Origin of the sequence: Micromonospora sp. NPDC052213, from assembly GCF_040679695.1 — a bacterium.
In the GTDB taxonomy this organism is placed as follows: Bacteria; Actinomycetota; Actinomycetes; order Mycobacteriales; family Micromonosporaceae; genus Micromonospora.
On sequence record NZ_JBFAVI010000033.1, the window covers coordinates 1 to 51,536 of the forward strand.

Below are 51,536 nucleotides of genomic sequence, written 5' to 3' on the forward strand. Positions count from 1 at the left end.
CCCTCGGCGAAGAACTCACCGAGGTCGGCGCAGCGGCCCCCGGAGCCGTACCGTTCGACGAACCGGTGCCGCAGCAGCCGGCGCAGCACCTGGTCCGTGTCGAACATCAACGCGAGCCCGGTCAGCGCGGTCAGGTCGGCGTTGTCCGCCGGCCGCCGGGTCAGCCGTACCGGTCCGGGCAGCACGACGTCCTCGGTGGCCGGGGCCAGTGGCGGCGCGGTGGCGCCGAGCGAGTGCAGGGCGTCGCGCCAGCCCGCGCTGATCCGGCGTACCAGCGGGCCGCGTCGCGCCGCCTCGACGTCGGCCAGGGACCGGATGTCCTGGTCGAGGCGCCGCACCTGGTCGGCGACGGCGGGGTCACCGGTGTCGGCGAGCCAGTCGGCGATCGCCGCGAGCGCCGCCGGGTCGTGTTCGGTGGTCGGCGGCACCGGAACCAGCAGCCGTTCCGTGCAGAGCTGGTCGACGAGTCGGCGGGCGAGCCGCTCGGCCGCCGCGGCGTCCGTGGCGGGGTGCGCGGGGCGTCGGCTGAGGGCCGCGACGAGTTCCTCCGGCCGGTACCCGCCGGGCGCGGCGCGGAGCACCCGGATGATCGCGGCCAGCGCGGGCCGCAGCGGCATCAGTACCCGCTCCTCCCGGATCACCGGGGCACCGTCGGCGTCGGTCGTCGGGTGCTCGCGGTAGAACACCACGTGCTCGCCGAGCACGCGGGTCCCGGGCGCCAGCCGGTGCGGGGTGCGTGGCGCCTGCCCCGGGCGGCCGTTGCCGGCCAGGAAGAGGCTGGCGACCAGGCCGGCCGGTGGACGGGTCACCGCCGTCGGCACGCCGGCCGCCGACAGATCCAGGTTCGCCACGGTTTCCGGGCCGGCCGCACGGTCACGCCCGGGCCGCGACCGTGGCCCGGGCGTCGGGGGTCCGAGGGCGCTGTCGTCCGGCCAGGAGCCCCAGCCGACGATGGTGAACCAGGAGAGCGGGCTGGTCCGCGTGGACGTCCGCAACGCGTACCGGAGCACGGTGGGCTCCGACTTGCGGCCGCGGGCGTCCGGTACGCCACCGCGCGCCGCCGTGCGGTGTACCGCTGCCAGCAGCTCCGGGCTGGTCAGCGCCACCGCCCGGCCGAACGGGTCGCTGCCGCAGAGAGTGGCGAGCGCGACGCGTTCCTCGGCCAGTGCCGCCTCCGACCCGGCGTCGATGGCGTCGGTCAGCCGGTCGATCTCGGCCCGAACCCGCAACCAGCGCCCCAACGCCGGCAGACGTGCGGGAAGGTCGCCGAGCCGGGCGCGGACATCGCCGGCCGGAGACCGGCCGTTGTGGACGTCGCGTCGCAGGGGCAGCAGAACCGACTGGCGGTACGTCCTCGAGGACCGACCGCCGAGCCGGTACAGCTCGTCGGCGAGGTCGGGGCCGAGGGAGTGACACTTGACCAGTCGATCGACGAGGCGGTCCTGGAGGCGGCGCAGCCGCCGTCCGGCCGGCCCGGACGCCGGCTGGTCGACCCCCGTCAGGCGGATCAGCACGTACGGGGCGACCTCGACCTCCGGCGCGACCCGGCCGCCGGGTGCCGACGACACCGGTGGAGCGGAGTTCTGGCGGGTGATGGACACGTTCTCCCCTGTGGACGGTCATCGACACCGGCCGGTCGAACCGGTGGGGACGGTCGCGCCGACGGTGTCGGCGACCCGGCCCCGCCGGTCGGCACCGATCCGGTACGACTACAGAGGAAGCTGGGCGGCGCAGGAGGAGTAGCCCAGCCACTCCCAGACGACGGAGGTGCTCGCCGAGGCGCCGGTTTCCGGCAGGGCCACCGCGTCGCGGACGGCGTGCACCTCCAACAGGTCGGACACCTCCAGGTCGGCCAGGTTGAGGTCTTCGAGGTCGGCCAGCGTGGCCGCCATGTCCGGCATGGTCACTCCAATCTCCGAGGGCGTCGCTCCCGCGGCGGTGCGCTCGGGGAGCAACACGGACAGTGGGGACGACGCTAGTCGTTTCCGGCCGCGCGTTGCCCGTCCGACCGCCCAGTGACCGGTGGCCGTCCGACGGATGTCGAATATGGACGGAGTGAACGTATGGTCCCGCGATCCGGTGCGGGAGGCCGGTCGTGGTGGACGCCGGCAACCCAGGGCCTCCTGGAATCCCGCAGCCCAGCCGCGGTGCGGCGAGTCCGACCGGCGGGATCGGTCGCGCCGCTTGAGTGTCGCCGGAACCGGGGTCGCGGACCCGGGTCGTTGCGACACGTGCCGATTGGCCAGAGATGTCGCGGGCGGCTCTGGTCAGCAAAAATCCACTTGACTCATGTATGGCGATCGATGCCCCCGGTGCGGTACTGCTGTTCCTTGACAGCAGAAACACCTGGCGAACGGAGGCGTGCCATGCTGACAACTCGTCGTGCCCTCACGGCGGCCGGCGCAGCTCTGCTGCTGGTGGCGGCTGTGCTGATCGTCGTGGTGGGAAACCACCGCACCGCCGAAGCCGAGCGGACGACGCTGGCGGCAGCGGCGGCCGGCCCGGCCGCGCCGGCGCTGTCGGACGAGCGCCTCCGTGAGGTCCTGCTGCCCAAGGCCGACCACCCCGCGGGTACCGAACTCGTGGAGATGTCGTTGGCCGACGCGGGCAAGTTGTTCGAGCCCGACCCCGACGTGACCGTTTCGCCGGTGGCCTGCCTGGGCTCCCTGCAACTGGCGATCGGCGAGCAGAGTCGGGCCGCCGGCGGCTGGATCCAGGTCGGCAGCCGGCGCGACGCCGACAATGGCGCCACGGGCAGGTTCACCGCGACCGTCGAGGAGCTGCCCGAGGGGCTGGATCTCGCCCGGCTCCGCGAGGCCGCGGGCACCTGCGCGTCCGGCAGCATGACCTGGCGGTCGCTGCAGGTCGGCGCCAGGATCACCCTGGCCGAGGTGCCCGTGCCGGCGCTGGACGGGGCCGCGACGTACGGGCTGCAGTCGACCATCACGTTCACCGGCCTGACACAGCAGCAGTTCGACCAGCTCGTCGCGGACAGTTGCTCGATCGCGGCGGCGTCGGCCGTCGTGGCGGTCGGCTGGACCTGCGACGAGGGCACGGGAACCGTCACGGCGGTCAACCAGCCCGCCGGGGACTTCACCGTGCGGCAGTACCAGCTCTACGTGGCCCGCGGAAGCCACTACCTGGAGATCTGCGAACCGGACCTGGCCACGGCGATCTCGATGTCGGAGACGCTGTACGGCCGGTTGCGCTCGGTCGTCAAGTGACGTGGGTCCGGTGACCCCGCGCGGAGACCGCGAGGCCAACCGCGTTCGCGGCATGGCTGATCCCGGCTACGTGCCGTTGACTCGGACCGCCGGGTTTCCGGCCGAGTTGCATCAGGGAGGCCCAGAGCCGGTCGCGGTTGATCCGGACGGTACGGGCCATCGAACGGGTCCTTCCGTACTGAGCAGGACGACGACACCGCCCGGGAATGGGCGACGGCGGCATGCCGACAGGCGGGGTTCGAGCCCGACGTCCGCTACACCTCCACGGACCTGCAGATCCACCTGCGACTCGTCGAGAACGGCCTCGCGGCCGCCCTGCTTCCCGACCTGTCAGGCGCGGGTGAGCGTCACAACGTGGTCTCGCACCCGCTCCACGGCCGTCCCAGAAGACAGATCTTCACCACCGTGCGGCGGGGAGCAACGCGCCATCCCACGGTCCAAGCGTTCACGTCCGCCCTCAAGGCCCAGCAGACTCCGGCTGGCCCGGACGGGGCGTGAGCCCATCCCCGGCTGCGACGAGCGGCACGTCGAGGTCGTTGGTGATCGTCGCGGCGGCCCTGGGCCGCCTGATGCCGTACTCCCCGGCGAAGGCACGGCCAGCCCCGCACGCCGGCCGTGCCGGCCGTCTCAGGTCCGACCGGCGCGGACCCGAGGCGCGTCCCGTAGATCTCCAGGATGTCCGACTGCTCGCCCTCAGCGGCCGACGTCGAACGAAGCCACTCTCTCGGCGAGCCAGCTCACGTCGGCGCCGCTCGCAACCTCGACCGGCTCGGATGCGCGGCAGAAGACCCGCCCTCCCGCGGCCACGCCGTCGAGCCGCATCGAACTGTTGCTCACCCGCAGCCAGGTGCCCTCGCGCATGGCGAGTACCGGGACGTCGTTCTCCTCGAGGAACTGTGTGAGCCGCTCCTCCCGGGTCTCACCCTGGTGCGTCGAGGCCGGGTCCGGGTCGAGGTAGTGGGGGTTGATCTGGAAGGGCACGAGGCCGAAGGTCTCGAAGGACGGCGGTTGGACGATCGGCATGTCGTTCGTCGTACGCAGGCTCGGCGTCGCGACGTTGGTGCCGGCACTCGACCCGATGTAGGGCATGCCCTCGGACACCCGGGTGCGCACGACGCTGATCAGGTCGAGCTCGTGGATCGCCTTGACGAGACGGAAGGTGTTGCCGCCGCCGACGAAGACCGCCTCGGCGTCGGCGACGATGTCGCGTGGCGTGCCCTCGTGTGCTCCTCGGACGGTGATGCCGAGTGGCTCCAGGGCCCGACGGACCGTGTCGGTGTAGCCGTCGTGGTCCGCCAGTGCGAAGGGGACGAACACGATGGAGCGTCGGCCGTCGAGTGCCTGGAGGATCGCGTCGCGCGCATGTTCCAGATAGGCCCGGCCCGGGGCCGTCGAATTGGACAGGAGCAGGAGGCTCTGGTGGCCCTGGGTCATGGTGTCTCCTCGATGCGGCCGGTCCGGCTGGTCGGCGCGGCGTTCAGTGGGATCGGACCGTCGTGGTCTGCCGGGCTGCGGCGGCCGAGTTCGCCCGGTTGTCGAGCAGGGCGGACAGCTGCTCCGCGGCGGCCTGTAGTGCGGGCAGGTGGTCCCGGATGTCGTCCGGACGCGCCGGATACTTGCTCTCGCCGAGGCTGAGCGAGCCGACGGGCCGCCCTCTGAGCATGATGGGAACGGCGAGCGCCCTGGTGGCGTAGTCGTATTCGCCCTCCGAGTAGGCGTAGCCCTGCGCAACGGTCTCGACGAAGAGCCGTTCGACCTCGTGCTCGCCGACCTTCGTCAGCTCCGTGAAGGTCGCGAAGACGCGACCGGAGATGAGGGCGCGTCGTTCGTTGCTGTCGAGGAAGGCGAAGTAGGCGCGGGAGGTGGCTCCCGCGTTGGCCGGGTACAACTCGCCGACGAGCGGATGACTGCGCAGCGGTTCGCCGCCGTTGACGGCGGCGACGCAACGGACGTGAAGCCCGTCCGGGACGGCGAAGATGGCGGTGCGATCGGTCTGGAAGGCGAGCGGCTCGACCACCCGGTGGGCCAGGGCGGCCAGCCCTCCCGTGCGCTCCCAGACGGCGGCCATTCGCCACATCGTCGGCCCGAGGCTGTAGCGCCGGGTCACCGGATCGGCGTTGAGGAAGCCGCGCGCGGCGAGCGCGGCAAGGATCCGCTGTGCGGTCGACTTGTCGATGGCGAAGGCTTCGGCAAGCTCCATGACGCCCCAGTCGCGACGCCGCTCGGTGAACGACAGAAGGACCTCCAGGGCGCGGTCCACGGTCTGGAGCGGCGAGCGGGGGCGGGCGCCGTTGTCTGACATGGGTCCTCCGGGATGGGTGGGACGTGTGTGAACCTACCGCACTCCGATCCAGTTCGAGATGCCCTCTCATATACAGAGAAGGTATTGCGCAGGGGTGCGGGACGGACGAATCCTGGGTGGCGCCGAGACCAGGTCAGACCCAACAAAGCGCAGATTGGAGGTGGCCGTGAACCACGTGGTGCGACGAGTCCTCGCGATGATCCCGGCGCTCCTCGGTGTCGTGCTCTGCATCTTCCTTCTCACGCGCGTCCTGCCCGGTGACCCGGCCCGGACGCTCGCCGGGGAGCAGGCTGACCCGGCGACCGTCGAGAAGATCCGTGCCGAGATGGGCCTCGACCAGCCGCTGGTCGCCCAGTTCGTCTCCTACGTGCGCGGCCTCTTCGCCGGAGACTTCGGCTTCGCCTGGCACACCGGGCAGCCCGTCCTCGCGGACTTCGCCTCCCGGCTGCCGGCGACGGTCGAGCTCGCCATCGCGGCGATCCTCATCTCGCTGCTCGTGGGGGTCCCGATCGGTGTCGTCAGCGCGACGCGCCGCGACCGGCCCATCGACCACGCCAGCCGCATCTTTTCGCTGGTCGGGGCGTCGATGCCGCTCTTCTGGCTCGCCCTCATCGTGATCTTCGTCTTCTACAACAAGCTCGGGTGGGAGCCGGCCCCGCTGGGCCGCATCGCCCAGGACGTGAACCCACCGACGTCGATCACGGGGCTCTACGTCCTCGACTCGCTCCTGACCGGTGACGTCATCGCGCTCAAGTCGTCGCTGGCCCACATCATCTGGCCGGCCATGTGCCTCGCGACCGGGAGCACGGCGATCATCGCCCGGATGACCCGGTCCGAGATGCTCGAGGTGATCAACCAGGACTACGTACGGACCGCTCGCTCCAAGGGCCTGCCGCCGGCCAAGGTCATCCTCAAGCACGCGCTGAAGAACGCCGCCCCCGTCATCGTCACCGTCGTCGGCCTCCAGTTCGGCCAACTCCTCGGTGGCGCGGTCATCACCGAGACGGTCTTCAGTTGGCCCGGCATCGGCGCCTATGTCGTCCAGTCCGTGCTCGCGACCGACTATGCGCCGGTCCAGGCCTTCACCCTGCTCGCCGCGGTCATCTACCTGACGGTCAACCTCTGCGTCGATCTGTTCAACGGCCGCCTGGACCCGAGGATCGAGAATGCCTGACACCACCGTGTCCGCGACCGTGCGGGGCAACCGGGTCACGTCGTCCGACCGGGCGACCGCCAGGCCCACCACCGCCTGGCGCCTCCTGGTCCGCAACCGCCTGGCGATGGTCGGTCTCGTCTTCATCGCGATCTGGACCGTCGGCGCCCTGGTGGCCGACCTGCTGCCGTACTCGCCCACCGAGACCGGAGCCGGAGGGCTTCTCGAACCCCCCTCCGGCGCGCACCTCTTCGGCACGGACAACTTCGGCCGCGACATCCTCGCCCGGGTTCTCGCCGGCGGGCGCATCTCTCTCTGGACCGGGCTCATCGCCGTCGGGATCTCGCTTCTCGTCGGTGTCCCGATCGGTGCCATCTCCGGCTTCGTCGGCGGTGCGGTGAGCGCGGTGCTCATGCGGGTGATGGATGTGCTCCTCGCCTTCCCGTCGCTCGTGCTGGCCATGGCGATCGCCGCCGCCCTCGGCCCGGGCCTGGCGAGCGCGATGGTCGCGGTGGGTGTCGTCGGCATCCCCGAGTTCGCCCGCATCGTCTACAGCCAGACCCGCTCGCTCCGTGAGCGTGACTTCGTCGAGGCGGGGCGCGCCCTGGGTCTGCGTGACCGGACGATCCTCATCCGGCACATCGTCCCGAACACCGTTGCCCCGATCCTCGTCCGAGCGACCCTCGGGATGGGCTACGCGATCCTCACGGCCGCCTCGCTCAGCTTCATCGGCCTCGGCGCGCAGCCGCCGACGCCGGAATGGGGCGTCATGATCTCGGACGGCCGTGGCTACATCATCAGCGGCGAGTGGTGGATGACCGTCTTCCCCGGTATCGCCATCGCCACCTCGATTCTCGGCTTCAACCTGATCGGCGACGGCCTTCGCGACGTCCTCGACCCACGCCTGCGGACGAGCCGATGACCCGGTGCGGACCTGCCACGGACGCCAGCCCATCCGCCCACCCCAACCCCCACCCTGACCTGAAGGAGAACAGCGTGAAGCGCAGCGCCACCCTGGCCGCCGCGGTCGCCGTCATCTTCGTCGCAGCCGGCTGTGGAGCCAACGCCAACCAGGGCGACTCCTCGCAGGCCGATGGGACCGCCAAGGACACCCTCGTCGCCGCCTACTCCGAAGGCGGCAAGACCCTCAACCCCGCCGAGGCCAACGACGTCACCTCCGACACGTTCGTCGTGGCCGCCTACGACCAACTGGTCACGTACGACCGCACGACGGTCGACGGCAAGCCGACCGCCAAGACGGACACGATCGTGCCGATGCTGGCCGAGTCGTGGAAGGTGAGCACCGACTCGAAGAGCTACACCTTCACCATGCGGCCGGGCGTGAAGTTCGAGGACGGCTCGGCGCTCGACTCCGACGACGTCGTCAAGACGTTCGACTTCATCAAGAAGTCGAGTTCGGCGAGCTTCCTGTACGGCATGGCCGGCATCGACACCGTGACCGCGGTCGACTCGCAGACGGTGAAGATCGACCTCAAGGCGCCGAACCACCTCTTCCTCCAGATCCTGCCGATGTACTCGTTCTCGATCATCAACATCGACAAGGTCAACGCCGAGGGCGGCAGCAAGTGGCTCGACACGCACACCGCGGGCTCCGGCCCCTACCGGCTGACGAAGTGGGACCCGGCGACCGAGGCCGTGCTCGAGCGCAACGACACCTACTGGGGTGAGAAGCCGGCCCTGCGCAAGATCAACACGAAGTTCATCGGCGAGGCGAGCAACCGCGTGCAGCTCCTCACCAAGGGCGAGGTCGACATCGCGCTCGAGGTGCCCGCGAAGGACGTCGACACGCTGTCGAAGCAGTCCGGCGTCGCCATCGACTCCCGGGCCAGCAACAAGATCCTCTTCTTCGGGATGAACAACGCCGTCAAGCCGTTCGACAACCCGAAGGTCCGTCAGGCCGTCTCGTACGCGATTCCGTACGACAAGCTCATCAGCGACGTCATGAAGGGCCAGGCGTCGCCCATGCGCTCGTCCGTGGCCAGCTCGACCCCGGGCTTCACCGACGCCGGCTATGTCTACTCGTACGACCTCGACAAGGCGAAGGCGCTCCTCGTGGAGGCCGGCTACCCCAACGGCTTCAGCTTCGACTTCACCCTCGGCAGCGGCTTCGAGGACTGGTCGGACGACGCCGTGCTCATCCAGGCCGAGCTGGCGAAGATCGGCGTGACGATGAACATCAACAAGATGGCGCGCCCGCAGTTCCTCGAGGCGCTCGCCACGAAGAAGGTGCAGGCCTACATCAGCCGCTGGACCTCCTTCGTCAACGACCCGGGCTACCACCTCGGCCTCCTGCTGACGAGTGACGGCACGAGCAACTACGTCAACTTCAACAGCCCCGAGGTCGACAACCTCTGGAAGCAGGCCTCGACCGAGACGGACCAGAAGGTCCGGAACGATCTGTACGGCAAGGCGCAGGAGATCATCAACACCCAGGCGCCGTGGGCGTACCTCTACGAGTACAACATCGTCGTCGCGCAGCGGGCGGGCGTGCAGGGGTACACGTCGTACCCCGACGGGATCATCCGCTTCTTCCAGCTGAGCAACAAGGGCTGACGCCGAAGAGAGGCGTGCCGCCGGGCCCGCCGCCATCCCGACGCGCCCGGCGGCCGCCTCCTCCTCCACACCACCGCGAATCCGACTCCCCGCAGGCGAACACGACACCCTGGAGCCCGACTTGACCACGACATCCCCCGCCTGGGAGACCCGGGTCCTCGACGAGATCGAGCGCACTCGGGACGAACTGCTGACGCTCGCCGGAGACCTCATCCGGATCCCGAGCGAGAACCCTCCGGGGGACTGCACGGACGTCGGCACCTTCATCGCCGACCACCTGCGCGCCCAGGGCCTCGACCCCGAGGTCCACGACGCGGGCGATGGTCGCCTCAGCATCGTCGTCCACCGTGCCGCGGGCAACGCCGCGGTGGACGGCGAGCCCACGACGGCGCGCCACCTGGTGCTCGCCGGCCACACCGACGTCGTCCCCGTCGGCGACCTCAACCGCTGGACGTTTCCCCCCTTCGCGGGTGACATCGTCGACGGCTATCTCCGCGGTCGCGGCGCGAGCGACATGAAGGCCGGTCTCGCCGGCGTCATCCACACGCTCGTCGTCCTCCACCGCCTCGGCGTCCCGCTCGCCGGGAAGCTGTCGCTCGCGGCGGTCCCCGACGAGGAGCAGGGCGGCTCGCGCGGGGCGGACTGGCTCCTCGACCAGGGGGTCCTCGACGGCGCGACCGGCGCGATCATCGCCGAGCCCGCCGAACGCACGCACCCGACGATCGGCCAGAAGGGCAGCAACTGGTTCCGTATGACGATCGACGGCAAGCCGGGACACGGCAGCCTCCAACCGCTGCACGGCGTCAGCGCGAATCTCCTCGCGGCCAGGGCCGTCATCGCCCTGCAGCAGCTCTGGGACATGAAGCCGTCGGCGCCCGAGGACGTGCGCGACCTCATCGAGAGGTCCAAGACGTTCGCCGAGGAACGCGAGGGCTACGGTCCCGGCATCGGTGCCGTCTTCGAACACGTCACCGTCAACATCGGCACGATCCACGGCGGCACCTCCTCCAACGTCGTCGCGGACCGGTGCGTCGTCGACGTCGACACCCGTGTGCCGATCGGGTTGTCGCGGGCCGAGGTCCTCGCCCGGGTCGACGAGCTGCTCGCCGAGGCGGGCATCGAGGCGACGATCGAGCCGATCGGCTTCCGCAGCGAGCCGAACTGGACGCTGCCGAGCGACCCCATCGTCGCCGAACTCGTCGCGGCCCTACGCGAACTGACCGGGGACCCCACCGCGGAGGGTGTGCTCCAGTGGGCGTCCTCCGACGCCCGCACCTTCCGCAGCCACGGTATCCCCGTGCTCCAGTACGGGCCGGCAGAGCTGGCCACCATCCACGGCTTCGACGAGAAGGCACCCGTCGCCGACGTCGTCCTCGCCGCGAAGACCTATGCCCTGACCACCCTCCGGTACCTCGGCGTCGCCGAGACCGCTGTCGAAAGCGAATAACCGTGCTGTCCCACGTCCTTACGGCCCTCGACCTCCTCGACCGTCCCGACGCGTCGGGCAAGCTCGTCGCCGAGCACCTGCGCACCCTCGGCGACGACGCCTGCTCGATCACCGTCGAGACGGTGGCGGGCGAGCGCGGCTCGACCGACTTCCTCCGCGTCACCGTCCCGGGCAGCCGCGGCAGGACCGTCGGCGGCGACGCCCCGACGCTCGGTGTCGTCGGGCGCCTCGGCGGCCTCGGCGCCCGCCCGGAACTCATCGGCTACGTGTCCGACGGTGACGGGGCCACCGCCGCCGTCGCCACGGCCGCCAAGCTCCTCGCGATGCACGCCCGCGGCGACATCCTGCCCGGCGACGTCGTCATCTCGACGCACATCTGCCCCGACGCACCGACCCGCCCACACGACCCCGTGCCCTTCATGGACTCGCCCGTCGACATCACCGCGATGAACGAGCACGAGGTCACATCGGAGATGGACGCCGTCCTGTCCATCGACACCACGAAGGGCAACCGCCTCATCAACCACCGCGGCATCGCGATCTCCCCGACGGTCCGCGCCGGCTACATCCTCCCCGCGAGCGCCGACCTCGTCAGCGTCCTGGAGACCGTGTCGGGGGAGCCAGCCGTCGTCTTTCCGCTGTCGACGCAGGACATCACGCCGTACGGCAACGGCCTGCACCACCTCAACTCGATCCTCCAGCCGGCCGTCGCGACGGCCGCGCCCGTCGTCGGTGTCGCCATCACCACGGTGACGCCCGTCGCCGGCTGCGCGACCGGCGCGAGCCACGAGGTCGACATCGCCCTGGCCGCGCGCTTCGCCGTCGAGGTCGCCAAGGGCTTCACCGCGGGTGCGGTGTCCTTCCACGACGAGGCCCAGGCGGCGCTCCTCGAGAGCCTCTACGGCCCGGCCACCCACCTGCAGACGAGTGGAAAGGTCCCCGCGGACGCCTGAGCGGGCGCGCGCGACCGAGCCCAGCGGCACACGGAACAAGGAGCACGGACATGGCTGAGACCCTGCTGTCGATCGAGAACCTCTCGATCCGGATCGACACGTCGCGCGGCCCGATCCACCCGGTCCGGGGCCTCGACCTGACCATCGCGCGCGGCGAGATGGTCGGGCTGGTCGGCGAGTCGGGCTCGGGCAAGAGCGTCACCGCCATGTCGATCACGGGACTGCTGCCGGCGCGGCAGGCGCACGTCACCGGGGGGCACATCCGCTTCGACGGGCGCGACCTCGCCGCGCTGTCGGACCGGCAGATGCGCGGGATCCGCGGCAAGGACATCGCGACGATCTTCCAGGAGCCGATGACCGCGCTCAACCCGGTCTTCACGATCCGTGACCAGCTCACCGAACCGTTGCGCCAGCACATGCGCCTCGGCCGACGGCAGGCGGCGGACCGGGCGGGCGAACTGCTCGACATGGTGGGGATCCGCAACACCGCCCGCGTCCTCGCCGGGTACCCGCACGAGTTGTCCGGTGGGATGCGCCAGCGAGTCATGATCGCCATGGCCATGGCGTGTGAGCCGAAGCTGCTCATCGCCGACGAGCCGACGACCGCGCTCGACGTCACGACCCAGCTGCAGATCCTCGACCTCATCATGGACCTGCAGGAGCAGCACGGGACGGCGGTCCTGCTCATCACGCACGACCTCGGCGTCGTCGCCCAGACCTGCCAGCGGGTCGCCGTGATGTACGGCGGTGAACTGCAGGAGACGGCGACGACGGAGCAGCTCTTCGCCGCGCCACAGGCCGACTACACGAAGCGGCTGCTCAGCTTCATCCCCTCCGCCAACGAGCACGTCATCGAGGCGGTCGAGGCGCTCGCCGAGGAGGACGTGGCGCCCGACGGCTCGGGGCCGGTTCGCGTCGAGGCGGGCACGGACGCTCCCACGGCATCCGACGACGACGCGCCGGTGCTGCTCGAGGTCACCGACCTGACGAAGGTCTTCACCGGGCGACGCCGCCGTCTGGGACGTACGGCCGATGCCATCAGAGCCGTCGACGGCGTGTCCTTCCGGGTCCGCCGTGGCCGCACGCTCGCCATCGTGGGCGAGTCAGGTTCGGGCAAGTCGACGACCGGTCGAGCCCTGCTGCGCCTGCACGAGCCGACGTCGGGGGCGGTGACCTTCAACGGGGCCGACCTCCTCGCGGCGAGTGACGACGAGTTGCGTCGCCTCCGCTCCGAGATGCAGATCGTCTTCCAGGACACGTACGCCTCGCTCGACCCGCGGTGGACGATCCACCGGGCCCTCGCCGAGCCGCTGCGGTTGCACACGGACCTTGACGACGCGGCGATCCGCGCCCGCATCGTCGAGGTCCTCGAGACGGTGGGCCTGCGGGAGGAGGACATCGACCGCTTCCCGCACGAGTTCTCCGGGGGCCAGCGCCAGCGGATCGGCATCGCACGGGCCCTCATCCTCAACCCGAGCCTCGTCGTCTGCGACGAGCCCGTGTCGGCACTCGACGTGTCGGTTCAGGCCCAGGTGCTCGACCTCATGAAGCGGTTGCAGCGGGACCTCGGGCTCACGTACGTCTTCATCTCGCACGATCTGTCCGTCGTCGAGATGATGGCCGACGAGATCGTCGTCATGAGCCAGGGCCGCGTCGTCGAGCAGGGCAGCGTCGAGCAGATCTTCACGGCGCCTCAGCACCCCTACACCAAGGCGCTCCTCGCTGCGATCCCGATCGCCGACCCCACCGCGCGGGTCGACCGGGCCGTGCGGCGCCGCATCGTCGAGCGTGGCGTCGCGGCTGCCGACCTGCCCGAGAAGGTGGCGTGATGCACGAACCGTCTGACGGCGGGGCGCACAGCGTAAGGCCGACGCTCGGTCTCGTCACGATCGGCCAGGCCCCCCGCGTCGACCTGATCCCCGATGTCGAGGCCGCCCTCTCCGGCGTCGACTGGGTCGAACACGGCGCGTTGGACCTCCTCGACGCGGAAGGCATCGCCCGGCTCGAACCACGCGGCGGAGAGCGTACCCTTGTCTCCCGCCTGCGGGACGGTTCGCGCGTCCGCCTCGGCGCGACGAGCATCGCCCCGGCGCTTGACGGCGCTCTCCGGCGTTGCGTAGCCGATCACTGCGGGGCCGTCCTCGTGCTGTGTACCGGCCGCGTCGAGCACGGTCCGGCGTCGGTGCCGGTGCTCCACGCGGAGGACCTCGCCCACGACCTCATGGTGCGGCTCGTCGGTGAGGGGCGGTTGGGTGTCCTGTGCCCCGTGCCGGAGCAGTTGACGGACATCCGGCAGCGGTGGGAGGGGCGCCTGGGCCGCCCGGTCGTCGCGGCAGCCGTGGACCCCTACACGGCTGGCCTCGACGAGGTGGCGGCCGCCGGACGAAGGGTCACCGCGGGCGGAGCCGACGTGGTATTCCTCGACTGCATCGGCTACACGGGGGAGCAGCGGGAAGTGCTCGCCGCCGAGGGCATCCGAGCCGAGACCGCCCGCCACCTCGCGGTGACGGGCGCGGTGGGTCTCCTGTCCCCCGCCTCGTGCCCTGACCAGGAGCGCCCACCGGGTTGGTGACCCGACCGGGGGCGGCCTTGTCCTTGGCGTCGCGGCCGTGGCCAACCCTGCCAGGACCAGGGCGCCGGTCAAGACCGGCCGCCACACCCTGCTCGCGGGTCAGAGCTGTCATCTGGGCCTTCCTGGAACGACATTGCCGTGGATCGGTTGCGCCTGGCGCTCGCGTAAACGCGTACGTCTATGGGAGGCCCGGATGCCTCCGGGTGGCTGGTTCACGAACCTCGCTGGATCGTGGCCAGGGTCAAGGCCGCCGGTGGCGCCACCCGGCCCCGGTTTCGCGAGCGCTGGCGCAGTGCGGGCCGGAAGGTCCGGCAGTCGGCCTCGAAACCGGACCCGCCGGGCGCGGTCGACCAGGAGCAGGCCCCGGCCGGGCCGCGCATCGGCCACTCGGACGAGTCGGGGAGTCCGTCGCGGGGTCACTCCACCAGACACAGCTTGACCAGGCCATTGTCATTGGGCGGTTATTGGTCTAGCGTCCAGGACCAATAACCGCCCAATGTTCGAGGTGATCATGTACGAGCCCGCCGACATCAGCGATGTCGTCGTCGACGAGACCCGGCCGGTACCCGCGTACTACCAGGTCTACGAGGCGTTGCGGCAGCGGCTCGGCGGCTCCGACCTTCCCCCGGGCAGCCGGCTGCCCACAGAACGGGCCATGGCCGAGCAGTTGGGCGTGAGCCGGGCCACGGTCCGCGAGGCGCTGACCCGCCTCGAACGCGACGGGCTCGTCAACCGGCGGCAGGGCGACGGTACGTACGTGGCCGAACCCCGGGTCGAGCACGACATGCGGTTCCTGCACGGGTTCTCCGCCGAACTGGCCCGGCGCGGGCACCGGGTCCGCTCGAAGGTCCTCGCCATGGGCGCCGTCCGTCCCTCCGCCCGGCTCTGCGAGGTCCTCCGGGTCGCCGACGGCCCGGACACGGTGATCGAGCTGCGCCGGGTCCGTTCCCTCGACGGCAGCCCGGTGTCGCTGGAGACGGTGTGGCTCTCCGCCGACCGGTGCGCCCCCCTGCTCGGCATCGACCTGAACGACCGGTCGCTCTACGACTCGCTGCGCGCCTTCGGCATCCAGCCGGTACGCGGGCACGAGCAGCTCACCGCCACCGTCCTCGACGACTTCGAGGCGACCTGCCTCGACCAGCGGGTCGGCGCCCCCGCCTTCCTGGTCGAACGGGTCACCTACGACGCCGCCGATCGCGCAGTCGAGTACGTCAAGAGCGTCCTGCGCGCCGATCGGTTCACCATCCGCACCGACCTCGACCTCGAGGCGGCCCGTTCTTCGCACACACCCCCCACCACCGAAAGCTGACCGGAGGTTCCCCCATGAGCGAGCGCAGCGAGCGAAACATCAAGCACGGTCCGAACGAGCCTCGTGACGGTCTCCGAGCGCAGAAAGAAACCGGCCCGAGCAATGCCGAAGCCCGGCGGGTCGAACGCCGTCGCGGTGCCGCGCGCTTCTTCACCCCCCGCCGGATCGCCCGCATCGCCATCCTCGTCGCGCTCAGCGCCGTCGGCGCGTTCATCAAGCTGCCCAGCCCGACCGGCACGGTGGCGCTCGACTCCGCGCCCGCCTTCCTCGCCGCCGCCGCGTTCAGCCCGCTCGAAGGGTCCATCGTCGGGGCGCTCGGGCACCTGCTCTCCGCCCTGACCACCGGTTTCCCGCTCGGCCTCCCCGTCCACCTGCTGGTCGCGGCCGAGATGGCCGTCTTCGTGGCGATCTTCGGCCTGCTGGCCCGCCGGGTGAACATCTGGCTCGCGATCGTCGTCGGCATCGTGCTCAACGGGGTCGGCGGCGCCGCCATCATGATCCCGATCGGCGGCGTCGGACTCTTCGCCGCGCTCGTGTTGCCGCTCACCGTCGGGTCGGCGATCAACATCCTGGTCGCTGCCGCCGCGACCCGGGCCCTGCGCTCCGCCGGCCTCGCAGAGGAGGAGACCAGATGACCGGCGCGGTACGCGGCGTCCGGCGAATCCGGGACCTCACCGTACTCGACCTCACCGACAGCTGCCTGGTCGTCGCCTGCGACTCGGTGGGCGGCATCGGCCCGAAGCCGCACGACACGGTGGCCGTACCGGCGTCGACCACCGCGCACTTCGCCACCCGCGTGCCGTTGCTGGAGGTGCTCTGCGCCGGAGCCACCCCGACCCTCGTGGTCAACACGCTCTGCGTGGAGGCCGACCCGCAGGGCCGGGAGATGATCGCCGCGGTCGTCGCGCTCGCCGCCGAGGTCGGCCTCGACGCCGACCGGGTCACCGGTACGACCGAGGACAACGTCCCCACCGTCGCCACCGGCATCGGGGTGACCGTCCTCGGCGAGGCGGCTCACGGGGCGTTGCGCCCCGGGGCCTCCCGCTCGGGAGACGTGGTGGTCTGCCTGGGCCTGCCCCGCTCGGCGCCCCGGGACCGGGTCGTCCCCGGCCACCCCGACCTGGTCGGCCTCGCCGACCTGCGGGCCCTGCTCGACAGCGGCGTCGTCCACGACGCGCTTCCGGTGGGCTCCAAGGGCCTGGCCTGGGAGGTGCCGCAGCTCGCGGCCAGCGCCGGGCTCACCGTCGACTGGCGGACCGACCATCCCGTACCGGTCGACCGCTCCGCCGGCCCGTCGGCGTGCGTCCTGGTGAGCTGCCGCCCGACCGACCTGACCACGGTCCGTGCCGCCTTCCCCGATTCGCTGCCGGTGAGCGTGGTCGCCGACCTGACCGAGGAGGCACCATGACCACCCGAGGACTGACCCGAGCCGCCGGTGGCGAGTCGCGGGGCACCGGCGACCCGGACGCCGTACTGCGCGCCGACGGCGTCGGCTTCCGGTACCGGTCGGCCACCGAGCGCCAGCTCACCGACGTCTCCTTCCAGATCCGGCGCGGCGAGCGGGTCGCCGTCATGGGCGCCACCGGGGCCGGGAAGACCACCCTGTTGATGATGTTCAACGGGCTCATCCCGCACCATCACGACGGTGAGATGCACGGGTACCTGACCGCGGTCGGCCTGGACACCGTCGAACACGACGTGGTCGACCTGGTCCGGCACGTCGGCCTGGTCATGCAGGACCCGGAGTCGCAGATCACCGGCCGGCTCGCGCTGGACGACGCGGCGGTCGGCCCGGCGAACCTCGGGCTGCCCCGCGCCGAGGTGCTCGACCGGGCCCGCCGGGCCCTCGACGCGGTCGGCCTCGGCGAGCTGGCCGACCGGGACACCGGGCAGATGTCCGGTGGGCAGCAGCAGCGGCTGGCCATCGCCGGCATCCTGGCCATGGCTCCGGAGATCCTCGTGCTCGACGAGCCGACCAGCGAACTGGACCCGGCCGGTACGGCCCAGGTGTTCGCGGTGGTGGAGCAGGCCGCCGCCGACCGGGACCGGACCGTGGTCCTGGTCGAGCACGAGCCGGAACTCGTGGCGCAGTGGGCCGACCGGCTGATCGTCCTGCACGACGGTGCCCTCGTACACGACGGCCCACCGGCGGAGTTCTTCGCCGCCGCGGAACGGGCCGAGGCGGTGGGACTGCGACCACCGCAGGTGACCACCGTCTGCCACGCGCTCCAGCGGGCCGGCCGGCTGCCCGCCGACCGGACGGCGGTGACCCTGGACGAGGCGGTCGCCGTGCTCCAGGACCGGCTGCCGGTCACCGCCCGGGCACGCACCAGCGCCCGGGAACCGCAGCCTGCGGTTGCGGCGGGCGCGGCCGTCGTGATCGAGGCGACCGGCCTCGGCCACCGCTACCCCTCCGGGGTCCAGGCCCTGTCCGACGTGGACGTCCGGGTCCGGGAAGGCGAGTTCGTCGCCCTGCTCGGCCGTAACGGCGCCGGGAAGACGACCTTCGCCCGGCACCTCAACGGCCTGCTCCGTCCCACTGCCGGCCAGCTGCGGGTGTATGGCCGCCCCACCGGCGACCGCTCGGTCAGCGACCTGGCCACCGACGTCGGATACGTCTTCCAGAATCCGGACCACCAGATCTTCGCCCCGACCGTCCGCGACGAGGTCGCGTTCGGGCTGCGCAACGCGGGCTGGGCGGAGGACCGGATCGAGGAGAAGGTACGCGAGGTGCTCGACCTGGTGGGCATGCGCGCCCACCTCGACCACCACCCGTTCCGGCTCGGTAAGGGGCAGCGGCAGCGGCTGGCGGTGGCCAGCGTCCTGGCCCTGGAACCCCGGATCCTCATCGTCGACGAGCCGACGACCGGCCAGGACTGGCGCGGCGCGCGGGCGATCATGGACCTGGTCCGCGAGTTGAACCGGGCCGGCCGGACCATCCTGATGGTCACTCACGACATGCCCCTGGTCGCCGAGTACGCGCATCGGGCGCTGGTGTTCGATGCCGGGCGGCTCCGCGCCGACCTCCCGGTGGCCGACCTCTTCGCCGACGAGGAGCTGCTCGCCGGGACCCAACTCGTCGCACCCCAGGTGACCCGCCTGGCCCGGCGGCTCGGGCTGCCCCCGGTCACCACCGTGGAAGCGTTCGTCGAACTGTGGGAGGAAGCCTGATGTTCCTCGAGTACCGGCCCGGCACGAGCTTCTTCCACCGGATGGACGTCCGCACCAAACTCCTCGTCTTCGTGGTCGCGGTGGTGTTGACCTTCCAGTTCGCCCACCCGCTGCCCAACGCGCTGCTGGCCGTCGGCTCGCTGCTGCTCCTGCCCGCGCTGGGCGTGCCGGGGCGGCAGGTGGGCAAGCTGCTGGCGCCCCTGGCCCCGGTCGTCGTCCTGATTCTGGTCTTCGCGGCGCTCAGTCGGGGTCCCGGTGACTTCGGCTCGTCATCCTCCGCCCGGGTGCTGGTGCACCTCTGGTTCGGTGACGGCCTGCCGTTGACCGTCGGCGGCCTGGCCCACGGCGCCAATCTGGGACTGCGGATCCTCACCATGGTGTGCCTGACCGCCGCGCTGATCGTCAGTACGCCGGTGGAGCACTTCGTCGCCCTGATGCGCATGGCCCGGCTGCCGTTTCCGGTGGTCTTCATCGTGATGACCGCCCTGCGGTTCGTCCCGACCATGCAGCACCGGGCCAACCAGGTGCTGGACGCCCAGCGGGCCCGGGGCGCGAAGATCGACGGCGGGATGATCGGTGCGATTCGCGCCTACACCACCATCATGGTGCCGCTCTTCTCCACCGGCATCCGGATGTCCGAGGAGTTGGCCGCCGCGATGCTCAACCGCGGCTACGGCATTACCCGGCAGCCCACCGCGCTGACCATCCTGCGTCCGACCTGGCGTGATCCCGCCATCGCCGCGCTGACCGCCGTGGTGGTCGGCGTGGTCGTCTGGGCCCGGCTGACGGGGTGGGGATCGTTGTGACCACTGTAGAACCGATGAATGGAGTACCCGACATGACCGACCGAGCGACGCTGGACACCGTGACCACGGCGGATCGGGCCCGGGGCTGCCTAGCCGGGGTCGCGCTCGGCGACGCCATGGGCATGCCCGGCGAGCTGTGGCCACGCCAGCGGGTCGTGTCGACCTTCGGCTGGATCGACCGTTTCCTTCCCGGCCCGGACGGCCACTTCGTGGTGGACGGCTTCGTCGCCGGCCAGGTCACCGACGACACGCAGCAGACGTACATGCTTGCCGAGGCAATCCTCGCCGCAGGCGGCACCGTGGACACCGCCGTGGTCGCCCGGCACCTCGTCGAGTGGGCCGACCGGGTGGGGGCGAGCGAGGGTAACTTCCTCGGCCCCAGTTCGGCCCAGGCGATCCGGCGGCTCCGGGAGGGGGCCGACCCGGCGGAGACCGGCAAGGGCGGGGAGACCAACGGCGCCGCGATGCGGATCGCCCCGGTCGGCCTGCTGCACCGCAGCGAGCGACTCGACGCGCTGGTCGACGCAGTGGTGGCCGCCTCGCTGATGTCCCACCACACCAGCGTGGCAATCAGTGGCGCCAGCCTCGTCGCGGGCACCATCAGCGCCGCTGTCGAGGCGCCTGACCCGGCCGACCGGCCCACCCGGCTGGCCGAGGCGCTGGAGGTCGGGTACGAGGCGGGCCGGCTCGGCGCGACCCGGGGCGAGCAGGTGGTCAGCCCCTCGGTGGTCCGCCGCGCCCGGTGGGCCGCCGACCTGGCGCGGCAGCCCGGGGACGACGTCGACTTCCTCGCGGACCTCTACGACCTGGTCGGTGGCGGCGTGGCGACCGCCGAGACGGTGCCCGCCGCGGTCGGTCTGCTGGTCCGCTCGGACGCGGACCCGGTGCGCTGCGCCGTGCTGGCGGCGAACCTCGGCGGGGACACCGACACCATCGGCGCGATCGCGACCGGGATGGCCGGCGCGGTCAGCGGGCTCTCCGCCATCCCCCGGGACCTGTTCGACCAGCTCCGGGCGGTCAACGGGATCGACCCCGAAAAGCTCGCCGACGCGCTGCTCGACCACCGTCACTGACCTGCACCGGGGTGTGATCCTCGGCGACCCGCACGGGTGACTCGCCGTACTCGTGCTTCGGCAACGGTCACCGGCCGCCGTGGACGGTGGAGGTCACGTGGGGGTGCCGTTCGCGCGGCACCGCCCGTGACGTCCCCGTCCACGGGCGGTCGCCGCCTGACCGCTCCGGGCGCTCGTGATCGAAGTCAGCGTTCGTCGGAAGTCCATGCCGCTCATGTCGCTGGCCGGAGCCTTTGGCAAGCTCGGACAACCATCTCGGCCGACGGGACTCAGGGAAGGATCTCGACGTACCCGTCGGTTCCGTGCACGCGAATCCGCTGCCCATCCCGGATCAGCGTGGTCGCATGCTCCACACCGACGACGGCGGGCAGGCCGTACTCCCGGGCGACCACCGCCCCGTGGGTCATGAGGCCGCCCGCCTCCGTCACCAACCCCTCAACCGCGACGAACAGGGGTGACCAGCTCGGGTCGGTGTAGGCGGTGACCAGGATGTCGCCTGGTGCGAGATCGGCCTCGGACATGTCCAGGATGACGCGAGCCCGCCCCTCGACGATTCCACCGGAAACCGGGAGGCCGACCAGCGCGCCGTGCGGCACGTCGTCCCGTCGGTACGCCCCGGCGATGCCTTCCCCTTCCGACGTGAGCACCCGGGGCGGTGTGAGCGCTTGGTGCGACCTGAACGCGTCCTTGCGCCGCCGGATGAGCTGATCATCCACCTGGTTCGTGCGCACGACGTCGTGAAGCTCCTGGAACGTCAGGTAGAAGCTGTCTTCCCTCTCGCGAAGCACGTTGGCCTGCACGAGGCGCTCGGCCTCCTTGAGCAGGGCCTGCTTGTAGACGAGGTAGCGGCTGACAATGGCGTACTTCGGATACTCCCGGTACCCGATGAAGGTGCGGACCCGGTCGATCATTCGCTTGGTTTCTTCGGCTTTCCGTTCCCCGTCCGGCATGGCCCGCAAGCGCTTGAGGACGTCGTGTTCCTTCTTCTCCGCCTCCTGGCGTCCTTGCTCGAAGCGCCGCTCGCGTGCGCCCGGCTCGAAGTTCCGGATGTTGTCGAGGATGAGGGGCACCAGCGTGGTGGGGCGTTCGCTCCAGCGCGGCCTCGTGATGTCGATCTCGCCGACGCAGCGCATGCCGTACCTGTCGAGGTAGGCCCTGATGGCGTCTCGCGCATCCTGGCCGCCCGGGAGTTCGGTCAGCTCATCCATAAAGCCTTCGTCCTCGACCTCCTGCAGGAAGGTCACGACCTCCGGATGCGGGCGGATGACGTCGGCGACGTCCAGGAGCGCCAGCCCCATCTCCGACGTGACGTTGTGGGGCGCGGACAACGTGAGCGCGTCGGCCGCGTTCTTTTCGCCCAGCCACGCCTGCAGCTGCTCGTTGAGCCACCACGAGGCTTCCATCCCCGCCATGATCACCTGCATGCTTCGCTGATTGCCGAGGAGCCGCTTGTGCTCCTGGAAGGACGCCAGGAGGAAGTCGAACAGCGCCGGCCCGGACTTCGTCGCGATGTCGCGCTGCAAGGTGGCGATGGACTCCTGGCTGCGTTCGATCAGGTCGGTGACGACGGCCGGATCGGTCTCGACCGGTGTGGGGGCGCCGCCGCCAGCGGGCGGCCCTGGTGGGCCCGGATCGGGCAGCGACGGGATGAAGTCGCCGCGGTCGATGACGGTCTCCAGCGCGTCCCTGGTCAGCGGATCGGATCTTCCCACGAGCTCCAGGAGGCCGGCGCGGCTCGACGGCGATGCCAGGGCCCGGGTGACGTCGACGAACAGTCGACCACCGGCGTCGTGCATCGGCGCGAGGGCCGTCAGCTGCCACACGGAGAGCCCCAGGGGCTTCATGGGGTCCGTCATCATCTGCTGGTGACCGACGGAGACGTAGACGTGGTTGGCTCCGTCGTCCGTCTCGGGGACGGGGAACAGCGTGGTGATGGGCCGGCTCTGGACGATCTGGAAGTCATCGTCGACCAGGCACCATTCGACGTCCTGCGGGTGGCCGAAGTGGGCTTCGATCCGCCGGCCCAGCTGCACCAGCCGCACGACCTGTGCATCCGTCAGCGCCGGCTGCTCCTGCCGCTCCGAGTCGACCGCCTGTTCCTTCGTCCCGCCAGCCGGCAGGGCGTGGATGGCAAGTCGCTTGGTGGCGATCGCCTTGTCGATGATCTCACCGTCGCGCACCTTGTAGGCGTCCGCGTTCACCAGCCCGGAGACCAGAGCCTCGCCGAGGCCGAAGCTGGCCTCCACAGCGGCGACCTTCCGGTTGGACGTGACGGGGTCGGCCGTGAACAGGACACCGGCCACCTGCGGAAAGACCATCTTCTGCACGACAACGGCCATGTGGACCGCGCGGTGGTCGATGCCGTTGCGCTGACGGTAGGTCACGGCCCGTTCGGTGAACAGCGAGGCCCAGCACCGGCTGACGTGCTGGCGGATCGCCGTCAGCCCCATGATGTTCAGGTACGTGTCCTGCTGCCCCGCGAAGGAGGCCGTCGGCAGGTCCTCTGCCGTCGCGCTGGACCGGACGGCGTAGGCAGCTCGCTCACCCAGCTGGGTGAGCGCCCGGGTGAGGGCTGCCGCCACGTCGTCGGGGAGGACGACCGCTTCGATGGTCCGGCGGATCTCCGCACTGAGCGTGCGGATCGTCTCCCGGTCGTCCGGCTTCAGGCGCGACAGCTGATCGAGCCGGCCGTCGATCGACGGCGCTTCGGCCATGATCCGCCGGAAGGCGTTCGTTGTCACGCAAAAACCAGCCGGCACGCTGACGCCGTCGATCCGTGATAACGCCCCCAGGTGCGCGCCCTTGCCGCCAACGATCGCGGCCTGTGTCTCGTCGACCTCTTGGAGACTCAACACGTACTGCTCGATCATCGCGTTACCTCCGAGGCAGCCGTCCTCCGCTGCGCTCCACCGACCGGGCGGATCACCCGCGTCTCGAGCTCGGTCCAACCTTCTCGGGTTGCCCTCAATTCTGCCTGCCTTCCCCGGTGACGGTCGGCTGGCCGCTCCGCCCATTCGGGCGGTGCGCACACCCACATCTGCGCGTCGATCGGCCGCAACCGCACCCTGAACGCGACCAGCCGTTCGACGTCACCGCGCCTCCCATAGGTCGTCAACAACGCTCGCACGTCGTGCCCTCATTTCTTCGGCCATTTCTTGGGTCCGGCCGACGATTCTGCGGTAGGCCCCGGGTCTTGCGGCAAGCCCCCCAGTGCGATATACGTTAAGTTGGGACCGATCACTTTGTTGTTGTTCGCTGCATTCTGAAGCCCTCCTTTGAAGCGGTGGCATGGCGCGAACGGCGGTCCACATTGCCAGCCCGGCAGGATGTCGAATCGGCCTACGTGCGGCTGCGCAAAACTCGTATCCTCGACCACCATCCTCGACGAACTCGGACCCACCGCCCCCGACGACTACCTCACCCGCCCCCGAACGCATGAAGGAGAGAGACCAAAATGGGAAGGGCGATCTGCGACATCACGATCTCGGCCGACGGGTACTCGGCCGGGCTCAACCAGACCGAGGAACGCCCGTTCGGCGACGACGGCGGCGACGGCTCGGGCGGCAAGCTGCACGCCTGGATGTTCGACACTCCCTCCGAGAACCGGGCCGAGGTCGACCAGATGACCGCCGCCAAGGCATTCGTCATGGGGCGCAACATGTTCGGCCCAGTGCGTGGCGAGTGGGATCGGCAGTGGAACGGCTGGTGGGGCGACGACCCACCGTTCCACGCCCCGGTCTTCGTGCTCACCCACCACGCGCGCCACCCGCAGCCGATGGACGGCGGCACCACGTTCTACTTCGTCACCGACGGAGTCGAGTCGGCACTGGCACAGGCACGCGCGGTGGCCGGCGACAGCGATGTCGCGATCCTGGGCGGCGCGACCACCATCAACCAGTACCTCGCCGCCGGCCTGATCGACGAGCTGCGGCTGCACATCGTGCCGCTCACGCTCGGTGCCGGCACGCGGCTGTTCGAGGGTGTCCCGCCGCTGAAACTCGAGCAGGTGACGTCGCGAGCCGCGACATCGGTTACGCACGTGACCTACCGTGTGCTGTCCTGAGCTGGACGGTGTTGTTGCTCGGAACGGTCCGCGGCCGCGCCGGGCCCGGCTGAGGTGAGTCGCCAGCGTTGACGGGCCTGCCTCCAGGCGGGCGGTGGGAGCTCACCCGTCCTTCGTCCAGAGTCGGACCGAGCCATCGTAGGTGGCGCTGGCGAGCACCCGCCCGGCCCCGCCGACGGCCACCGACGTCACCGCACCTCCCGGGTGAGCCAGAGTCTCCAGCCGCTCGACGCCAGCGACGTCCCACAGTTCGACTTCGCCGTCGCCCTGCTCGCCGACTGCGAACCCGACGACCAGGGTCCGGCCGTCCGGCGTGAACGCCAACGAGTTGGCCGCCTTGTCATCCGCCTCGATTGTGGCGGTGTTCGTCCGGGACGCGACGTCCCACAGCATCACGGTCTCGGTGGCCCCGTCGTCATTGCCGCCACCCGTGGCGAGCACGTCGCCGGCGGGGCTGAAGGCGAGCGCCCGCAGATGGGTGTTCGGCGGCAGGGTCAGGGTGCCGACCACCTTCCGGGTTCCGATCTCCCACAGAGTAGCCATGGTGGGGCGAGGGCCAGTGCGCCGACGACGAACAGCAGCGCGGGAAGGACGAGTCGGCGTCGGCGGCGATTCGGCGCTGCTCCCACCCGGATAATCCTAACGACGTCGTGCATCGTCGCGAATCATTGAGCATCGATGATCGTTATCCATGCCGTGGTAGGTGCTGACGCCCGACGCCGCACTCGATCCGATGTGCGTCGGCGGCCAGGTGATGCCGTCAGCGCCGACGGGAACGGGTGACGCGGCCGGTCAGGCCGGCGCCGCTTCGCCGATCGCCTGGTCCAGGATTTCCAGACCGAGGGCCAGTTCCTCTCGCGTCGTGGTGAGGGGCGGGGCGATCCGGAAGGTGCTTCCCATGCCGGGCAGTTGCACGACGTTCATGTGGAGGCCGAGTTCGAGGCAGCGGCGGGTGACCTGGGCACCGAGGACGTCCGAGCCTTCACGCGTTTCCCGGTCGAGGACGAGTTCGATCCCCTGCATCAGGCCGCGCCCCCGTACGTCTCCCACCACGTCGTGCCGGTCCCTGATGTCAAGCAGGCCGGCGCGCAGGAACTCGCCCAGCTCCCGTGCCCGTATGTCCATCTGCTCCTGTTGGAGGACGTCGAGCACGGTGTTGCCGACGGCGGCGACGAGGGGGTCGGACACGTGTGTGGTGTAGAAGAGGTAACCCCGCTCGTGTGCCCGTTGTTCGATCTCTTCGGTCGTGATCACCGCGGCGAGCGGTAGGCCGGCGCCCAGCGTCTTGGAGAGCGTGAGGATGTCGGGCACGATGCCGTCGCGTTGGAAGGCGTACCACGTGCCGGTGCGGCACAGACCGGTCTGCGCCTCGTCGACGATCAGCAGCATGCCACGCTCGCGGCACTTGCGCGCCAGGGCGGCGAAGTAGCCCGGCGGTGGCTCGATGATGCCGCCCGAGCTGAGGATCGGCTCGACGATGCACGCCGCGAGGCTCCCCGACGACTGGGCATCGACGAGGGCGAAGCCGTAGTCGAGCTGCCGCTGCCAGTCGAACTCGCCGTCGGAGGTGGTGAAGTCGGGGCGGTACGGGTTGGGCGTGGGGATCGCGAAGTTTCCCGGCGGCGTAGGCCCGTAGCCCCGGTGGCCGGCGCTGTAGGTTGCGGCGGCCGCGGCGTGCGTCATGCCGTGCCACGACTTGGCGAAGGCGACGACCTCGTGTTTGCCCGTCACGAGCTTCGCCATCCGAATGGCCGCCTCGTTCGACTCGGCGCCGGTCGTCAGCAGCAGCGCCTTCTCGAGTGGCGGGGGGAGGGACTCGGCGAGCCGGCGCGCGAGGTCGACGACCGGGCGCGACAGCATGCCGCTGAATAGATGGTCCAGGCTGGCGATCTCCCGCTGCACCGTGTGGACGATCGCGGGATGACAGTGGCCGAGAATGGCGCTCATCTGACCTGAGGTAAAGTCCAGGATCTGCCGGCCGTCGGCGGTGTACACGAAGCTGCCGGCCGCGCGCTCGATGATCTCGGGAGTGAACGGACCGCCGTAGCGCACCAGATGGCGGTCGACGTCAGACCAGAACTGTTCGGCGGTACTCCGCTCCGTAGTCAGCGTCATACGCCTCACGATAGGGCCGTTCGTTATACGCGAAAAGCTGAGGTTTCTGGCTACGCTGTGCGGAAATCGCGTACAAGGAGTTCCGATGCGGCTGAACACGGCGCGCCTGGAGATGCTCAGCCTGCTGGACGGCCTCGGCACCATGCGGGCCGTCGCCGCGGCCCTGCACATGAGTCCGTCGGCAGTGTCGGCGCAGCTGGCGGTCCTGGAGGCGGAGACCCACACCGAACTCCTGCGGCGTACCGGCCGCCGCGTACAGCTCACGCCTGCCGGGCGCACGCTCGCCCGACACGCCCGCATCATCCTCGACCAGATCAAGGCCGCCGAGGTGGACTTGCGGGGCCTCTCCGGACAACCGACGGGACCGGTACGCCTCGCGGCTTTCTCCAGCGCCGTACAGGCCGTCGTCATTCCGCTCGCCGCCCGGCTCCGGAAGACACATCCCAGGATCGAGCTTGAGGTCGCCGAACTCGATCCGCAGGCCAGCCAACCGGCCCTGCGTCGCGGCGACTACGACATCATCGTGACGGCGGACTTCATCGACGGGTCCATGCCGCTGCATCCTGACGTGCACAACATCCCTCTGCTCACCGATGCCATTGTGCTCGTGTTGCCACGGTCGCAGGCCGCATCGGACGAGCCGGTAGACCTGGCCGACTTCGCCGATGCTGCGTGGTCCATCGACATGCCCGGCACGTACCTGTCGAACCTGGTGACGAGTACCTGCCGGCAGGCCGGCTTCGAGCCGGTGGTGGCTGGCCGGTTCGCCAGCTACGAGCTGCTCCTGGCGCATGTCGAAGCCGGCCTGTCCGTGTCGCTCCTGCCCGAGCTTGCCGTCGACCGTCGCTACCACGTTGACACCCGCCCGCTGCGCCGGCCGTTGAGCCGCCACGTCTATGCGGCCGTGCGCAGCCGACCAGCACTCACCGCCGCGAGCCAGATTGTCCTGGACGAACTGTGCGGCCTCGCGAGGACGTCCTCCAACGTCTGGCGAGACGGGTCCGACCGCCGGCCGTTGGGGGCCAGGTGGCCGGCCGCGACGGCGGAGGTGGCGACGCAAAGCAGGTGAGGCATCTGCCGGGCCGGTACCGCGGACTTGGTCGTCCTTGAACCAGCGGGTTGGCGATGGCCGCCACCGTGACGGGTGGCTAGGGGGCGTCTCGAATCGCGAGTGCGGCCTGGACGAGCGCGGCGTGGGTCAGCGTCTGGGGGTAGTTGCCGAGGTGGGCGCCGGTCGCGGGGTCCAACTCCTCGGCGTAGAGCCCGAGCGGGCTGGCGTGGTCGAGCATGGTCTGGAACAGCTCGAGCGCCTCGGTGCGGCGCCCGGTGCGGACGAGGGCTTGAACGAGCCAGAACGAGCAGGGCAGGAACGCGCCTTCGGTACCGGGGAAGCCGTCACGTCCCGGCGGGTAGCGGTAGAGGAGGGGACCACCAGCGGAAAGTCTGTCCCGAATGGCGTCGATGGTGCCATGCACACGGGGCGAGTCGACGCTGTCCATGCCCAACAGCGGCAGGACGAGCAGGGCCGCGTCGAGGTCCTGGCAGCCGTAGCTGCGGACGTAGCTGTTCGTCGTCGGGTCGAAGCCGCGTGTCCGGACCTCGGCGGCGATGGCATCTCGGGCTTTCTGCCAGCGCCGACGTTGGCGGTCTGGCAGTGGGTGGGTGTCGGCGATGCGCAGGGCCCGGTCCAAGGCGAGCCAGCCCATGAGCTTGGAATGTACGTGTTGGTCGGGTTCGCGGACCTCCCAAATGCCGGCGTCGGGCTCCTGCCAGCGAAGGGCGACCAGGTCGGCGAAGCCGCGCACCGCGCGCCACGTCTCCGTGTAGAGGCGGTGTCCGGACTGCGCGAACGCCCAGGCGGCGTCGATCACCCAGCCGTAGCCGTCGAGTTGGTGTTGCCCGGCAGCGCCGTTGCCGATCCGTACCGGAAGGCTGCCGAGATAGCCGGTCCAGCCGGGCACCTCCCGTTCCGCGGGTACGTGGCGGCCGTGGAGGGTGAGTAGGGCCGGCAGGCGTGGCCGCTGCAGCCGGCTGGCGTGCAACAGCCACGCGAGGAAACCGTGGGCTTCGGCTGCCTTGCCGACGCTGAGGAAGGCGCTGACGCCGATGCTGGCGTCACGGGGCCAGACGTAGCGGTAGTCCCAGTTCCGCACCCCGCCGGGATCCTCGGGCAAGGACGTCGTGGGTGCCGCCACCGGGGCCTGCGAGGGCGAGTAGGTCAACAGCCGCAGGGTCAGCAGGCTTCGTACGACGTGCTCCCGGAACGGCAGCGACGCGTCGATTTCGGTGCTCCAGGCACGCCATCGGTTCTCGTCCTCGACGAGCAGTTCCCAGGCTGCAGCCGGTTCGACGTGGATCAGCGGCTCGCGGTGGGCCACGGCCAGTACGAGGGTGATCGGTCGGCCCGGCCTGACCGTGATCGGGGCAGGTCGGCCTGGCTCGATGGTGAGGTCGGGTGCGGCGACCAGAGAGACCGCGAGCGACCCCCAATCACACAACAGGGCCCGGCGCCGGCGGTGGACTCGGGGCCTGCGGTGCCGTACGCCGAGGCGGGGGTCGAACTCGACGACAGCGTCCACCGTCGCCCCCTCGGCCGACAGGCGCCGGACGATCAGTGTCGTGGGCAGCAGGCGACCGCTGACCTCGGCCACCATGGCCTCGGTGAGGGTGAGGCGGCTGCTGCCCGCCGCCCAGGTCGTCGTCAGTGTGGCGGTGTGCTGCCGGTAACGTCGTTCGACGACCGTGGCCGGCCCGGCTGGGCCGAGCCGGAAGGTTCCGGCGTCCGGGCCCCCGACCAGCCGGCCGAACAGCGGCTCGCCGTCGAAGCGGGGCAGGCAGAGCCAGTCCATCGCGCCGTCAGAGGCGACGAGGGCAGCGGTGCGTGTGTCACCCAGCAGCCCGTAGTCGCTGATGGGCGCCGGGGGCCGAGGCCACGTCACGTCGGGCCCGCCAGTCATGGAGATGGTTTCCTGTCGAGTCGCGTGACGCCGGTCAGTCGGCCTGAAGGAGCAGTCCGAGGACGCTTCCGTAGATGATGTGGACGACGGCCGCGACCGCGGGAGTTTGGACCCCGTAGTTGAGGGCGAACAGGCCAGGCGGCTCCAACACGGCTGTGCTTGCCGGGCCCGCCCGTTGCGAGGCCATGCGCGGGTGGAAACCCGGAAGCAGCGGCAGGAGAATCGTCAGCGCGATCCCGACGTGGAGGCTCCCGATCAGCGCCCCGATCCACCAGGTGGCGCGGTGCAGCAGGGCGAACATGGCCGCGTAGCCGAGGGCGAAGCCCTGACCGGCGCAGAGGTGGATGAAGAACCCGACGACCCGGGCGCGGTCGGGATCCTCGGTGACGATGGTCCCGAGTACCAGGGGAATGTCGAGGCGAGTAAGGCCGGCCAGTTGTGCAGTGATCAGCGCTGCGGTGAGCGCCACGGTAGCGACCAACCCGAACAACGCCCATCCGGCCCAGTCCATCTCAGCAGCGGTCGACGTCGCGACTGTTCACAGGTGGCACGACGAGTGCTCCGGCCGGCTCAGCCCCGCCTCTCGTCCTGCCCGGCAAGCCTGTGCCGCGGGCTTGGGCGACGGTACGCCCGGTGGTGGCCAACCGCTGGACTGTGCTCGACCCAGCTGGTTGCGGAGTTTCGTGTCTGCTTGCCATCAGCCCGGTCCACCCCTCGTTCGATCGGAGATTCAGGCGTGCTTGTGGGACAGCGAACTCGGCGCCTTCACGTCGGCGCCGTCGTCCACGCCGACCCCGGGCCGCTCGACCAGGCTCGCCGCCAAGCCATCCGGTAACACCGGCCAGGGCCGCACCGGCGAAACCGAACACCAGGGCGAGGACCCCGCTGTCAGCCCACCGATGATCCCGCCGCGATCATGTAACCCGCCGCCAGGGCGAACCCCGGGCGGTCGGCGGCCAGATACACGATGTCGAAGATCACCGCGGTGGCAAGCAGCCCCGAGGGGAACACGATCAACATTGGGTGGATCGCGTGCCCCACGACCGCACTCCGTCTCCTGCTCTGCGGGCATCACTGACCCCGACCACCGGCGGTTCTTCGCGGGCAGCCGACCGCTGCCCGCGAAGAACCTCCTCAAGCCTTCGTCACCCCGACCACCCGGTTGCCGGCATGCTGGTCCACCGGCGAGCCGGACCCGCTGATACCGGCGCGCTGGAGCGACTCGAGCGGCTCCCGGTCCTACTCCACGTCGACGTCAACGTCGACGTTGCCGATGCAGACGACGACGTTGTTGGGCTGAGTCCTGTTGTCGTTCGTCGTTTCGACCGCTGCGGACTGCTCGACGCTGACGTCGCTGTCCCGGATGGTGTTGTCCTTGATGATTTGGGCGACGATCACTTCGTTGCTCTGCTCGGTGTTCGCGCAGACAACCTCGGTGCGGTCCCAGGCCCCGGGCTCCGGGTGTCCGTAGGGCGCGGCGAGCGCGGCGGCGGGCGTACCGAGCAGCAGGGCGGCGCTGCCCAGCGCTACCCCGCCGGCGAGCCGGGTCAGAAACCTCTTGGACATGTCCCTCACTCCCTTCTGGTCGGCTCAGGAAGACGAGCCACGACGAACATAAGAAGGATTCATGTCCGGTCGGAGTGCTTTCCAGGTTTTTGAGGCGAACATGCCTTCAGCTGCTATAAGTAGTTGTTTCACATTCTGGGGTGGTTGGCCCGGTTCAGGTGGGCGCTCACCAGGTCGCCCGGTTCTCAGCGATGGCGACGATCCCTTCTTCGGCGGGGGTTGATGCCGTCGGGAGCCTTGGCGGCCGTCATGACCTGCTCGTGTTTGCTCGGCGCGCTGTCGACCGGGGTCGGCGATCCATCCGGTGGCAGCGAGGACAACGGCTGCCTCGGTCCCGATCGCCAGTGGGGTCGGGAAGTTGGGCGTCCGGCCGTACGCGGCGACAGCGGCGACCGCGGCTGCGACGGCGGGCGGCGGCAGAAGTGTCCCTGTGCATGCTGTCCCGTCTGCTGCTGGAGCCTCCTGGCTCGCCCTCGCTCCCGGTGGCTGCGACACGACGAGGGTGTACCCGCCTCCCCGGGTCAGGGTTCGATACGGCTGGGGGGTAGGGGTGACGTCCCGTGCTGCCCGTCGGGCTTCCGAACCGTCGTTGTAGCAGGGGAGGAGTGGGTCATGGCCCGACGGAACCATATACCCCTAGGGGGTATATGGTTCCGGTTGGAGGTGGACGGCGCATGGGGGTTAGATCGTGATGATTACCGGGGATGCCCGGCCGGTCGCCGAGGCGGTCGCTGCTGATCTGGGGTTCCGGCCGGGGGTGGACGAGGTCTTCGCCGAGGTGTTGCCCGCGGACAAGGACCGGGCGGTCGCGGAGTTGCAGGCCCGGGGGCTGACCGTGGCGATGGTCGGCGACGGTGTGAACGACGCGCCGGCCCTGGCCCGCGCCGACGTCGGTTTGGCGATCGGCGCCGGTACCGACGTCGCGATCGAGTCCGCGGGGGTCATCCTGGCCTCGTCGGACCCGCGGGGTGTCACGGGCGTGATCCGGCTGTCCCGCGCGTCGTACCGGAAGATGATCCAGAACCTGGTCTGGGCCGCCGGCTACAACGTGGTGGCGATCCCACTCGCCGCCGGCGTCCTGGCCTGGACGGGGTTCACCCTCAGCCCGGCCGTCGGCGCGGTGCTGATGTCCGCCTCCACCATCGTGGTGGCACTCAACGCCCAACTGCTACGCCGGGTCAAACTCACCCCCGCACAGCACTAACACACGTATGAACGGCGGCCCGGTCGAGACCATCCGACCGGGCCGCCACACACCTGGACAGACACAGGCGACTCGGGCACGTCGTCCGCTCAGGACGTCATCGGCTGCCACGTCACGCCCGAGTCGGCGCTGCGCAACACCCGGCCGTCCTCGGTGGCCAGGTAGATGAGGTTCTCGTGCACGGTGAGCGCGACCGGGGCGCCCGGTGCGCGGCCGGCGGTGGGCGACCAGGTCGCCGCACCGTCGACGGATCGCACCAGTGCGCCATCCGCCGTGACCGCCACCAGTTCCCGCGCAGACCAGTGCAGTAGCACCGCTGGCGGGCCGCCGGCCGGTGCCCAGGTGCGGCCACCGTCAGTGGAGCGGCGCGTGCCCTGTTCCGTGGTTGCCAGGAGGGTGTCCGGGCGGTGCGGGTCGACGGCCAGGTCGTAGGCCTCGATCGTGGAACGGGTCTGCCACGTGACCCGGTCAGTGCTGGCCATCAGGGCGCCGCTGGTCGAATCGAGGCCGTACACGATGCCGCCGGAAGAGCGCAGCAGGTGGAAGTCGGCCTGCCCGGCCAGGGACAGGGTCCGCCAGGAAAGGCCGGCATCGGTGCTGTGGACCAGCCCCAGGTGCCTCGGCCCGTCCTCGCCGGGTGCCGGGTGCCCGGAGGCGAGGAACTCGTCGGGGCCGGCCACCGTGAAGCCCATCGTGTCCTGGCGGCCGTCCCCGACCCGGGTCGCCTCGGCGCCGGAGAACCGGACCACTCCGTGGTGGGTGGCCACGTACAGCTGTCCGTCGGCGGGGTTCACGCCCAGGCCGTGCACGTGGCCCAGCCCGCCGCTGCCCAACGCCGACGAGCCGGTGGAGGTGGCGTCGCCACGCCAGCCGACGGCGGTGGCCGCGGCGGTGACCAGCAGGAGGACGCCGACCGCGACGCCGATCCATGCCAACCGATTCTGCCCCTTGTGGGCCACACCAAGCTCCCTTGCCTCGCCCTGCGACCTGCGGTGGCGGCACGGGATCATCCCGCGCCACCCCCCGATCGTATGCCATCTACTATTGCCGGATAGTAGTAGTGTCGTCGGGCGTCACGGTGCGGACATGACGCGACGGCGAGTGTGCGCCCAGCGTTGGCGCAGCGAGGAGGTTGTCGTGCGTCAGGTCATGGCGGCGCCTAACCGGGCGTTGCGACGCGCGGTATCGGTTGCCGGGGTTGCGGTACTGGCCGCAGCGGTGGGATTCGTGCTGCGATTCGATCCCACCGACCGGGTCGCCGACCCGACCGGCCCCTGCCTGTGGCACGCCCTCACCGGCATCAACGGGCCGGGCTGCGGCGGCACCCGCATGTTCTACTACCTGCTGCACGGCGACCTCGTCGAGGCCGCTCGCCACCACCTGGCCGCGCTGATCGCGGTGCCATTCGTGGCGTACCTCGGTGTGCGATTCCTCGCCTCGGCCTGGCTCGGCCGCGAGCTACCCGCGCTGCGCCTGCCCGCCTGGGCCTACGGGGCGTACGTCGCCGGCTTCCTGCTCTACAGCACGGTGCTGCGTAACCTGCCGTGGGCGCCGTTCTCCTGGTTCGACATCCCCAACCTGACGCCGTAACACGGAGGTACGGCGCTGCCAGGTCGGCGTAGGCTGACCTGGATGTGGGAGGCGGTGTGCCGTTGAACGGCCTGGGTGAGCTGGAAGCCGCGGTCATGGACGTGCTGTGGCGAGCGGGCGAGCCGCTGCGGGTGCGTGAGGTGCTCGACAGGCTGACCGGACGCACCCTGGCCTACACCACCGTCATGACTGTGCTGGACAACCTGCACCGCAAGCAGTGGGTGCTGCGCGACAAGAGCGGCAAGGCCTACCACTATCGGCCCGCCGGGAGCCGGGAGGAACTCGTGGCTCGAACCTTGCGGCGCATGCTGGAGACGAGTCTTCAACCCGACGTGGTGCTTCTGCACTTCGCCCGTTCGGCCTCTGACCGGGAGTTGGCGGTGTTGCGGCAGGTGCTCGACGAGCGGTCGGATCGCCGGTGAGCCCGGGTATCGCCCTCGTCGTCGGTGCGTTCGTCGTGGCCTGGCTGGCCCCGGCTCTGCTGGAGCGCGCCGTGGGCGGGGTTCGTGATCCGGTCGCCGTGTTGCTCGCCTGGTGGGGCAGTCTGGCCGCAGTGCTGCTGACCTTCACCGCCGGGGTGGTGCTGCTGCTCGCGCCCGCCGACAGTGTCGAGGGCTGGGCAGAGTCTCTCGCGCACCACTGTTGGCTTGCGGTGCGTCACGGCCGGCTGCCGGCGCAGGACGAGGTCCTCGGCGTGGCCGGGATGGTGGCGGTCGCCGCGCTGGCCGCGCGATGCGTGGTCGTTGCTGTCCGGCAGTGGCGTTCGCACCGCAGGTCCCGACAAGCACACCAGGACCTGGTGACCCTGGTCGGCGAAACCCTTACACCGGAGCGTGAACCGGTGCTGCGGGTTCCGCATCGCGCGCCACTGGCCTACAGCGTTGGTGGCGGTCGGGGCCTGCTCGTCGTCAGCGCCGGCGTCCTGGGCCTGCCCGCGGCGCAACGCGCGGCGGTGCTGTGTCACGAGCGGGCCCACCTGCGTGGCCGCCACCATCTGATCGTCGCCTTCGCCGAGGTCCTGGCGGCGGCCGCGCCGTGGGTGCCGCTGACCCGCCGCGCCCCGCGTGCCATGCGCCTTCTGGTCGAGTTGTCCGCCGACGCGGCCGCCGTGCGGGCCTGCGGCGCGCCCGCGGTCCGCGCGGCGCTGATCGCCTTCAACGCTGCTCCACACCCCGCGCACGCCCTGCCGATGGCCGGAGCGGACGTGCCGACGCGGCTGCACCGCCTGCAGGCCGGGGAACCCGGCTCCCGAACGTCGACCCGTGTCGCACTTCCGCTGGCCGCGGTGCTCGCACCGGCACTGGTCGGCGTCGCCACCACCGTCCTCTTCTGCGCCTGAGATTCCTGCGAAAAGCGCCGACGCCGAGGGGTGCCACCCCGTGCGCCGTGACGACCGCCCGTCAGCCCATGTTCACCGATCGTCTCGCCGCCTCTCAGGGCAGGTCCTGGCGATGCTCGGACGCCGCGGTTGGACTGTGTGGCCCACGTCAACCCGCGGCGCTCAGTGTAGTGAAAAGCTCTCCATCTGTAGTTTTCACTGCTCAGCGGCTAGGCTGGCGTCGGTGAATGTGGGCTATCGCCCAGGTTCCGACTGTTATGCCTAGTGGGAGGACCTGTGGTGCGACGTCACTGGCTGCGCCCGGCGTCGCAGGCTCCCCTGGCCAGCCTCCTGGTCCTCCTGGCTGTGGCAGGGCTGGTCATGCTCGCCGGCTGGTGCGCACCCTCCGCCTCGGCCCATTCCATGCCACCCGGCCAGCACGACCATCCGGTCGACGGCGCCTCGCCCGGCACGGATGACGCCGACTCGTCGCTCCCGAGCACTCCAACTCGCTCCGAGAGGTGCCCGCATCTGGCGACAGCGGCAATGGTCATGCCCTACAGGTCCGTCACCGAGACAATCGGTTCCCCTGCCCTGCCCGCCCACAGACACATGGACGGCGTCCCTTCATCCGTCCACCGATGGCCGTGCCACCTCACGCATTCGTTGCTGCCGCTCACGACGGCAGGAGCATCTTCGTCGGTCCTTCGCATATAGCGGCGCCGGCAGCGCGGACACCCATCCCACAGGGTCCGCGCTTCCTGACGGTGACCGTAGGCGTAGACGAGACGACGAAAGGCATGTTGTGGCGAAGTACCTTGACGCCTCCCACGGCGTCGCAGATCAACCTGTCCCCAGTGCGGCGATGGCCGCAGCGACCCCCGAGCACCTGGTGGGAAACACCCCGGTTCTATGGATTCCCGACCTGACCGGGCAGAAGGAGACGGGCTTCTGGGCCAAATTGGAGGGCCACAATCCCGGCGGAATCAAGGACAGGCCAGGCCTTTACCTACTTGGTCAGGCACGAGGGAGAGGAGACCTGGCTCCGGGAGCACCAGTTGTCGAGTCCACCTCGGGGACCCTCGGACTTGGACTGGCCTTGGCGGGGATGCTCTACGGGCATCCCGTCACGTTGGTCACCGACGCGGGGATGGAACCCCACATGCGGCACCTGTTGGCCGCCTACGGTGCCAAGGTCGACGTCGTCGACAGGCCGCACCCGCAGGGCGGCTGGCAGCAGGCGCGCCGGGACAGGGTCGCCCAGCTGCTCGCGGAACGCCCGGGTGCCTGGTGCCCCGACCAGTACCACAACCCCGACAACGTGCGGGCCTACGAGGGACTGGCCCGGGAACTCGCGACGCAGCTCAAACACGTCGACGTGTTGGTGTGCAGCGTCGGCACCGGCGGCCACAGCGCCGGTGTCTCCCGAGTGCTGCGGGAGACGAACCCGGACCTGCGACTGGTCGGGGTCGACACCGTCGGGTCGACGATCTTCGGTCAACCCGACCGGCCACGCCTGATGCGAGGGCTGGGGAGCAGCATCTACCCCCGCAACGTCGACTACGGGGCCTTCGCGGAAGTGCACTGGGTCTCGCCGGCCGAAGCAGTATGGGCATGTCGGCGTCTGGCTGCCGCCCGCTACCTCACCGGCGGTTGGAGCGTGGGCGCCGTCGCGGTTGTCGCTTCCTGGGTCGCCCGCACCCACCCTCCGTCCACCCGGGTCGCGGCCATCTTTCCCGACGGGGCGGCCCGATACGTCGACACCATCTTCAACGACGACTACTGCCGCCGCCACCGTCTGCTAGATCGGCCACCGGCCCCGCAACCCGAGCACCTCGGCCACCCGCAGGAGCGCGAGGTTACCCGCTGGACCCGGTGCGTCACCGTCATCGATCCCGCAGCGCGCGGTGGTGCCGATGTCGAAACGGCGCCGCCGCCCGGCGCAGGGGACGGCAGAGCCGGCAGCGGCCTTGGGGCGCGCTGGGACGCCAGGAGGAGACCGTGGTGAAGGGCACCTGGCATCAGGTCGGCTCGTTCGACCGGCCCCTCCAACTGTTGATGGTCAATCAGTTCGGCATCAACCTCGGCTTTTACATGCTGATGCCGTACCTGGCCAACCATCTCGCTTCGGGTCTGGGCATGGCCGCCTGGACCGTGGGCCTGATCCTGGGGGTGCGCACACTCAGCCAACAGGGCATGTTCTTCGTCGGCGGCATGCTCGCCGACCGGCTCGGCTACAAACCGATGATCGTCCTCGGCTGTGCCCTGCGGACCATGGGATTCGCGCTGCTCGGTCTTGGCTCCGACCTGCGTATGCTGCTGATCGCGTCGGTGGCCACCGGGCTCGCCGGCGCGCTGTTCAATCCAGCGGTGCGGGCGTACGTCGCGGCGGAGGCCGGGGAACGCCGCGTCGAGGCGTTTGCCGCATTCAACGTCTTCTACCAAGCTGGCATCCTCATCGGGCCGGTCGTCGGGCTTGCCCTGATCAGCCAGGACTTCCGGCTCGTCTGTATGACCGCGGCGATGATCTTCCTGGTGCTCACCGTGGTACAAGTCCGTGCCCTGCCGGCGCGGTCCGCGCCCACGGTCGACGGGCGGCCACACGGTGTCGGTGGGGTACGAGCCGACTGGCGGCAGGTCGTCGGCAACCGCTCGTTCCTTCTGTTCTCCCTGGCCATGATCGGTTCCTACGTGCTGTCGTCGCAGATCTACCTCGCCCTTCCGTTGCAGGCGGCGAAGGTGCTGGGGGAGAGCGGTGACATTGGCAGCAGTGTCCTGTTCGCCCTTTCCGCCGTGGTGGCGGTCATGGGGCAGGTCCGGACCACCGGTTGGGCACGGCATCGCTGGGAATCCGGCAGGGCCGTCGCCGCCGGCCTGGCCCTGATGGCAGCGGCGTTCCTGCCGCTGGCGGCGACCGCCGGGCTGACCGCCCGCCAGAGTTCCCTGGGCGCGGCCACCGTGGCGATTCTTCCGACCCTGGCCGCCACGGTGCTGCTCACCCTGGGCGCCGTGGTGGCGTACCCGTTCGAGATGGACACCATCGTGGCGCTTGCCCAGGACCGGCTTGTCGCGACCCACTACGGCCTGTACAACACTTTCGCCGGCATCGGGATCACCGCCGGGAACCTCGCTACCGGCGCTGTCTGGGGGCTCGCTGAGCGTTGGGAGCTTCCCGCGCTGCCCTGGCTGGCGCTCTCCGCGACGGGGGCAGCCTGCGCCGGTGCTGTCGCTCTGCTGGCTCGCTCCGGTCGACTCGAGCCCGCCTCCGCGCCGCTCCCCGCCACAGCCGTCCCGCAAGGAGCCACCTCACGATGACGAATCGCCTCACTGTCACCGCTGACGACGTGCATGCCGCGGCCAAACGGCTCTTCGGCGTCGCCCACCGCACACCCGTCCTCACTTCGCGCACCTTGAACCAGCGAACGGGCACCACGGTGTTCGTCAAGTGTGAGAGCTTCCAACGCGTCGGTGCCTTCAAATTCCGGGGCGCCTACAACGCCGTCGCCCGGTTGAACGACGACGCCCGCCGCCGTGGCGTCATCGCTTTCTCCTCAGGTAACCACGCGCAGGCGGTCGCGCTGGCCGCGCATGTGCTCGGCTCCCACGCCGTCGTTGTCATGCCGCGTGACGCGCCGGCGTCCAAGGTGACTGCCACCGCCCACTACGGCGCCGAGGTGGTCACGTTCGACCGCTACACCGACGACCGGTTCGAAATTACCGACCGGCTCGCTGCCGAGCGCGGGTTGACCGTGATCCCACCGTACGACCATCCGGACGTGGTCGCCGGCGCGGGCACGACGGCGGTGGAGCTCTGGGACGACGTCGACGGTTTGGATGCGCTGGTCGTCCCGCTCGGCGGTGGCGGGCAGCTGGCCGGCTGTGCCACCGTCCTTCGGACGATCGCACCCACCACGTACATCGTCGGGGTGGAGACCGAGGCCGGGGACAAGAACCGGCGATCTCTGCGGGCCGGTCAACCGGTCCGCATACCGGTGCCCCGCACCATCGCGGACGGTGTGACCGGGGAGCGGACCGGCGACGTCACGTTTCCCATCATTCAGCGGCTCGTGGACGACGTCGTCGTGGTCACCGACGAGGAAATTCTGACCGCGATGAAATTCCTGTTCGATCGGATGAAGCTCGTCGTTGAGCCGAGCGGCGCCCTTGCCGTAGCCGCGATGTTGGCCGGTCGGGTCCGAATGCTGCACCGCCGGGTCGGGTTGGTCGTCTCCGGCGGCAACATCAGCACCGACCTGTTCGGGCAGCTCATCAGTGCAGGGGGTTCCAGCGACTGAAGGACGGTCCGGGTGGCAGCCGCACGGGTGCCGCCCGGACGGTCCGGCAGTACGTTCCGGAACGCCGGACCGCCGCCACGCGGCCCCAGATCTCCCGCTCCATCGGCTCGCGGCGAGATACCTCGGCCTCGCCATGTTCTTCTCGCTCCAGCGGCGGTGATGGCCGGTAGGCCGTCATCGGTCACCGGTGCTGGATTCTGCTTCTCGCTGGTCGAGGTGAGTCCGCAGGTCCTCATCCGTGGGCTCGACCAGGAAGGTGCCGTCCGGCCACAGCAGCGTGGGGACGCGTCGACGTCCGTGCTGCAGCCGCCGGACGAGCCTGGTGGCGGCTCGGTCCCGGTCGAGGTCCACGTAGTGGTAGGTGACGCCGGCGGCGTCGAGCACAGCCCGACTGCGCCGCACGTCGGGGCACCAGCCGGTGCCGTAGACCACGAGCCCAGGGCTGGCGGGGTAGTGGTCGGGATGATCTGCACCAGTCATGTCGACTCCTGTGACCGTGTTGATGCGGCAGGGGCGCGGCCGGTCGTGCCCGTGTCTGGGACGGACACGACCGGCCAGGTGGTCAGCCGACAAGCTGATAGCCCGCCTGTTCGACCGCGGTGCGTACGTCGGCGGTCTCCAGGGCGGCGTCGCTGGTGACGGTGACCAGGCCGTCGGTCACATCGACCTCGACACCCGTGACGCCAGCGACGGTGCTGAGGTGCTTGCGCACGGAGTTGGCGCAGCCCCCGCAGGTCATGCCGGACACGGTGTAGGTGGTCCGGACGCCGTCCTGGGCGGCGGTGGCTGGCGGGGCGGTGTCAACGGCAGTGGCGCAGCCGCAACCGGATTCGCTGTTGCACATGGACATCTCCTCTGGTGGGTGTGGGTAGGCAAGGCAGATCAGGACCAAACGGAGCCTTCTGGTCACCCGGAGTCCTCCCACGGCCCGGCGGAGCTGCGTGTGGTCCCGTCCTCTGTCTGGGTGCCGGTGTCCCGTCACGATCCGCCTCTCTTGATACGCGGACGCTACCCCAGGGGGGTATATGCCGCAAGGGTTTCGCGTATTCAGGCGTCGTTGATGCGGAACACTTGACGTCTAATACCCCTAGGGGGTAGACATTCCCCACTTACCGATACCCCCTAGGGGCATAAGGAGTGGTTGTGATGTCACCCAGGACCAAGCGATGGTGGGCGCTCGGCCTCATCGCGCTCGCCCAGTTCATGGTCATCATGGACACCTCGATCATCGGCGTCGCTCTACCTCGGATGCAGACGGACCTCGGCTTCTCGCCAGAGAACCTGTCCTGGGTGTTCAACGCCTACGTCGTCGCCTTCGGCGGCCTGCTGCTGCTCGGCGGCCGGTTGTCCGACCTGTTCGGCGCCCGCCGCATGTTCACCGCCGGCTGGCTGATCCTCCTGGCCGGGTCGGCCGCCGCCGGCCTGGCCGACAGCGTCGCCGTCGAGCTGGCCGCCCGCGCCGTCCAAGGTGCCGGCGCCGCCCTGATCGCGCCCTCGGCGCTGACCCTGCTGATGATGCTCTTCGGCGCCGAGCCGCGGGAGCTCACCAGAGCCCTTGCTCTCTACGGAGCCGCGGCACCCGCAGGCGGCACCGCCGGCGTCTTCCTCGGCGGCGTCATCACCGAGTACGTCAGCTGGCCCTGGGTCTTCTACATCAACATCCCGATCGCGCTGGTCGCCGTCCTCGTCACCCCGGCGCTGATGCCGGCCGGCGGCGCCCGCCGAGGCTCCCTCGACGTCGCCGGAGCGCTCACCGTGACCCTCGGTCTCGGGGCCGCCGTCTACGCCATCGTGCGCGCCCCCGAGGTCGGCTGGTCCTCCGGGCAGACCTGGTTGGTCCTGGCCGGCGCCGTCGCCGCCCTGGTGGCGTTCCTCGCCATCCAGGCCGCCCGCCGGGAGCCGCTGATGCGCCTGTCCATCTTCCGTGCCTCGAACCTCGCCGCCGCGAACATCGCCCAACTGCTGCTCGGCGCGGCCTGGATCCCGATGTGGTTCTACCTCAACCTGTACCTGCAGCAGGTCCTCGGCTACAGCGCCTTCCCCAGCGGCGCCGCGCTGCTGCCCATGACCGTCCTCATCATGGTCGGGATGATCGCCCTCGCACCGCGGGCCATCAACCGATTCGGCCCCAAGCCCATGGTCGTGACCGGCCTCGCGGTCCTCGCCGCCGGCCTCGGATGGCTCGCTCTGATCCGCCCCGACGGCACCTTCGTCGCCGACGTCCTGCCCGCCTCGCTCGTCGCGGCGCTGGGCATGTCGCTCGCCTTCATCCCGTCTCTCGGCACCGCGATCTCCAGCGCCCGCCCCGAGGAAGGTGGGCTGGCATCCGGCATCGTCAACACCAGCTACCAGGTCGGCTCCGCCCTCGGCCTGGCCGCCATGACCGCCGTCGCCGCGTCCTACGGCGCCGACCAACTCGGCGACCTGCCGGCCCTGACCGACGGTTACTCCGCCGCCTTCATCGGCGCCGGGATCCTCGCCGCCGCAGGTGCTGTCATCGCGGCGATCACCCTGCGCAGCTCCGCACCCCACCCGGAGCAGGCCACCGACGCCCCGGCCACCCAGGATCAGCTGACCTGACTTACCTCACCACATTCACCTCGACCACCAACAGTGTGTTAAGGAGACCGTCATGGACAACGCCAGCGTGACCGTCCTCGGCACCGGCGGCCAGCGCGGCGGCGACCCGGACACCGAGCGGGTCCGGGCCCCCGGCCGCCCGCAGCCGCGCCGCGGCGATCTCCGTCAGCACGGCGGCCGGGGCGGCCTCGGCCCGCTCGGCCAGTCGGTCGACGTCGCGGTCGCCCCACAGGTCGGCCAGCGGGACCCGTCGGTCGCGCAGCTCGACGGCGGGCACGCCGAGCACCGCCGGGCCGACGCCGGGCGGCAGCCGCAGCCCCACCCAGCGCCGCGCCGGCCCGCCGCCGCTCAGGTGCGCGGTGCGGTCGGGCCCGGCCACCAGAAGGCCACCACGGCTCGTCCAGAGCAGGTCGACGCAGCCGTCGGGGAGCACCCGGGTCGGCGCGGCACCCGCCCTCGTCGTGCTGGTCCAGAGCACCGCGCCGGCAAACCCGGCGGGACGTTCCCGGTACATGCCGCCCAGCCTGCCACGACCGGACTAGCCTTCCGGGTGTGCGATGGTCGGTGCTGGACGCTCCGCTCGACTCCTCCGGCCGCGGCCGGGGCGAGCGACGGGCACCCACGGCGCTGCGGTCGGCGGGGCTGCTGGGCCGGCTGGGCGCGGCCGACGCCGGGGCGGTCGACGCCCGGATCACCGATCCCGTCCGCGACCCGGAGACCGGCGTGATTGGCGTCGAACACCTGCGGCGGGCCACCCGGGCGATCGCCGCCCGGGTGACGGAGCTGCTCGACGCGGGGCACAGCCCTCTCGTGCTCGGGGGCGACTGCGCGATCCTGCCGGGCACGCTGCAGGGGCTGCCGGCCGGCTTCGACCTGTGGTTCCTCGACGCCCACCTCGACTTCGAGGACGGGCGCACCTCGCCCACCGGCGAGGCGGCGGACATGGACCTGTCGATCGTCACCGACCACGGCCCGGCCGGCGTCCTCGACCGGGAGGGGCCGCTGGTCGACCCCGACCAGGTGCACGTGCTCGGCCACCGCCCGCCGGACCCGGACGTGGCGGAGGGCATGGAAGCCGTCCGGGTCGACCCCGCCGTGCATTTGGTGCCGGCCGACCGGCTGCGCGGGCCCGACGCGGCGGCGGTGGGCCGGAACCTGGCCACCGGCACCACGCCGGCCTGGCTGCACCTCGACCTCGACGTGCTCGACCCGGTCGTGCTGCCGGCGGTCAGCTACCCCGAGCCGGGCGGCCTGGACTGGGCCGACCTCGCGGCGCTGGTCGCGCCGCTGGTGCGCTCGGGCCGGCTGATCGGGATGAGCGTCACGGACTTCAACGCCGACGAGGACCCCGACGGGCGGCACGCGGAGCGGATCGCGGCCGTCCTCGCCGACCTGCTGGCCGACTGACCGGGGACCGACGCTACGTCCCGGTCGCGACGCGCGGCAGGCGGACGGGCCGACCGCGAGCGGGCGGCCCGAATCCAGCCGGGCCAGCAGCAGCAGGTCGTCGACGAGGCTGGTCATCCGGACGCTCTCCGACTCGACCCGGCGCAGCGCGTGGGCCACGTCGGGCGGCACGCCCTCCCGGCCACGCCGGGCGAGTTCGGCGTACCCGCGGATGGCGGCCAGCGGGGTGCGCAGCTCGTGGCTGGCGTCGGCGACGAACTGGCGTACCCGGGTCTCGCTGGCCTGGCGGGCGGCGAGGGCGGCGGCGACGTGCCCGAGCATCCGGTTCAGCGCCGCGCCCACCTGGCCGACCTCCGTACGCGGGTCGGTGCCGGCGGGCGGGACGCGCACCGACAGCGCCACCTCGCCCCGGTCCAGGGGCAGCTCGCTGACCCGGCCGGCGGTGGCGGCCACCCGGCGCAGCGGGCGCAGGGTGGCCCGCACGATCAGGGCGCCGGTGCCGCCGGTGAGCAGCAGCCCGACGGCGGCCACGCCGGCCTGCGGCGGGCCGGAGGCGGAGCCGGGCAGCGGGCCGCTCAGTCCGCCGGGCGGAGGACATAACCCGCGCCGCGCAGCGTGTGGATCATCGGCTTCCGGCCGGCGTCGATCTTCTTACGCAGGTACGAGATGTAGAGCTCGACCACGTTGGCCTGGCCGCCGAAGTCGTAGTTCCAGACCCGGTCGAGGATCTGCCCCTTGCTCAGCACGCGGCGCGGGTTGGCCCGCTCCGGCCTGCCCCTCGGTCATCATGGTCCCATCGTGGACCGGCCGGCTGTGCCCGCCTTGTGCACCACCTGTGCGCCCGCTGTGCGCGGCCGGTGCCGGCGCGGTTACCGCCGGTCAGCCGCCGCGCGGGTGGGGCGGGTCATTCCGTCATGCCCACGGGATAGGTGTGCACGAATCGCATCGTCCACGTGCCGCCGCCGGCGGCGTGCTCGCGCTCGTAGAGGTGGTCCGGCCCGCCGCCGCCGGCCATCCCCGCCCCGTCGGGGTGGCGCAGGACCCAGCGCGCCGGCGGGGACCCGTCGGGCCCGGCGGGAAGCGCCCGGACCAGGTCGTGGGCCGGCCCGCCGACGAAGCGTACGGTCACCTCGCCCATCCGCGCACCTCCGGTCCGGGGCCGACAGCGGCCTCGGCTCGCAAGCTACCGCAGCGCGGCCTGCCCCCGCCCGGAACCGGCTGCGGTTTGCCCTGATCGGAGGCCGGGTAACGGCAGCGAAGGCGACACGGCGGACGCCCGGGGACGGGCGGTGGCGGCAGACGAGGAGCGGTCGATGAGGACGCTGGGCGGGCGGTACCGGCTCGAACAGCGCATCGGCATCGGCGGCATGTCCGAGGTCTGGCGGGCCCACGACGCGGTGCTCGACCGGCCGGTGGCGGTGAAGGTGATGTCCCCCGGGCAGGAGGAACCGGACACCTCGGTGGAGCGGATCCGCGCCGAGGCGCGCTCCGCGGCCCGGCTGGTGCACCCGAACGTGGCCAGCGTGCACGACTTCGGCACCTGCGCGACGCTGCCCGGCGGCCAGGTGCCCTACATCGTCATGGAGCTGGCCGAGGGCGAGACGCTCGCGGCGCACCTGCGGGCCGGGCCGCTGGACTGGCGCATCGCCGTGCGGGTCTGCGCCGAGATCAGCGCCGCCCTGGCCGCGGCCCACGCGCACGGCATCGTGCACCGCGACGTCAAGCCGGCCAACGTCATCCTGACCCCGTCCGGCGTCAAGGTGCTCGACTTCGGCATCGCCACCCCCTCGGGCACCCCGGACCGGTCGCCCGAGGGGATCGTGGTGGGCACGCCGGCGTACCTCGCGCCCGAGCAGTTGGAGCGGGCGCCCGCCACCCCGGCCGCCGACATGTACGCCCTCGGCGTGCTGCTCTACTACTGCCTCACCGGGCGGCTGCCGTACCAGGCGGGCACGACGACGCAGCTGTTCGGCGTGCGGCGGCGGCAACCCCCGCAGCCGCTGCCCGAGATCGACGGGCTGCCCCCGGAGGTGGCCGACCTGTGCGCACGCTGCCTGGCCGACGACCCGGCCGACCGGCCGACCAGCCTGGTGGCCGCGCTGGTGCTGGCCGAGGCGGTGGACGCCCGGGTGTACGTGCCGATGCGGCAGCCGGTGGCGCCCGGGCAGCGCGGCGGCCAGGTGTCCCCGTGGACGGAACGCGCGGCGGCCGAGGTGACCGAGGCGGCGGCCGTCCCCGACCGGTCCACCCACGCCGGCTGAGCCGTCCGGGCACGGCCGCCTGCCACGCCGGCCGGGCCGTCCGGGGCGCCGCCACCTTCGCACCGGGCCGATCCGTCCCGCCGGCGCCGGCCGCCGTCACCCCCGCAGTCCCGGCCACCACCTGCGGTTTCACGGCTCGGGGGCCGGGTAGCCGGGCGGGTGAGTGAACGGGAGGAACGCGATGCCGGAATCGAGCTCCTGGCTGAACGAGACGGCCACCGCGACCGCCGAGGGCGGCCACGTACGCACCGACGACGGGGGGCTCTCCACGGCCCTCGCGTCCCCGCTGGCGCCGCACTGCTCGGGCCTGACCCCGGAGCAGCTGCTCGCCGCCGCCTTCGCGTCCTGCCTGCACCACGCGGCGGTGGAGGCAGCCGGTGAGATCACCGACGAGGCGCACACCGTGCAGGTGCGGGCGGAGGCGAAGCTCGGGCGCGACGACGACGGCCGGTACCGGGCCGACGTGCACGCCTCCATCTCGTCGGCCGGGCTCACCCGCCAGCAACTGGCCGAGCTCGTCGAGCACGCCGACCGGCTGTGGCCGTTCTCCAGCGGCGACGCCAGCCGGCACCGGCTCACCGTCACGCCCGCCGAGAACGGCCGGCACTGACCTCACCGTCGCCGGGCGAGCCAGACCACGGGACAACCGGCGCGTCATGAGCCCCGGCGGCACGCGCCGGGCGCGCGGCGACCGAGGCCGCCCCTGGCCTGTCCCGGCCGACGCACGGGTCACCCTCGCAGTCGACCGGCGGTGGCCCGAACGGATGACTGCCGCATCGGTCCTTCTACGGAGGGCGAGCCGACGCCGCGGCCTGTGCACCAAGATCGACTATTCTCCCCTTTCCTACGCCTTTTTCGGGCATAAACGAAAGACCCGACAAGCGAGCAATACGCGCTTGGTAACTGGCCGGGCGTAATGGAGAAGCGGATCACCGCAAATTGTGGCGCATGCCACCAACCAGGCCGATGGCAACTCGCGCTCCTCTTTCTAGCCTCGGCGGGTGAGTCCCGACGACCCCCTCGACCAGAAGCTGACCCAGGATCGACCGGCCACCGCTGCGGCCGATCCCGCCTCAACCGAACGGACGATCGGCCGTCATCGCGCCCCGGAGCGGCAGCGCCGCGGCGGCCGGGCCCTGCTCGCCTCGACCCCCGTCCGGGTGGCCCTCGCCACCGGCGTGACCTGCTGCCTCGGCGCCGCCGCGTTCGCCGGCACCCGCGGCGACACCGACACCCCTCGGGAGCCCGTGGCCGAGGCGGTGGCCGAGCGGGCCGCCACCGACGAGCGCGCCTCCCGCGCCCTGGACCGGGCCGCCTCCCCCGCCCCCGCGGTCAGCGCCAGCCCGACGCCCAAGCCGACCCCCTCGGCCACCCGCAAGGCCCCGGCCAAACCGGCCAAACCGGCCCGCCCCCGCCCCGTCGCCGGGCTGACCCAGGCCCAGATGGACAACGCCAAGATCATCGTCGACGTGGGCGAGGACCTGAAGATGCCCCGCCGGGCCCTGGTGGTCGCCGTGGCCACCGCCATGCAGGAGAGCAACCTCTACAACCTGGCCAGCGACGTGCTCCCGGAGTCCCGGCAGTACCCGCACCAGGGCAGCGGCTCCGACCACGACTCGGTCGGCCTGTTCCAGCAGCGCCCGAGCAGCGGCTGGGGCACGGTGCGGGAGCTGATGCGCCCCACGTACGCCGCCCGGGCGTTCTACGAGGCGCTGCGCGAGATCCCGGGCTGGCAGGAGATGAGCGTGGCCGGCGCGGCCCAGGCCGTGCAGGTGTCCGCCTTCCCCGACGCGTACGCCCGGCACGAGGGGCGGGCCACGACGATCGTCGCCGCGCTGACCTGACGCGGCGCGCGGGGTCAGCGGATCCCGGCGCGGCCGCCCGGCGGCTCGCTGGACGCGTCGGCGCCACCACGAGCGGCGATCCGCGTCGCCGGCACGCCGCCGCCGGTCAGCCCGGCCGCGGCGGTCGGGGTGTCGGCCGGCACCGGCTCGCCCGCGAGCCCGCCGAGGATCTGGTCCGCCCGGGCCTCGCGCCGCCGCCGGGCGTACAGCGCCGCCTCGAAGTCCCGGCGGGCCTGCACCGCCTCGGCGTAGACCCGCTCGCGGACCTGCCGGGCCTCCTCGCGGGCCGCGTCGAGCTCGAAGCGCGCCTGGGCCAGGATGTCGGCCGCCTCCCGCTCGGCGCTCCCGACCCCGTACCGGCCCACCCCCCGGTCGCCGAGGTCCAACCGCTGGAGCAGGCCGCACAGCGCCGACGCCTCGTCACGGATCTCGTCCCACTCCCGACCGCCCCCGGCGGCGCCCTCGGCCCGGGCCGCGAGCCGGGTCAACCGGATGCCGAGCTGGTCGAGGCAGGAATCGACCTGCCGCTGGTCGTAACCGGTCTCAACGACGGAGAACCTCATACTGTCGCCCCCCAGGCAGCTGGTAATTCTTCCCCACCTGGATCCTCGGCGCTGGCGGCGACCGCCGAGGGGGTTCCGGAAAAATGTTCAGCATGCGAGCGCCGACGCGGGTCGGGCGCCTCGCGGGGTGTCGGTGGGCGGCCCGGCGTGGACAATGCGGCGGGCGCGCCCGGGCGGGCGGTGCGGCGTCAGGTGCGCTTCGGCAGCACGACCACCCGGCCGAAGAACTCGTCGATGCGGCGCACCACGTCGTTGAAGTCGTCCAGGTCGATCGGCTTGGTCACGTAGGCGTTGGCCTGGAGCGTGTAGCTGCCCACGATGTCCGTGTCGGCGTTGGAGGTGGTCAGCACCACGATCGGGATCGTACGCAGGTCCTCGTCGCCCTTGACCGCGCCGAGCACCTGCCGCCCGTCCATCCGCGGCATGTTCAGGTCGAGCAGGATGACGTCGGGGCGCCGGGCCTCGGTGTGCCGCCCCTCCTGGCGCAGGAACTCCATCGCCTCCTGGCCGTCGCCGACGACGTCGATGACCTTGTCGACGTCGGAGTCCGCGAGGGCCTCCTCGATCATCAGCACGTCGCCCGGGTCGTCGTCCACCACCAGGATGCGAACGGGACCCGGCCTGTCTGCGCGCATCGCTACCTGCTTCGTGTCAGTGGTACGGAAGACCGTGCGGTCCTCGATGCTGGCGGGGAAATGTAGCCCATCAACCGGCGGCCTGCGCGGTCGGGTCGGCCTTGTCGGGTTCATATCTCAGCACGTCGGCCAGCCCGGTCACCTGGAGCACCCGGTCGACCCGGCCGCTGGCGCCGGTCACCCGCAGCCAGCCGCCGTCGGCGGCGACACGATTGTCGCCCCGGACGAAGGCGGCGATCCCGGTCGAGTCGCAGAAGACCAGCTCGGTCAGGTCGACCAGCAGGCGCCGCTCACCGCCGTCGACCAGCCGGTCGATCGCGGCGTTCAGCTCGGGTGCGGTGCTCAGGTCGAGTTCGCCGGCCAGGCGCAGGCAGGTCCCGCCGCCCTGGCGATCGGCGTACGTGACGGTGAACGTCACCGTGGTCCCCCTCGCTCCACCGCAGGCGGATGCTTGCAGTGCGGCAAGTATAAGCAGGGGGCCGGCCGGGGCCGCAGCGCGCTCAGCGCGACCCTGCGCCGCCCCGCGCGGCCACGGACGAGCGGGCCGCCTCGAGGAACCGCGCGGCGCGGCGGAAGTCGTGCAGGACCCGCCCGTAGTGTTCCAGAGCCGACCCCAGTGCGGGGGGCCGGCACGCCGCGACTGGTGAGGATGTCCACCAGCCAGTCGACGAACTCGGCGAACAGCGAGCCGTCGTCGACGTAGAGCGCGGCGGCCAGGAAGTCCACGATGTACCCGAGGTCGTCCCCCAGCACCATCGTGGCGAACCGCCCCTGGCCCTGTGCCTGGCTGGTCTCCAGCAACGCGTCGTTGAGCAGCCTCAGCAGCCGCCCGGGCTGCGACTCCACCCGGTGCAGCGCCTGCAGACACTGGCGCAGCTCGCCGGTGAAGACGGCCGCCTCGACGCCCTTGCCGGAGACGTCGCCGAGGAGGAAGACCGAACCGCGTCCGGCGTCCGCACGGCGCGGGGTTGGCCCCCCGACCCTGGGACCAGGGGTCGGGGGGCCGGAGTGAGGCTCAGGTCGCGGTGACCGGCTGGAGCCGGGGCCCGGTCGACCGCCGCTGCCGGGCCCCTGGCGGCTCGGCGTCCTCGGGTGGTCCGGAATCAGGAGTCTGGAAGAGATAGCGGACGAACTCCCCACCCGCCTCGTTGTCGTCCGCACCGGGCCACTGCCCGATGCAGTCCACTCCGACGACCTCACGGCCCGAGCCGTCGGCCTCCTCCAGCAGTGCCCACAGGCTCACCGGGTAGCAGCGGGTGTCCTCGGGCGAGAGACGCCAGCGGGCGTACCAGCCGGGTCGGGCGGGGACGATCTCGACGATCCTCTTCATCACGACCTGTCCTTCCGCGTCCGATCGGAAGTGCTCCGGTCCGCTGCGATCGTCGGGCCCCGCCGGGTGATCGCCCCTCACCCCCGCCGGATGAAGCTCCCGCCCCTGCCGGGGTCACCGGCCCGGGCCGCCGACGTCCGTTTCGGTGGCGGCGACGGCGGGAAGGCGACCGGCGGAAGCGAGGCACACCAGCGGAAGCGAGGTGTCACCATGCGCAAGCAGATGGAGGGCGACAACCAGCGCCGCCGCACGCTGGCCCGCCAGGCCCGCGAGCGCGGCATGCAGGCCAGCGAGACGGGGGCCAGCCTGAGCGCCTCCAAGCAGCTCACCCACCTGGACCGGGGCAAGCGCGCCGGGCCGCCGCCGGCCGGCAGGCGGCACAAGCCCGACACCACCCGCGGCGGGCCGGCTCCGCCGCCGGCCGGCGTCCCCGAGTCGCCCCGGCCCACCCCGGATCCGGGCCTCGCCGCGCCGGGCGTGACCCCGATGGGGTACCGCGCGCTGGTCGACGACGTCGTCCGCCGCACCGGGGCCGACTTCCGGACCGCCAAGGTGGGGGTCGAGTCGACGGTGCTGGTGCTGGCCTGGGCCCTGGACGAGGCGGAACGGCGGCGGCTGCTCGCGGCGGTGCCGACGAAGTTGCACGACGTGGTCCCCGTGGACGGCATCAGGCGGCGCCAGGACCTGCCGGGCTTCCTGGCCGAGGTGGGCCGGATCAGTGGGCGCACCCCGGAGCAGGCCCGCTACCAGGCCGAGGCGACCGTGGCGGCGCTTGCCGACCACGACGGCGACCTGGTCGAGTCGCTGCACGTGCCCGACGGCCTGCGCGAGCTGCTGCAACCGCCGCCGGTCGGCGGCGGGGTGGTGGGCGCGACCACCGCCACGCCCCCGCTGAGCGACGCGGACCTGCGGGAGGCGCTCGCCGGGCTGCCGTACTGGTCCGGCGACGGCAACGCGCTGTCGCGCACGATCCAGCTGCCGGCCGACAACCTCGACCGGGTGCTGGACCTGATCGACCAGCTGCGGCAGGAGACCGGGCGCGGGCCGCGGATCGGCCGCCCCGACGCGACCACCGCCGTGGTGACCGTACGGTCCCGGCGGGCCGGCGCGGTGACCGTGGTGACCGCGATGGACGTGGACCTCGCCCACGCCGTGGACGACGCGATCGAGGAGGCGGGCGCCGGGATGGCCACCGGCTGACCCGGCGCGGGCCGGCGGGCGACC

General features: G+C 71.2%; 48 protein-coding genes and 5 pseudogenes. 30 read left to right on the forward strand and 23 right to left on the reverse strand.

Going from position 1 to position 51,536, the window contains the following annotated elements:
- Both AB0L34_RS11235 and AB0L34_RS11240 read right to left on the reverse strand, forming a co-directional pair.
- A partial coding sequence (locus AB0L34_RS11235; RefSeq protein ID WP_363703956.1) for a lantibiotic dehydratase occupies window positions 1-1,601 on the reverse strand: 1,601 nt, incomplete at its 3' end.
- Between the two features lie 108 nt (window positions 1,602-1,709).
- Window positions 1,710-1,901, reverse strand: coding sequence for a thiopeptide-type bacteriocin (locus tag AB0L34_RS11240; RefSeq protein ID WP_350708790.1), 192 nt, complete (start codon window positions 1,899-1,901; stop codon window positions 1,710-1,712).
- A 465-nt stretch (window positions 1,902-2,366) separates the two neighbouring features.
- Between AB0L34_RS11240 and AB0L34_RS11245 the strand changes: the two genes are divergently transcribed.
- Together AB0L34_RS11245 and AB0L34_RS11250 are read left to right on the forward strand one after the other, a co-directional pair.
- Complete coding sequence (locus tag AB0L34_RS11245) at window positions 2,367-3,224, forward strand: hypothetical protein (RefSeq protein WP_363703958.1); 858 nt, start codon at window positions 2,367-2,369, stop codon at window positions 3,222-3,224.
- 201 nt (window positions 3,225-3,425) lie between these two features.
- A pseudogene (locus AB0L34_RS11250) lies at window positions 3,426-3,722 on the forward strand (LysR substrate-binding domain-containing protein); the annotation flags it as partial.
- Between the two features lie 195 nt (window positions 3,723-3,917).
- Here the strand turns inward: AB0L34_RS11250 and pepE are convergent.
- Window positions 3,918-4,658 carry a dipeptidase PepE gene (gene pepE, locus AB0L34_RS11255; RefSeq protein ID WP_363703960.1) on the reverse strand — a complete coding sequence of 247 codons (741 nt, stop codon included), beginning with the start codon at window positions 4,656-4,658 and terminating at the stop codon, window positions 3,918-3,920.
- Between the two features lie 43 nt (window positions 4,659-4,701).
- Window positions 4,702-5,526, reverse strand: coding sequence for an IclR family transcriptional regulator (locus tag AB0L34_RS11260; protein ID WP_363703962.1), 825 nt, complete (start codon window positions 5,524-5,526; stop codon window positions 4,702-4,704).
- A gap of 166 nt (window positions 5,527-5,692) precedes the next feature.
- On the opposite strand from AB0L34_RS11260, the gene AB0L34_RS11265 reads away from it, so the two are divergent.
- From AB0L34_RS11265 to AB0L34_RS11325, 13 genes are all read left to right on the forward strand, one after another.
- Window positions 5,693-6,700, forward strand: a complete 1,008-nt coding sequence (locus tag AB0L34_RS11265) for an ABC transporter permease (RefSeq protein ID WP_363703964.1) — start codon at window positions 5,693-5,695, stop codon at window positions 6,698-6,700.
- A complete protein-coding gene (locus tag AB0L34_RS11270; protein WP_363703966.1) occupies window positions 6,693-7,601 on the forward strand; it encodes an ABC transporter permease in 909 nt (302 codons plus the stop codon). Before AB0L34_RS11265 ends, AB0L34_RS11270 begins: the two co-directional genes overlap by 8 nt.
- A gap of 74 nt (window positions 7,602-7,675) precedes the next feature.
- Window positions 7,676-9,253 carry an ABC transporter substrate-binding protein gene (locus tag AB0L34_RS11275; protein ID WP_363703968.1) on the forward strand — a complete coding sequence of 526 codons (1,578 nt, stop codon included), beginning with the start codon at window positions 7,676-7,678 and terminating at the stop codon, window positions 9,251-9,253.
- A gap of 121 nt (window positions 9,254-9,374) precedes the next feature.
- A complete protein-coding gene (locus AB0L34_RS11280) occupies window positions 9,375-10,700 on the forward strand; it encodes a M20 family metallopeptidase (RefSeq protein ID WP_363703970.1) in 1,326 nt (441 codons plus the stop codon).
- A 2-nt stretch (window positions 10,701-10,702) separates the two neighbouring features.
- Window positions 10,703-11,653, forward strand: coding sequence for a DUF1177 domain-containing protein (locus AB0L34_RS11285; protein WP_363703972.1), 951 nt, complete (start codon window positions 10,703-10,705; stop codon window positions 11,651-11,653).
- A gap of 50 nt (window positions 11,654-11,703) precedes the next feature.
- Window positions 11,704-13,482 (forward strand): ABC transporter ATP-binding protein, encoded by a 1,779-nt coding sequence (locus tag AB0L34_RS11290; protein WP_363703974.1) that lies wholly within the window; start codon window positions 11,704-11,706, stop codon window positions 13,480-13,482.
- Window positions 13,482-14,225 (forward strand): AroM family protein, encoded by a 744-nt coding sequence (locus AB0L34_RS11295; protein WP_363704034.1) that lies wholly within the window; start codon window positions 13,482-13,484, stop codon window positions 14,223-14,225. The genes AB0L34_RS11290 and AB0L34_RS11295 overlap by 1 nt, the downstream gene beginning before the upstream one ends.
- A 496-nt stretch (window positions 14,226-14,721) precedes the next feature.
- Entirely contained in the window at window positions 14,722-15,534 is an 813-nt protein-coding gene (locus tag AB0L34_RS11300) for a GntR family transcriptional regulator (protein ID WP_363703976.1), read from the forward strand.
- A gap of 14 nt (window positions 15,535-15,548) precedes the next feature.
- Window positions 15,549-16,169: an ECF transporter S component gene (locus AB0L34_RS11305; RefSeq protein ID WP_363703978.1), complete on the forward strand. Its 621-nt coding sequence runs from the start codon at window positions 15,549-15,551 to the stop codon at window positions 16,167-16,169.
- A complete protein-coding gene (locus tag AB0L34_RS11310) occupies window positions 16,166-16,942 on the forward strand; it encodes a hypothetical protein (protein ID WP_363703980.1) in 777 nt (258 codons plus the stop codon). The genes AB0L34_RS11305 and AB0L34_RS11310 overlap by 4 nt, the downstream gene beginning before the upstream one ends.
- Window positions 16,939-18,705, forward strand: coding sequence for an energy-coupling factor transporter ATPase (locus AB0L34_RS11315; RefSeq protein ID WP_363703982.1), 1,767 nt, complete (start codon window positions 16,939-16,941; stop codon window positions 18,703-18,705). Before AB0L34_RS11310 ends, AB0L34_RS11315 begins: the two co-directional genes overlap by 4 nt.
- Window positions 18,705-19,511, forward strand: a complete 807-nt coding sequence (locus AB0L34_RS11320; protein ID WP_363703984.1) for an energy-coupling factor transporter transmembrane component T — start codon at window positions 18,705-18,707, stop codon at window positions 19,509-19,511. The genes AB0L34_RS11315 and AB0L34_RS11320 overlap by 1 nt, the downstream gene beginning before the upstream one ends.
- A 32-nt stretch (window positions 19,512-19,543) precedes the next feature.
- On the forward strand, window positions 19,544-20,584 hold the full coding sequence (locus tag AB0L34_RS11325; RefSeq protein ID WP_363703986.1) for an ADP-ribosylglycohydrolase family protein: 1,041 nt from the start codon (window positions 19,544-19,546) through the stop codon (window positions 20,582-20,584).
- Window positions 20,585-20,853: 269 nt separating this feature from the next.
- Here the strand turns inward: AB0L34_RS11325 and rph are convergent, their stop codons facing one another.
- Entirely contained in the window at window positions 20,854-23,454 is a 2,601-nt protein-coding gene (gene rph, locus AB0L34_RS11330; protein ID WP_363703988.1) for a rifamycin-inactivating phosphotransferase, read from the reverse strand.
- A gap of 584 nt (window positions 23,455-24,038) precedes the next feature.
- On the opposite strand from rph, the gene AB0L34_RS11335 reads away from it, so the two are divergent.
- Complete coding sequence (locus AB0L34_RS11335; protein ID WP_363703990.1) at window positions 24,039-24,647, forward strand: dihydrofolate reductase family protein; 609 nt, start codon at window positions 24,039-24,041, stop codon at window positions 24,645-24,647.
- A 102-nt stretch (window positions 24,648-24,749) separates the two neighbouring features.
- Here the strand turns inward: AB0L34_RS11335 and AB0L34_RS11340 are convergent, their stop codons facing one another.
- Together AB0L34_RS11340 and AB0L34_RS11345 are read right to left on the reverse strand one after the other, a co-directional pair.
- Complete coding sequence (locus AB0L34_RS11340) at window positions 24,750-25,190, reverse strand: hypothetical protein (RefSeq protein WP_363703992.1); 441 nt, start codon at window positions 25,188-25,190, stop codon at window positions 24,750-24,752.
- A gap of 249 nt (window positions 25,191-25,439) precedes the next feature.
- Window positions 25,440-26,762: an aspartate aminotransferase family protein gene (locus AB0L34_RS11345; RefSeq protein ID WP_363703994.1), complete on the reverse strand. Its 1,323-nt coding sequence runs from the start codon at window positions 26,760-26,762 to the stop codon at window positions 25,440-25,442.
- 85 nt (window positions 26,763-26,847) lie between these two features.
- Here AB0L34_RS11345 and AB0L34_RS11350 point away from each other — a divergent pair, with 85 nt between their 5' ends.
- Window positions 26,848-27,831 carry a LysR family transcriptional regulator gene (locus tag AB0L34_RS11350; protein ID WP_363703996.1) on the forward strand — a complete coding sequence of 328 codons (984 nt, stop codon included), beginning with the start codon at window positions 26,848-26,850 and terminating at the stop codon, window positions 27,829-27,831.
- A gap of 79 nt (window positions 27,832-27,910) precedes the next feature.
- On the opposite strand, the gene AB0L34_RS11355 is transcribed toward AB0L34_RS11350, so the two are convergent.
- The 4 genes from AB0L34_RS11355 to AB0L34_RS11370 all read right to left on the reverse strand — a co-directional run bounded on the left by AB0L34_RS11355 (window position 27,911) and on the right by AB0L34_RS11370 (window position 31,285).
- Window positions 27,911-29,719: a glycoside hydrolase family 15 protein gene (locus tag AB0L34_RS11355; protein WP_363703998.1), complete on the reverse strand. Its 1,809-nt coding sequence runs from the start codon at window positions 29,717-29,719 to the stop codon at window positions 27,911-27,913.
- Window positions 29,720-29,753: 34 nt separating this feature from the next.
- Window positions 29,754-30,230 (reverse strand): hypothetical protein, encoded by a 477-nt coding sequence (locus tag AB0L34_RS11360; RefSeq protein WP_363704000.1) that lies wholly within the window; start codon window positions 30,228-30,230, stop codon window positions 29,754-29,756.
- Window positions 30,231-30,607: 377 nt separating this feature from the next.
- On the reverse strand, window positions 30,608-30,760 hold the full coding sequence (locus AB0L34_RS11365) for a DUF2231 domain-containing protein (protein ID WP_363704002.1): 153 nt from the start codon (window positions 30,758-30,760) through the stop codon (window positions 30,608-30,610).
- 198 nt (window positions 30,761-30,958) lie between these two features.
- Entirely contained in the window at window positions 30,959-31,285 is a 327-nt protein-coding gene (locus AB0L34_RS11370) for a hypothetical protein (RefSeq protein ID WP_357464578.1), read from the reverse strand.
- Window positions 31,286-31,970: 685 nt separating this feature from the next.
- Between AB0L34_RS11370 and AB0L34_RS11375 the strand changes: the two are divergent.
- A pseudogene (locus AB0L34_RS11375) lies at window positions 31,971-32,489 on the forward strand (HAD-IC family P-type ATPase); the annotation flags it as partial.
- Between the two features lie 89 nt (window positions 32,490-32,578).
- Here the strand turns inward: AB0L34_RS11375 and AB0L34_RS11380 are convergent.
- Window positions 32,579-33,448, reverse strand: a complete 870-nt coding sequence (locus AB0L34_RS11380; RefSeq protein ID WP_363704004.1) for a F510_1955 family glycosylhydrolase — start codon at window positions 33,446-33,448, stop codon at window positions 32,579-32,581.
- Between the two features lie 268 nt (window positions 33,449-33,716).
- Here AB0L34_RS11380 and AB0L34_RS11385 point away from each other — a divergent pair, with 268 nt between their 5' ends.
- The 6 genes from AB0L34_RS11385 (at window position 33,717) to AB0L34_RS11410 (ending at window position 39,692) form a co-directional block, all read left to right on the forward strand.
- The gene (locus tag AB0L34_RS11385) at window positions 33,717-34,079 is read left to right on the forward strand and encodes a DUF2752 domain-containing protein (RefSeq protein WP_363704006.1); all 363 of its coding nucleotides are present in this window, start codon (window positions 33,717-33,719) and stop codon (window positions 34,077-34,079) included.
- Window positions 34,080-34,141: 62 nt separating this feature from the next.
- Window positions 34,142-34,501, forward strand: coding sequence for a BlaI/MecI/CopY family transcriptional regulator (locus AB0L34_RS11390; protein WP_363704036.1), 360 nt, complete (start codon window positions 34,142-34,144; stop codon window positions 34,499-34,501).
- A complete protein-coding gene (locus tag AB0L34_RS11395; protein WP_363704008.1) occupies window positions 34,498-35,418 on the forward strand; it encodes a M56 family metallopeptidase in 921 nt (306 codons plus the stop codon). The genes AB0L34_RS11390 and AB0L34_RS11395 overlap by 4 nt, the downstream gene beginning before the upstream one ends.
- 844 nt (window positions 35,419-36,262) lie before the next feature.
- Window positions 36,263-37,405, forward strand: coding sequence for a PLP-dependent cysteine synthase family protein (locus tag AB0L34_RS11400; protein ID WP_363704010.1), 1,143 nt, complete (start codon window positions 36,263-36,265; stop codon window positions 37,403-37,405).
- The gene (locus AB0L34_RS11405) at window positions 37,402-38,712 is read left to right on the forward strand and encodes an MFS transporter (RefSeq protein WP_363704012.1); all 1,311 of its coding nucleotides are present in this window, start codon (window positions 37,402-37,404) and stop codon (window positions 38,710-38,712) included. Before AB0L34_RS11400 ends, AB0L34_RS11405 begins: the two co-directional genes overlap by 4 nt.
- A complete protein-coding gene (locus AB0L34_RS11410) occupies window positions 38,709-39,692 on the forward strand; it encodes a threo-3-hydroxy-L-aspartate ammonia-lyase (protein WP_363704014.1) in 984 nt (327 codons plus the stop codon). The genes AB0L34_RS11405 and AB0L34_RS11410 overlap by 4 nt, the downstream gene beginning before the upstream one ends.
- A 174-nt stretch (window positions 39,693-39,866) precedes the next feature.
- On the opposite strand, the gene AB0L34_RS11415 is transcribed toward AB0L34_RS11410, so the two are convergent.
- On the reverse strand, window positions 39,867-40,172 hold the full coding sequence (locus AB0L34_RS11415; protein WP_363704016.1) for a glutaredoxin family protein: 306 nt from the start codon (window positions 40,170-40,172) through the stop codon (window positions 39,867-39,869).
- 82 nt (window positions 40,173-40,254) lie between these two features.
- Window positions 40,255-40,536: a heavy metal-associated domain-containing protein gene (locus AB0L34_RS11420; protein ID WP_363704018.1), complete on the reverse strand. Its 282-nt coding sequence runs from the start codon at window positions 40,534-40,536 to the stop codon at window positions 40,255-40,257.
- Window positions 40,537-40,838: 302 nt separating this feature from the next.
- Here AB0L34_RS11420 and AB0L34_RS11425 point away from each other — a divergent pair, with 302 nt between their 5' ends.
- Window positions 40,839-42,272 carry an MFS transporter gene (locus AB0L34_RS11425; RefSeq protein WP_363704020.1) on the forward strand — a complete coding sequence of 478 codons (1,434 nt, stop codon included), beginning with the start codon at window positions 40,839-40,841 and terminating at the stop codon, window positions 42,270-42,272.
- Window position 42,273: 1 nt separating this feature from the next.
- On the opposite strand, the gene AB0L34_RS11430 is transcribed toward AB0L34_RS11425, so the two are convergent.
- A complete protein-coding gene (locus AB0L34_RS11430) occupies window positions 42,274-42,786 on the reverse strand; it encodes a DUF6597 domain-containing transcriptional factor (RefSeq protein ID WP_363704022.1) in 513 nt (170 codons plus the stop codon).
- Window positions 42,787-42,824: 38 nt separating this feature from the next.
- Here AB0L34_RS11430 and AB0L34_RS11435 point away from each other — a divergent pair, with 38 nt between their 5' ends.
- Window positions 42,825-43,679 carry an arginase family protein gene (locus AB0L34_RS11435; RefSeq protein ID WP_363704024.1) on the forward strand — a complete coding sequence of 285 codons (855 nt, stop codon included), beginning with the start codon at window positions 42,825-42,827 and terminating at the stop codon, window positions 43,677-43,679.
- A gap of 51 nt (window positions 43,680-43,730) precedes the next feature.
- Here the strand turns inward: AB0L34_RS11435 and AB0L34_RS11440 are convergent.
- From AB0L34_RS11440 to AB0L34_RS11450, 3 genes and pseudogenes are all read right to left on the reverse strand, one after another.
- Window positions 43,731-44,219, reverse strand: a pseudogene (locus AB0L34_RS11440) (histidine kinase dimerization/phospho-acceptor domain-containing protein); the annotation flags it as partial.
- A 35-nt stretch (window positions 44,220-44,254) separates the two neighbouring features.
- Window positions 44,255-44,437, reverse strand: a pseudogene (locus AB0L34_RS11445) (helix-turn-helix domain-containing protein); the annotation flags it as partial.
- 146 nt (window positions 44,438-44,583) lie between these two features.
- A complete protein-coding gene (locus AB0L34_RS11450) occupies window positions 44,584-44,817 on the reverse strand; it encodes a hypothetical protein (RefSeq protein ID WP_363704026.1) in 234 nt (77 codons plus the stop codon).
- 175 nt (window positions 44,818-44,992) lie between these two features.
- Here AB0L34_RS11450 and AB0L34_RS11455 point away from each other — a divergent pair, with 175 nt between their 5' ends.
- From AB0L34_RS11455 to AB0L34_RS11465, 3 genes are all read left to right on the forward strand, one after another.
- A complete protein-coding gene (locus tag AB0L34_RS11455; protein WP_357463811.1) occupies window positions 44,993-45,940 on the forward strand; it encodes a serine/threonine-protein kinase in 948 nt (315 codons plus the stop codon).
- Between the two features lie 181 nt (window positions 45,941-46,121).
- Complete coding sequence (locus AB0L34_RS11460) at window positions 46,122-46,550, forward strand: OsmC family protein (RefSeq protein ID WP_091106530.1); 429 nt, start codon at window positions 46,122-46,124, stop codon at window positions 46,548-46,550.
- Between the two features lie 391 nt (window positions 46,551-46,941).
- Complete coding sequence (locus tag AB0L34_RS11465) at window positions 46,942-47,784, forward strand: hypothetical protein (RefSeq protein ID WP_363704028.1); 843 nt, start codon at window positions 46,942-46,944, stop codon at window positions 47,782-47,784.
- Window positions 47,785-47,798: 14 nt separating this feature from the next.
- On the opposite strand, the gene AB0L34_RS11470 is transcribed toward AB0L34_RS11465, so the two are convergent.
- From AB0L34_RS11470 to AB0L34_RS11490, 5 genes and pseudogenes are all read right to left on the reverse strand, one after another.
- On the reverse strand, window positions 47,799-48,347 hold the full coding sequence (locus AB0L34_RS11470; RefSeq protein WP_363704030.1) for an ATPase: 549 nt from the start codon (window positions 48,345-48,347) through the stop codon (window positions 47,799-47,801).
- A 188-nt stretch (window positions 48,348-48,535) separates the two neighbouring features.
- Complete coding sequence (locus tag AB0L34_RS11475; RefSeq protein WP_350712209.1) at window positions 48,536-48,982, reverse strand: response regulator; 447 nt, start codon at window positions 48,980-48,982, stop codon at window positions 48,536-48,538.
- A gap of 70 nt (window positions 48,983-49,052) precedes the next feature.
- Entirely contained in the window at window positions 49,053-49,400 is a 348-nt protein-coding gene (locus AB0L34_RS11480; RefSeq protein ID WP_363704032.1) for an STAS domain-containing protein, read from the reverse strand.
- 326 nt (window positions 49,401-49,726) lie between these two features.
- Window positions 49,727-49,924 (reverse strand): annotated as a pseudogene (locus AB0L34_RS11485) (SpoIIE family protein phosphatase); the annotation flags it as partial.
- A 73-nt stretch (window positions 49,925-49,997) separates the two neighbouring features.
- Window positions 49,998-50,312, reverse strand: coding sequence for a hypothetical protein (locus tag AB0L34_RS11490; protein WP_350712205.1), 315 nt, complete (start codon window positions 50,310-50,312; stop codon window positions 49,998-50,000).
- Window positions 50,313-50,522: 210 nt separating this feature from the next.
- Here AB0L34_RS11490 and AB0L34_RS11495 point away from each other — a divergent pair, with 210 nt between their 5' ends.
- The gene (locus AB0L34_RS11495) at window positions 50,523-51,512 is read left to right on the forward strand and encodes a DUF2267 domain-containing protein (protein WP_357463827.1); all 990 of its coding nucleotides are present in this window, start codon (window positions 50,523-50,525) and stop codon (window positions 51,510-51,512) included.
- Window positions 51,513-51,536 lie beyond the last annotated feature (24 nt).

Coding starts and splice junctions, on each gene's coding strand:
- AB0L34_RS11240 (WP_350708790.1), bottom strand. CDS start 1,901: ATGCCGGACATGGCGGCCACGCTGGCCGACCTCGAAGACCTCAACCTG.
- AB0L34_RS11245 (WP_363703958.1), top strand. CDS start 2,367: ATGCTGACAACTCGTCGTGCCCTCACGGCGGCCGGCGCAGCTCTGCTG.
- pepE (WP_363703960.1), bottom strand. CDS start 4,658: ATGACCCAGGGCCACCAGAGCCTCCTGCTCCTGTCCAATTCGACGGCC.
- AB0L34_RS11260 (WP_363703962.1), bottom strand. CDS start 5,526: ATGTCAGACAACGGCGCCCGCCCCCGCTCGCCGCTCCAGACCGTGGAC.
- AB0L34_RS11270 (WP_363703966.1), top strand. CDS start 6,693: ATGCCTGACACCACCGTGTCCGCGACCGTGCGGGGCAACCGGGTCACG.
- AB0L34_RS11290 (WP_363703974.1), top strand. CDS start 11,704: ATGGCTGAGACCCTGCTGTCGATCGAGAACCTCTCGATCCGGATCGAC.
- AB0L34_RS11295 (WP_363704034.1), top strand. CDS start 13,482: ATGCACGAACCGTCTGACGGCGGGGCGCACAGCGTAAGGCCGACGCTC.
- AB0L34_RS11300 (WP_363703976.1), top strand. CDS start 14,722: ATGTTCGAGGTGATCATGTACGAGCCCGCCGACATCAGCGATGTCGTC.
- AB0L34_RS11305 (WP_363703978.1), top strand. CDS start 15,549: ATGAGCGAGCGCAGCGAGCGAAACATCAAGCACGGTCCGAACGAGCCT.
- AB0L34_RS11310 (WP_363703980.1), top strand. CDS start 16,166: ATGACCGGCGCGGTACGCGGCGTCCGGCGAATCCGGGACCTCACCGTA.
- AB0L34_RS11315 (WP_363703982.1), top strand. CDS start 16,939: ATGACCACCCGAGGACTGACCCGAGCCGCCGGTGGCGAGTCGCGGGGC.
- AB0L34_RS11320 (WP_363703984.1), top strand. CDS start 18,705: ATGTTCCTCGAGTACCGGCCCGGCACGAGCTTCTTCCACCGGATGGAC.
- AB0L34_RS11325 (WP_363703986.1), top strand. CDS start 19,544: ATGACCGACCGAGCGACGCTGGACACCGTGACCACGGCGGATCGGGCC.
- rph (WP_363703988.1), bottom strand. CDS start 23,454: ATGATCGAGCAGTACGTGTTGAGTCTCCAAGAGGTCGACGAGACACAG.
- AB0L34_RS11335 (WP_363703990.1), top strand. CDS start 24,039: ATGGGAAGGGCGATCTGCGACATCACGATCTCGGCCGACGGGTACTCG.
- AB0L34_RS11340 (WP_363703992.1), bottom strand. CDS start 25,190: ATGGCTACTCTGTGGGAGATCGGAACCCGGAAGGTGGTCGGCACCCTG.
- AB0L34_RS11345 (WP_363703994.1), bottom strand. CDS start 26,762: ATGACGCTGACTACGGAGCGGAGTACCGCCGAACAGTTCTGGTCTGAC.
- AB0L34_RS11350 (WP_363703996.1), top strand. CDS start 26,848: ATGCGGCTGAACACGGCGCGCCTGGAGATGCTCAGCCTGCTGGACGGC.
- AB0L34_RS11355 (WP_363703998.1), bottom strand. CDS start 29,719: ATGACTGGCGGGCCCGACGTGACGTGGCCTCGGCCCCCGGCGCCCATC.
- AB0L34_RS11360 (WP_363704000.1), bottom strand. CDS start 30,230: ATGGACTGGGCCGGATGGGCGTTGTTCGGGTTGGTCGCTACCGTGGCG.
- AB0L34_RS11370 (WP_357464578.1), bottom strand. CDS start 31,285: ATGTCCAAGAGGTTTCTGACCCGGCTCGCCGGCGGGGTAGCGCTGGGC.
- AB0L34_RS11400 (WP_363704010.1), top strand. CDS start 36,263: ATGGCCGCAGCGACCCCCGAGCACCTGGTGGGAAACACCCCGGTTCTA.
- AB0L34_RS11410 (WP_363704014.1), top strand. CDS start 38,709: ATGACGAATCGCCTCACTGTCACCGCTGACGACGTGCATGCCGCGGCC.
- AB0L34_RS11415 (WP_363704016.1), bottom strand. CDS start 40,172: ATGACTGGTGCAGATCATCCCGACCACTACCCCGCCAGCCCTGGGCTC.
- AB0L34_RS11420 (WP_363704018.1), bottom strand. CDS start 40,536: ATGTGCAACAGCGAATCCGGTTGCGGCTGCGCCACTGCCGTTGACACC.
- AB0L34_RS11425 (WP_363704020.1), top strand. CDS start 40,839: ATGTCACCCAGGACCAAGCGATGGTGGGCGCTCGGCCTCATCGCGCTC.
- AB0L34_RS11430 (WP_363704022.1), bottom strand. CDS start 42,786: ATGTACCGGGAACGTCCCGCCGGGTTTGCCGGCGCGGTGCTCTGGACC.
- AB0L34_RS11450 (WP_363704026.1), bottom strand. CDS start 44,817: ATGGGCGAGGTGACCGTACGCTTCGTCGGCGGGCCGGCCCACGACCTG.
- AB0L34_RS11455 (WP_357463811.1), top strand. CDS start 44,993: ATGAGGACGCTGGGCGGGCGGTACCGGCTCGAACAGCGCATCGGCATC.
- AB0L34_RS11460 (WP_091106530.1), top strand. CDS start 46,122: ATGCCGGAATCGAGCTCCTGGCTGAACGAGACGGCCACCGCGACCGCC.
- AB0L34_RS11470 (WP_363704030.1), bottom strand. CDS start 48,347: ATGAGGTTCTCCGTCGTTGAGACCGGTTACGACCAGCGGCAGGTCGAT.
- AB0L34_RS11475 (WP_350712209.1), bottom strand. CDS start 48,982: ATGCGCGCAGACAGGCCGGGTCCCGTTCGCATCCTGGTGGTGGACGAC.
- AB0L34_RS11490 (WP_350712205.1), bottom strand. CDS start 50,312: ATGAAGAGGATCGTCGAGATCGTCCCCGCCCGACCCGGCTGGTACGCC.
- AB0L34_RS11495 (WP_357463827.1), top strand. CDS start 50,523: ATGCGCAAGCAGATGGAGGGCGACAACCAGCGCCGCCGCACGCTGGCC.